The following is a 57,671-nucleotide window of genomic DNA, read 5'->3' as shown; positions in this document are numbered from 1 at the left end:
CGGGTGCGGCACGGCGAGAAGGAGATCACCGTGGAGGTCGGCACGGACGGGTCCGGCTCGGCCGCGGCGTCCCCCGGCGGGGGCGGCCGCGGGCTCGCCGGTCTCCGGGAGCGGGTGACCGTCCTCGGCGGCGAGTTCAGCGCGGAGCCCGCCACCGACGGCGGCTTCACCGTCCGCGCCCGGATACCCGCGGGGAACCCCACGTGACTGCCGCGAGCGACACCCCGCTGCGTGTTCTGGTCTGCGACGACCAGATGCTGGTCCGTACCGGTCTGGCGACGATCATCGACGCCCAGCCGGACCTGACGGTGGTGGGTGAGTGCGGGGACGGGCGGACCGCGGTCGAGCTCGCCGGCCGGCTGCGCCCCGACGTCGTGGTGATGGACGTCCGGATGCCGGTCCTGGACGGCATCGAGGCCACCCGGCTGCTGGCCGGCGCGGGGGTGCCGCATCCCGTGAAGGTGCTGGTGGTGACGACGTTCAACCTGGACGAGTACGTCTACGACGCCCTGCGCGCGGGCGCCAGCGGCTTCCTGCTCAAGGACGCGCCCCCGGACCGGCTGCTGCACGGCATCCGGACCGTGGCCACCGGCGCGGCCCTGCTGGACCCCGAGGTGACCCTCCGGCTGGTGGGCCGGTACGCGGCCCGGATCCGGCCCTCCGACAGCGGGGCACCGCAGGACGTCCCGCTGACCCCGCGCGAGCTGGAGGTGCTGCGTCTGATCGCGGACGGCCGCTCGAACAGCGAGATCGCCGCGGCCCTCGTGATCAGCCAGGAGACCGTCAAGACCTTCGTGTCCCGCATCCTCGCCAAGCTCGGCCTGCGCGACCGGGTGCAGGCCGTCGTCTACGCCTACCGCCGGGGCCTGGTGACCTGACCGGACCCCGGCCCCGTGACCGGTCGGCCGCTCACAGGACCCCGCCGGCCTCGTCCTGGAACAGCTCCGTCCAGTAGTGCCAGTCGGCGTCGGTCGTGGTGGGGGTGGGGTCGATCGTGGCGAGGGTGTGGAGCATGGTGGCGGCGAGCTGGTCGTAGGCCTCCGTGGTGAGCTCGTGGTGCAGGTGCTCGTCGATGGTGCGCTCGTGGTGGAGCAGCCAGAGCGTGTAGGCGAGGGTGGAGATGTCCGTGTTGAGGGGGTAGAGGGTCGCCTCGGGCTCGGAGAAGTTGAGGATCGCGCCCGTGCCGCCGTCCACGACCAGGCTGTTGTCCTCCACCAGGTGGCCGAGGCGTATGAGGCGGTCGGCATGGGCCGGGAGGCCGGCCGCCGGGTGGCCGCCCGGGTGGATGTCGGTGAAGTACTCGGTGAGGGTGGGGAGCGCGGCGTCCGGGTCGAGGTGGAACAGGACCGCGCGCTCCGGCAGCCCGGTCTCGCGCAGGAAGCGGCGGGTCGGCTCGTGGGTGAGCGTGGGCGGGAAGTCGACCTCCTCGAAGCGGGCCACCCGGCCCTGCCCGAACTCCTGGTCCAGGAGCCGGGCCGGCAGGTCGAGGGTGAGCCCGGAGTCCGTGCCGGGGCCCGCGACGAGGCTGAGGGGGCGGATCAGCGCCGTCGCCTTCCAGTACGGCGGGACCCGGCCCCCGGTGCCCTCCTCGAAGAGCTCCAGGAGCTTGCGGGAGGCCTCGGTCGCCGTCTTCGTGCCGTAGGTCCCGGCGAGGGACGCGAAACGGCCGCGCAGGCCCGTCAGTTCCTCGGTGACCGCGGCGAAGCGCAGCAGCGTCTCCAGCGAGGGGGCGAGCGGGCGCGGGTCGGCGGGGTCGGCGAGGTGGGCCGTGGTGATCTCGCCCGTGCCGCCGTCGAGGAGGATCGACTCGGCGTCCAGGCCGACCGGCGCGAGCAACCGCCCTATCACCAGCCGGTCCCGCAGCTCCTCGGCGAGCCGGGACGGGCCGTCGGTGACGTCGGCGAGGGTGCGCAGGCCCGCCGTGCGCAGCGGCTCGAAGGTCAACAGGCCGTCGGTGTCGGGCAGTTCGGAGCCGGTGAGCCAGCTGCGCGTCGGTTCGTGCGTGATGTACCTGTCCAGTTCAGCCTCGGTCAGCGTGATCGCCGCCGCGCCGCTGCCGGTCGTGCTGATCGTGCTCATCGCTGCCCCCGCGATCACAGAGTTCCACAATTTCACGTCGTGTGAGAAGTCGGATGAAAAGTGCGGCGAACCGCGCGTCCCCCACTGCCCAGAACACTACGCCGCCCCACTGACAACGCACCGCAGAGAAAGGACGTCAGTCGACCCGCGCCCGTTCCGCCTGCGCCAGAATCGCCTCCACCGTCTGTTCCACGGTGAGCCCCGAGGTGTCCAGCCACAGTCCCAACGGCTCGGTGCGCAGCCGGAGTTCCCGGTCCGGATCGGCGACCGGACCACCCCGTGCAGAGGGGCGGGTGCGGGTCAGGCCGGCGTAGCTGCGCCGTGGCCTGCGCGGAGGCCCCGGGGGTGTGGTCCTCCCGCTCCGAGACGATCATCCGACAGCGCCTGCGCGACCGTCGACTTGCCCGCCGCCATCGCTCCGGCGATGACGACGACCCCCTGCAGAGTCACCCGCTCACTGACCGGTGACCACCGCCGCCTGGGGGCGGATCGGGAGGCGGTTGACCGGGCGGCCGGTGGCCGCGCGGACGGCGGAGGCGATGGCCGCGGGGGACGTGACCACCGGTACCGCGCTGACCGACTTGGCGCCGAAGGGGGCGACCACGTCCCGTTCCTCGACCAGCTTGACGATCCGGATGTCGGGCGCGTCGAGGGCGGTGGGGAGGGCGTAGCCGGTGAGGTCGGGGTGGCGGACGAGACCGCGCGGGGTGCGCAGGTTCTCCGTCAGGGCGATGCCCACGCCCTGCGTGACCCCGGCCTCGATACGGGCGTTGAGCTGCGCCGGGTTGAGGATCCGGCCGACGTCCTGGGCGACGGCCAGCTCCACGACCCGGACCGAGCCCAGCTCGATGTCCACGTCGACGACCGCGCGGATCGCGCAGAAGGCGAGGCCCACGAAGGCGTCGCCCTGGCCCTCGGCGTCCAGCGGCTCGGTGGGGTGCGGACGGCACTGGGCGGTGGCCCACAGCTCCTTGCCGTCCAGCGCCTCGGTGACGGTGGTCGACAGGACGCCGTCGTACGACGTGATCTTGCCGTCGGTGATCTGGAGCAGTTCGGTGGACATGCCGAACTTGTGGGCGAGGGGTTGCAGGAGCTGGGTGCGGACCATCTTCGCGGCGCGTTCCACCGCCCCGCCCGAGACCCAGGTGTGGCGGCCGCGGCAGCCGGGTCCCGCCGGGGGCTGGTCGGTGTCCACGGGGGCCACGTGGACCTCGTCGATCCCGAGCGTCTCCTGGACGATCTGCCGGGCCAGCGTGGTGAAGCCCTGCCCGGTCTCCACGGCAGCGCACAGCACGGTCGCGATGCCGTCGTGGACCTTGACGGTGGCGGTGGAGACCTCGTCGGCGCCCTCGGCGCCGAGCATGTGGACCATGCCGAGGCCGTAGCCGACGCCGCGGCGCACCGCACCCGGTTCGCCCGCGCCCTCCGGGCCGCCGGGCAGCAGCCACTCGTCCTCGGGGGTGTCCTTGGGGAGCTGGGGCAGCGGGAAGTCCTGGACGGCCTGGAGGAGTTCGGCGACGGGGGCCGGACAGGTGACCGTCTGGCCGATCGGCAGGACGTCGCCGGTCGCGAGGGCGTTGCGCAGCCGGATCTCGGCCGGGTCCAGGCCGAGTTTCTTCGCCAGCTTGTCCATCTGGGCCTCGTAGGCGGCGCACACCTGCATGGCGCCCTCGCCGCGGACGTGGCCGGAGGGCGGGTTGTTGGTGCGCACGGCCCAGCCCTCGATGAAGGCGTTCGGGACGACGTAGGGGCCGCAGGCGAAGGAGACGGCGGCGGCCAGCGACTCGGCGGAGGTGTCGGCGTAGGCGCCGGCGTCGAGCAGGATCTGCGCCTCGACCTTGACCAGCCTGCCCTCGGCGTCCGCGTGGTGGCGGTACCGCAGCAGGGTGGGGTGGCGGTGGGCGTGGCCGAGGAAGGACTCCTCGCGCGTGGCGGTGAGTTTGACCGGGCAGCCGGTCTTCAGGGCGAGCAGGCCGAGCGGCAGCTGGAAGCCCTGGTCCTCGCGGTCGGCGGTGGCGCCTGGCACACCGGTGACGACGATCTTCACCTGTTCGAGCGACAGGCCGTAGCAGGCGGCGGCCGTGTTGCGGTCGGTGTGCGGGTCGGTGGAGGCCAGGTACAGCTCGACCCCGCCGTCGGGGCGGGGCACGGCGAGTCCGGCCTCGGCGCCGATGGGGGCGGGGTCGGCGCGGCCGATGCGGTACTGGCCCTCGACGACGACCTCACCGGCCGCGTCGGGGTCTCCGTGGCGCAGCGGGATGTGCCGGATCAGGTTGCCGTCGGGGTGCAGGGGCTCCGCCTCGAAGGCGTGCTCCGGGTCGATGACCGGGTCGAGGACCTCGTACTCGACGATGACGGCGGCGGCGGCCATCCGGGCGGTGTCCGGGTGGTCGGCGGCGACGGCCGCGATGGGCTCGCCGTGGTGCCGTACGACCTCCGAGGCGAACACCGGGCGGTCCGGTGTGCCGCGGCCGTGGCGCGGGGTGCCGGGGACGTCCTCATGGGTGATGACGGCCCGTACGCCGGGCATCTCGCGCGCGTGGCTGGTGTCGATCGACACGATGCGCGCGTGCGCGTGCGGGGAGCGCAGTACGGCCGCCCACAGCAGGCCCTCGGCCCACAGGTCGGCCGCGTACGGGAAGGTGCCCTCGGTCTTCGCGCGCGCGTCCGCGGGCGACAGCGACACGCCGAGGCCGTGCGGCGGCTCCGGTGCGGGGGCGGTGACCTCCGCGGCGGCGCTCGTGGTGACGGTCTCGTTGGTCACGCCTGGCCTCCGTCCGGGCCGTAGGGCTGGTCGTCGTAGCTCTGGCTCTGCTCGTCCGGCGCCGGGCCGCCGCCGAACGTCTGGTGACCGCCGAACGTCTGGTCACCGCCGAAGGACTGGTTACCACCGAACGACTGGTTGCCGCCGAACGACTGGTTGCCGCCGAAGGACTGGTCACCACCGAACGACTGATCACCGGCGAACGACTGGTTGCCGCCGAAGGACTGGTCGTACGACTGCTCGTGCGGCACCCGGATGCCCGCGCCGAACGTGCCCGGGGAGTCGAACGCCGACGCGTGGACACCGCCGCCGCCCGGTCCCGCCTGATGGGGAATACGGGCCGCGTCGCCGTCCGTCTCAGCGTCGGCGGCGGCATGTGCCTCGCGTTCGGCGACGACGTCCTGGACGGCGTCCAGGACGCCCCGGTAGCCGGAGCAGCGGCACAGGTTTCCGCACAGGGCCTGGCGGGCCTCCAGCTCGGTCGGGGCCGGGTTGCCCTCCAGCAGGTCGTGCACGGTCATGGCCATGCCGGGGACGCAGAAACCGCACTGGACCGCTCCGCAGCGGGCCAGGGCGCGTTGCACGTCGGACGGCCGGCCGTCCTGGGCGAGCCCCTCCACGGTGCGGACCTCGCTGCCGGCGGCGGTCACCGCCGGGACCAGGCAGGAGGCCACGAGCCGGCCGTCCACCTGGACGTTGCAGGCGCCGCACTCGCCCTGGGAGCAGCCGTCCTTGGCGCCGGCGAGACCCAGGCGTTCCCTCAGGACGTAGAGCAGGGACTCGCCGATCCAGGCTTCGGTGACGGGGCGATCGGTGCCGTTGACCCGCAGGACGTAGGAGGCGAGAGGGTGGTCGTCGACCGCCTCGGCCGCGTCTTCGGCGTGTTGCGTCCCGTCCGCGTCGCCCGGGTGGCCTTCGTCGGGCGCGGGCGGCTCCTGCGGGGGCGCCTCGGCGTCGGCGGCCCGCGGCGGCTCGGGAGCGCCGGGTCCGTCGTCGGCCGCCGGGACCGGGCCCGTTCCGGAGGGGTCACCCGCTTCGTCCGCCGGGGCGCCGTCGGCCGCAGACGGGGCGTCAGAGGCTTCGGGGGCGGGGGCCGCGGGTGGAGTGGGGGTGTGCCGCGGCGGGGCGTCTGCGGGGGCTTCGGAGGGCTCCGTGGGGTGTTCCCAGGCCGGGGCCTCCGTCGCCCAGGGGGCGGGGGCGCCGCCGGGCAGGGTCGCCGGGGGTGTGCCGCCCCACTGCTCCATGAGGGCGGATGTGGTGAACTCGCCGGATTCGTCCGGAACGTCACCACGGGCGACCGGAATCGACCACTGGCCGGTCACGTCGTGACCGGGAGCGGGGGGCGGCTCCTCGTACGTCCATTGCTGGGTCGCCGCGGGGTTGTACGTGAACCGGTCGCCCGGGGGCTGCTCCTGGGAGGCCGCCTCGGGGTCGGGCCACCGGGCGCCGTCGGCCGGCGCGCCCCAGGTCTCGGGGCCGGGAGCCACCGTTATCTGCGGTGGCACGTAGCCGTGTCCGGGTGCGGCCAGCGGGCTGTCACCCGACAGCAGGGCGTCGATGCCGCCCTCGGGGAGCTTCACGAAGGCGGTGGCACCGTCGTCGTAGTCGCCCTGGGGCAGCGGGTCCCACCGGCCGCCGCCGGAGGGCGCGCCCTCCGCGTGCTGTTCGTCGGTCATGACAGCGCCCTCCCCAGTGCTCGTCGGGCCAGCGCGGCGACGGTGCGCCGCAGGTGCAGTACGGCGGGCGGAAGCGCCGGCACCGAGCCGTCGGGCTCGGGCGCCGGGTCCGGGATGCAGGCGGCGGCCACGTACTCGCCGAACGCGCTCAACGCCTCCGGGACGAGCGCGCGGTCGTTGTCCCAGTCGATCAGCCTGGCCACCCACTGCTCGGCCTCCAGGGGCCGGAGCGGCATCGGCGCTATGGCTCCGACCGCGCACCTGACGCCACGCCGCGCCGGATCGAGGACGAGCGCCACAGAGGCCACCGAGCGGCCCGGACCGGTACGCCCGGTCGCCTTCAGGAAGACCTGCGGGGCGTGCAGCAACGGCACCCGCACGAAGCCGATCAGCTCGCCGGCGCGGAGCATCTCCACCCCGGCCAGCAGGTGCGACACCGGGATCTCGCGCCGGGACCCGCCGGGACCCGCGATGATCAGCGTCGCCTCCAGGGCGGCGAGGACCGGCAGCGCGTCACCCGTCGGCGCGGCCGTGGCGATGTTGCCGCCCAGGGTGCCCGCGTTGCGGATGTGCGGCGGACCGGCGGCCCGCGCGGCGGCGGCGAGCGCCGGGATCAGGGCGGCGAAGTCGGGGCGGCCCATGCGCGCGTGCGTGAGGCCGGCGCCGAGCAGTGCGTTGCCGTCCTGGTACTGCCAGCCGCGGATCTCGCTGATCCGGCCGAGGCCGACCAGCGCGGCGGGCCTGAGCTGCCCGGAGTTGACGGCGGCCATCAGGTCGGTGCCGCCGGCCACGGGGACCGCCGCGGGCATGGCGGTGAGGGCCGACACGGCCTCGTTCAGTGTCGTGGGCAGCGTGACGGACTGCCCCGCCTGCGGTGCGTGCGTGGTCAAAACCGGCTGCCCCTTCCCGCTGCCCCACCTGGTCCCACCTGTGTGGCCGTACGGTACGTGCTCACAGGGCGGACGTGGCAACTCTGGCACATCTTCGCAAGCCTCGAACGCACGGGTCCGCTAGGAGGCATTCGCCCACCTCACGAGGGACATGTTTCTTTTTCGTACGCCATCGGCAGCGAATTCCGATTGACACTCTTCGGTGATCCTCGGGGGCTTTTTCCCTTACGTGTCCGGGGCGGACAGGTGACGCGAAGAGGACTACCGGTTCGGGGGCGGGCCCTCGATCGGGCGGCCGGGCACCCCGGGGCGCCGTTGCCAGGGCAGCGGGCCGCCCGGCGGCCGGTAGCCGACCCCCAGGGCGTCGAGCCGCCGGTAATGGGCCGTCATCCGGTGTTCGAAGCCCGCGAAGTCCCGGTCGCGGGGGGCCGGAAGAGCGCTCCAGGCCACCTCCGCGAAGGCCGCGAGCCGGGGGAAGGCCTGGTAGTCCACGCGCGCGTGGTCCTCCATCACCTCCGTCCAGAGGTTGGCCTGGGTCCCCAGGATCCGGCGCGCCTGCGACGCGTCGAGCTCCGGTGGAACGGGCTCGAACCGGTACACGTCCTCCAGGGTGCGCACGTAGCCGATGGGTACGGGTTCGTCCGCGCCGTCCGCCTGCCGGTGGTCCAGGTACACGTGCTGCTCGGGGCACATGACGACGTCGTGACCGGCCCGCGCGGCCGCGATCCCGCCGCCGTAACCACGCCACGACGACACGGCCGCGCCCTCGGCGACACCGCCTTCCAGGATCTCGTCCCATCCGATGAGCCTGCGGCCCCGCGCGGCGAGCCACTTCGCGAAGTGCCCGACGAACCACGCCTGCAACGCGTCCTCGTCGGCGAGCCCGAGTTCCCGGATGCGGGCCTGCGCGGCCGGCGACGCCCGCCACTGGTCCTTCGGGCATTCGTCGCCGCCGATGTGGACGAACTCCGAGGGGAACAGTTCCAGCACTTCCTCGAACACCCCCTCGTAGAAGCGCAGGGTGTTGTCAGTGGGGGCGAGTACGTTCGGAGAGATCCCCCAGGTGTCCCAGACGGTCAGGGAGGCGGTGTCGATGACGTCGGTGTTGCCGAGTTCCGGATACGCGGCGATGGCGGCCTGCGAGTGGCCCGGTACGTCGATTTCGGGGACCACCGTGATATGCCGCTCGGCCGCGTAGGCGACGATCTCCCGGATGTCGTCCTGGGTGTAGTGGCCGCCGTGCGGCTTCTCCTCCCACAGCGGTGAGGCGCGGTGGCCGAATTTCGTGCGGGACCGCCAGGAGCCGACCTCGGTGAGCCGCGGGTACCGCTCGATCGGGAGGCGCCAGCCCTGGTCGTCCGTCAGATGGAAGTGGAAGACGTTGAGTTTGTGCGCCGCCATCAGATCCAGATAGCGCAGCACGCCTTCCTTCGGCATGAAGTGCCGGGCCACGTCGAGGAGCAGGCCACGCCACCGGAAGCGCGGGGCGTCCTCGATCCGGCACAGCGGCAGCCGCCGGGAACCGCCGGGCAGCGGGGCCCGCCGGAAGGCGTCGGGGCCGAGCAGCTGACGCAGCGTCTGGGCGCCCCAGAAGAGCCCGGCCGGACCGCCGCCCGCCAGGTCGACGCCGGTGGGCGTGACCGTGAGCCGGTAACCCTCCACGCCGAGGTCCGCGGTGACCGCCGGGTCGACGGACAGCCGTACGACGTTGTCGTCCGCGCCCGCGCCGGGCGGCAGCGGCAGGCCGGTGGCCGCCCCCAGGGTGCCGCGCAGCCAGCGTTCCGTGGGCGCGGCGCCCTCGCCCGCCGAGAGCCCGGTCCGCGCGTCCAGTTCGAAGAATCCGCCCCCGTGGACAACCGCGTCACGGGGCTCGGGAATCACGTCCACCATGTCAGTCCTTAACCGCTCCGCCCGGTCACCGGACCGGCCGTCGCTGTACGGGAAAAAGCTCTGCGGGGAAAGCGCGTACCCCTTCCCACGGGTCACCGGAAACATGATCGGGAAGCGGTCCGGAAGCGGAACCGGAATCGCGCCGCGGCGGCCGCCGTGAAAAGGGCGGGAGGCGCCGAGCCGGTCACCGCACCGCCCGCAGCACCGCCGGGCAGCCGACGAAGCGGCTGGCGAAGCGGCGGGCGAAGCGGCGGGCGAATTCCGCGCACAAGATTCACCACGGCCACAGCTCCTCCCCCGCACCCGACGGACATCGTTGCAGCATGTGCAATCGCGGTTTCGTTCAGCACAACGCCACAACGGAGGTTAGGGACCACACGAACACCTCGGCAAGAGGTCTGGACCACTCTGTGACGATGGGCGCGCCCTCCCGGCACAGCAAAGGCCCCGAAGCGCGCCGGAGCGCGCTCGGGGCCTCAGAGAGCCGAGCCGGAAAGCGGGGGGCTACTTGTCCTTGCCCTCGTTGTCGCCGCCGCCGCTCATGGACTCGTAGATCTCCTTGCACATGGGGCACACGGGGTACTTCTTCGGGTCGCGGCCCGGTACCCACACCTTGCCGCACAGCGCCACGACGGGAGTGCCGTCGAGCGCGCTCGCCATGATCTTGTCCTTCTGGACGTAGTGGGCGAAGCGCTCGTGGTCGCCGTCGCCATGGGACACCTGCGGCGTCGGCTCTACGAGGGTCCCCGTACCAGTCCCGCGCTCGGGCTCAAGAGTGCTCATGCCGCCAAGGGTACCGAGGCGCGCGTGAATCAGTTGAGCGAAGGGTCGTCGGGGTACGTGGCCACCATCGCGAGCTCGTTGCGCTGGCGGCGCAGGACCTCGCGCCAGAGTCTCTCGGGGGACGGGGAGGAGACGTCGCCGGGTTCGGACTCGACGACGTACCAGGCGCCCTCCACCAGCTCGTCCTCCAGCTGGCCGGGGCCCCATCCGGCGTACCCGGCGAAGATCCGCAGCGAGCCGAGGGCCGAAGCGAGCAGTTCCGGCGGGGCCTCCAGGTCGACAAGGCCGATCGCGCCGTGCACCCGGCGCCAGCCGAGCGGGGCCCGGTCGCCGTTCCCGCCGCCGGGGATGACCGCGACACCGAGCGCGGAGTCCAGCGAGACCGGGCCGCCCTGGAAGACGACCCCGGGCTCGCCGGCGAGGGAGGCCCAGCCCTCCAGGATGTCGCCGACGTCCACCGGGGTGGGCCGGTTGAGGACGACACCGAGGGAGCCCTCCTCGTCGTGGTCGAGAAGGAGCACCACCGCGCGGTCGAAGTTGGGGTCCGCCAGGGCGGGCGTGGCCACGAGCAGCCGCCCTGTGAGCGAGGACACCTCGGTCATGCCAGACATGATCCCGCATCTTCCCGCCCGGTGGGGAGCCAATCAGGGTGTGGGAGTGAATGCAGCTCAGGGAGGACGGAAGCGTCCCCGGCGCACGGTGACAGCCGGTGACCCCTCGTGCCCGAAGAGAAACGGTTCGTGTTGTGACACGGCTATGACGCAGCCGGGCGGTACTTGGGCTTACGGCAGGGGGCCGATGGGCGATTACTCTGTCTCTCCAGCCCTGCCCAACTCCACGGAACGCGAGATTCATGACCGTCAACGACGATGTCCTGCTTGTCCACGGCGGCACCCCGCTGGAGGGCGAGATCCGGGTCCGCGGTGCGAAGAACCTCGTACCGAAGGCCATGGTCGCCGCGCTGCTGGGCAGTGCGCCGAGTCGGCTGCGCAACGTTCCGGACATCCGTGACGTGCGGGTCGTACGCGGCCTGCTGCAGTTGCACGGGGTGACGGTACGGCCGGGTGAGGAGCCCGGTGAGCTGGTGCTGGACCCGACGTACGTGGAGAGCGCGAACGTCGCCGACATCGATGCCCACGCGGGGTCCAGCCGGATCCCGATCCTGTTCTGCGGCCCGCTGCTGCACCGGCTCGGGCACGCCTTCATCCCCGGGCTCGGCGGCTGCGACATCGGCGGCCGGCCGATCGACTTCCACTTCGACGTCCTGCGGCAGTTCGGCGCGACCATCGAGAAGCGTGCGGACGGGCAGTACCTGGAGGCGCCGAAGGGGCTGCGCGGTACGAAGATCCAGCTGCCGTACCCGTCCGTCGGCGCGACCGAGCAGGTGCTGCTGACGGCCGTACTCGCCGAGGGCGTCACGGAGTTGTCGAACGCGGCCGTCGAGCCGGAGATCGAGGACCTCATCTGCGTGCTGCAGAAGATGGGCGCGATCATCGCGATCGACACGGACCGCACGATCCGCATCACCGGTGTGGACCAGCTCGGCGGCTACACCCACCGCGCCCTGTCGGACCGCCTGGAGGCGGCGTCCTGGGCGTCGGCGGCGCTGGCGACCGAGGGCAACATCTACGTCCGGGGCGCCCAGCAGCGCTCGATGATGACGTTCCTGAACACCTACCGGAAGGTGGGCGGTGCCTTCGAGATCGACGACGAGGGCATTCGGTTCTGGCACCCCGGCGGCCAGCTGAAGTCCATCGCTCTGGAGACGGACGTGCACCCCGGCTTCCAGACCGACTGGCAGCAGCCGCTCGTGGTCGCCCTGACCCAGGCGACGGGCCTGTCCATCGTCCACGAGACGGTGTACGAGTCCCGCCTCGGCTTCACCTCCGCGCTGAACCAGATGGGCGCGCACATCCAGCTCTACCGCGAGTGCCTCGGCGGTTCGGCCTGCCGCTTCGGCCAGCGCAACTTCCTGCACTCCGCGGTCGTCTCGGGCCCGACCAAGCTGCAGGGCGCCGACCTGGTCATCCCCGACCTGCGCGGCGGCTTCTCCTACCTGATCGCCGCCCTCGCGGCCCAGGGCACCTCCCGCGTCCACGGCATCGACCTCATCAACCGCGGCTACGAGAACTTCATGGAGAAGCTCGTGGAACTGGGCGCCAAGGTGGAACTCCCGGGCAAGGCCCTCGGCTGACCCCCGCACCATCCCACCCCCGGCCCGGCGAACGCACGCCGGCCGGGGGCGGGGAGTCCGGGGGCTGCCCCCGGGAGACTGGGGCGAAGGCAGAATCCGCGGGCAAGGCCCCGGCTGACCACCGCCTACGGGCGGGCTCAGCTTGCGCTCTGGTGGTGGTACGACGATGGGGCGGCCCCTTGGTGGAGGGGCCGCCCCATCGTCGTGTCACGCGCCGTATGCCGTCCCGTGGCGTACGGACGGCAAGGTCACTTGCCCTTCGCGGCTTCCTTCAGCTTCGAGCCCGCGGAGACCTTCACGCTGTAGCCCGCGGGGATGTTGATCGGCTCGCCGGTCTGCGGGTTGCGCGCGGTACGAGCGGCACGGTGGGTGCGCTCGAAGGTCAGGAAGCCGGGGATGGTGACCTTCTCGTCGCCCTTGGAGACGATGTCGCCGACGACGTCGGCGAACGCGGCCAGCACGGCGTCGGCGTCCTTGCGAGTCACCTCGGCACGGTCGGCCAGCGCGGCCACCAGCTCACTGCGGTTCATGTTGTTACTCCCGTGTTCTTCTTGCCATTGAGGCGTGCCACGCGGCGAAGCCGCATGTTGGGCCGGGACGCATCCTGCCCCCACCTGCGGCGGGAACGCCAATCCGGGCGCCGCGCCTACCCTACGGCTGGGCCGAAGGGGGGGTTTCACGACGCGCCGGTTCTGGAGCGTGGCAAGTTTCACAGCCGTTTGCCCGGGAGCCACACCCTCGACGCGGGGCTCAGGCGCCCTTCGCCGCTTCCCGGACCGCTCCCGCCACCGCCCCCGCGACCTTCTCGTTGAAGACGCTGGGGATGATGTAGTTCGGGTTCAGTTCGTCCTCCGTGACCACGTCGGCGAGAGCCTTCGCGGCCGCGAGCATCATGTCCGTGTTCACCGTACGGGACTGCGCGTCCAGCAGGCCACGGAAGACACCCGGGAAGACCAGCACGTTGTTGATCTGGTTGGGGAAGTCGGAGCGCCCGGTGGCCACCACGGCGGCCGTCTGGCGGGCGACCGCCGGATCGACCTCGGGGTCCGGGTTCGCGAGTGCGAACACGATCGCGCCGTCGGCCATGGCGGCGACGTCCGCGCCGTCGAGGACGTTCGGGGCGGAGACGCCGATGAAGACGTCCACGCCGCGCACGGCCTCCTTGAGGGAGCCGGTGAGCGCCTCGGGGTTGGTGTTGTCGGCGATCCAGCGCAGCGGCGAGTCGGCGGGCGCGTCCACGAGGTCCTCGCGGGCGGAGTGCACGACACCGCGGATGTCGGCGACGACGGCGTTCTTCACGCCGGCCGCGATCAGCAGCTTGAGGATGGCCGTACCGGCCGCGCCGGCGCCGGACATGACGACCCGGATGTTCTCGATCGCCTTGCCGGTGCAGCGCAGCGCGTTCGTGAGGGCGGCGAGCACGACGATCGCGGTGCCGTGCTGGTCGTCGTGGAAGACGGGGATGTCGAGGGCCTCGCGCAGCCGCGCCTCGATCTCGAAGCAGCGGGGGGCGGAGATGTCCTCCAGGTTGATGCCCGCGAAGCCCGGCGCGATGGCCTTGACGATCTCGACGATCGCGTCGGTGTCCTGGGTGTCGAGGCACAGCGGCCAGGCGTCGATGCCCGCGAACCGCTTGAAGAGGGCCGCCTTGCCCTCCATGACGGGCAGCGCGGCCTTGGGGCCGATGTTGCCGAGGCCGAGGACCGCGGAGCCGTCCGTCACGACCGCAACGGAGTTGCGCTTGATGGTGAGGCGGCGCGCGTCCTCGGGGTTCTCCGCGATCGCCATGCACACGCGGGCCACGCCCGGGGTGTAGATCATGGAGAGGTCGTCACGGTTGCGGATGGGGTGCTTCGACGCCATCTCGATCTTGCCGCCGAGGTGCATCAGGAACGTACGGTCGGAGACCTTGCCGAGGGTGACGCCCTCGATGCCACGCAGCTGCTGGACGATCTGGTCGGCGTGGGCGGTCGAGCTGGCCGCGATGGTGACGTCGATACGGAGCTTCTCGTGGCCGGACGCGGTGACGTCGAGGCCGGTGACCGAGCCTCCGGAGGACTCCACGGCGGTGGTGAGCTGCGAGACGGCCGTTCCGCTCGCGGGCACCTCCAACCGGATGGTCATCGAGTAGGAGACGCTGGGCGCCGTTGCCATGGCCGACTTCCTTCGTTTCACCGTGTCGCTGGTTTTGCCGTCCGATCGTCGCACCTACCGCCGGGTAGGCGTTAGCCGGGCTTGATTGAGTACCTATTGTTCGCGCGAAAAAGAGGCCCACGTCACACGGTGACGTGGGCCTCTCCGACGTTCATGACACCGACCCGCCATGCTCGCCTCGCGGCAAGTGGTCGCTCGTAGCGACGAAGGTTGGGCCCGGGGGCTTGGATCGGGCCGGTGTCACGACAAGGCTAACAAACAGATCCCGTCTGGCCATTCCCGTCCGCCGACTTCACAGAAAACCTCCAGCCGAACGGCTCCCCGGACCGCTCCCGGCACAGGTCGCATCAGTCCCTGAGCAGGTCGGGCACCCCCGCCGCGTCCGGTTCGTCCCGCTCCGCGGAGACCACCGTCAGCTGCTGGGTCGCCCGGGTGAGCGCCACGTACAGCACGCGCAGCCCGGCAGGGGACTCGTCGGCGATCTCCGCGGGCGACACGACGACCGTCGCGTCGTACTCCAGGCCCTTGGCCTCCAGGCTGCCCAGGGCCACCACCCGGTCGCCGAGCCCGGCCAGCCAGCGGGCGGCCTCGGCGCGCCTTTCCATGGCGACGACCACGCCGACCGTGCCGTCCACCAGGCCGAGCAGCCGCTCCGCCTCGCCGCGCACGGTCTTCTCCAGGGAGTCGCGCACCACCGTGAAGCGGGGTTCGACGCCGGTGGAGCGGACGGCCGAGGGGGACGTGGCGCCGGGCATGGCGAGAGCCAGCACCTTGGCGGCGAGTTCGGCGATCTCCGCGGGGTTGCGGTAGTTCACGGTGAGCTCGAAGCGGCGGCGCGGGCGGCTGCCGAGGGCCTCGTCGCGTGCCTCGGCGGCCTCGTCGGGGTCGGACCAGGAGGACTGGGCCGGGTCGCCGACGACCGTCCAGGTGGCGTGCCGGCCCCTGCGGCCGACCATCCGCCACTGCATCGGGGTGAGGTCCTGGGCCTCGTCGACGATGACGTGGGCGTACTCGACGCGCTCCTGGGCGAGCCGTTCGGCGCGCTCGCGCTGGGACTCCTCGCGCACCGGCATCAGCTCCTCCAGGCCGGTGAGCTGGTCCAGCGGGTCCGCCTCGCGCCTGCGCTTCGGGCGGGCCGGGGCGCCGAGGATCGCCTGGAGCTCGTCGAGCATGGCGATGTCGTGGACCGTGTGGCCGTCCCGCTTCAGGGAGCGGGCCACCCGGCGGACCTCGCCGGGGTTGAGGATGCGGCGGGCCCAGCGGCCGAGGCGTCTCTCGTCGGCCATGGCCGTCAGCACGGTCCGCGGGGTCAGCTCGGGCCACCAGGCGTCGAGGAACTCGATGAAGGGGTCCTCGGTGAGGATGTCCTCGTCGAAGGAGGAGCGCAGTTCGGCGGCGAGTTCCGGGTCGGTGTGGCGGCCGGCCGCGCCCGAGCGGGCCCACAGGGCGTCGAGGAGCAGCTTGCGGGCGCGCGGGCGGAGCAGGTTGACCGGGGCCGTGCCACCCAGCGCGTTCTGCCGGATGCGGTCGAGTTCCTCGGCCTCCAGCTCCAGGCGGCGGCCGAAGGCGACCACCCGGAGCCGGGTCGGCGAGTCGTTCAGCTCCAGGGCGCCGCGGGCGGCCTTGCGCAGCACCCGGAGCATCCGGGAGGAGCCCTTGGCGCGGGCGGTGGCCGGGCTGTCGTAGAGGGTGGCCTCCGCGCCGTCGACCAGGGAGCCGATGGCGCGGATGGCGACCTGGCCCTCCTCGCCGAGGGAGGGCAGGACGCCTTCGGTGTACGCCACCAGGAGCGGGGTCGGGGAGACGATCAGGATGCCGCCCGCGTAGCGGCGCCGGTCCTGGTAGAGCAGGTAGGCGGCGCGGTGCAGGGCGACGGCGGTCTTGCCGGTGCCCGGGCCGCCCTCGACGTAGGTGACGGAGGCGGCGGGGGCGCGGATGACCAGGTCCTGCTCGGCCTGGATGGAGGCGACGATGTCCCGCATGGTGTGGCTGCGGGCCTGGCCGAGGGCGGCCATCAGGGCGCCGTCGCCGATCACGGGCAGCCGGTCGCCGTCCAGGAACGCGGTGAGCTCGGGGCGCATCAGGTCGTCCTCGACACCGAGGACGCGGCGGCCCTTGGAGCGGATGACCCGGCGTCGTACGACACGCCCGGGATCCACCGGAGTGGACCTGTAGAAGGGGGCCGCGGCCGGCGCCCGCCAGTCGATGACCAGGGGCGCGTAGTCCTGGTCGAGGACGCCGATGCGGCCGATGTGCAGGGTCTCGGCGATGTCGGCGGTGTGGTCGGCGCGGACCGCGCCCTCCGCCGGCTCCACGGCGGTGTAGGCGCCGTCGGGGCCCTTCTTGCCGTCCTTGCCGAGGAGCAGGTCGATCCGGCCGAAGAGGAAGTCCTCGAACTCGTTGTTGAGCCGGTTCAGGTGGACGCCGGCCCGGAAGACCTGCGCGTCCCGCTCGGCGAGCGCACCCGGGGTGCCTACCTGACCGCGCTTGGCCGCGTCGTTCATCAGGAACTCCGCCTCGTGGATCTTCTCCTCGAGGCGCCTGTACACCCGGTCGAGGTGTGCTTGTTCGACGCTGATCTCACGGTCCCGAACCGAGTCCTCCGAGGACTCGGGTGCGGAGCCGTGCGAGCCGACCGCGGATTGCTGAGCCTGAGCGGCCACCGGGCCCCCTTCTGACGTGCTGGGCAGCCGTCAACCGTACGCGAAGGGGGCCCGCCGAAGCTACGCGCTGACCGAGACCAGCTTCTTGCCGCTGAACGTCATCACCTCGAAGTGATCGATCTCGTTGGGGGTGAAGGCCGCGCCGCCGTTGACGTAGAGCGGCTGCTTGGCCTTCTCCGTCTTGGCGTCGGCGAGGCCGTAGCCCCAGTTCGGGACGGACCAGGAGGAGACCGTCTCACGCTCGCCGTTCTTGCCGACGGCGATGAGCGAGCACTTCTCCGGGCCGCTGACGTTCTTGAGCTGGAGGACCGCGTGGGTGCCCCAGTCCTTCTTCTCCAGGGCGACGGTCGCGGTGACGTGGGTCGTCGGGTCCGTGGCCGTCATCTTGTCGGACAGGGTCTGGAAGGCCGCCTGGGCAGCCGTCCCGCCCGCCGTGTTCGAGGTGCCGCCCGAGGATCCGCCGCTCGCCGCCAGCACGGCCAGCGGGCCGCCGACGATCAGCGCGATGGAGGCCGCAAGGGCGAAGAGGTTGCGCCGGCTGCGGACCTTCCGCTTCTCGGCCACCTCCACGACCAGCTTCTCGACCATCCGGGGGCTGGGCTTCGCGGACAGCGACTCGCCGATGGACGGCGTGCTTCCGGAGCCCGGCAGATCGGCCAGGGCCGCCAGCATGGGCTCCATCCCGGCCAGCTCGTCGAGCTGCTGGGCGCACCATTCGCACCCGGCCAGGTGGGCTTCGAAAGCGGTTGCCTCGGCGTCGTCGAGAATCCCCAGCGCATACGCGCCGACGGTCTCATGCTCATTGGGCACCGGAGATTCCTGCATGGCACCAGACATACCCGCACCACCTGTGCCGAACCCGCCGTGCCCCCCGTACACACTCATCACGCCGTCACCCCCCGCTCCTCAAGTGCCAGCTTCATCGACCGCAGGGCGTAGAACACCCGAGAGCGAACGGTGCCGCTGGGTATGCCCAGCGTCTCGGCCGCCTCGTTGACGGTACGCCCCTTGAAGTACGTCTCGACGAGCACCTCCCGGTGGGCCGGGGTCAGGTCGTCGAGCGCGTCGGACAGCGTCATCAGCCACAGCGCCTTGTCGATCTCGTCCTCCGCGGGGATGACCTCCAGCGGCGACGGATCGACCTCCTGCGGCCGGGCCTGCCGGCTGCGGTGACCGTCGATGACGATGCGGCGAGCGACCGTCACCAGCCAGGGGCGTACCGATCCGGTCGCTCGATTGAGCTGACCGGCGTTCTTCCAGGCACGGATGAGTGTCTCTTGCACGACGTCCTCGGCGCGTTGCCGGTCACCGGCGACCAGTCGCAGGACATACGCGAGGAGAGGTCCGGCGTGCTCCCTGTACAGGGCACGCATCAGCTCCTCATCAGGCTCCGAGGGCTGGGACATGCGATGTCGGGCCCTCGATCCACGTTCATTGGCCACGGCCGCATCCTTGCGCACGCCCACCTCCGGTGTCCGGGGGTTCCCCCAGTCGGTCGCTCCCCCACCGGTACGGAAGTGGCTCGCGGGGTGTTCAACAAGACCCCACATTTTTCTGCGTGGTGCCATGACGAGCGGGACATGACAGCACATTCCCCCCTCGTGATCTTTACATTTCCGACACATCGTCGAGGAGGGGCGGGCTGCCCGTACGCGGCGGTCACCAAACGGAGTGTTGTCGAAATCACGTTCCGGGAGCTTCGGTGAAGGTCCGGCAGAAGCCGTCAAAGGGACAGGAGTTGGCCGCACGGGGTGGCCGCCCGGGGTGGCCCTCCGGTGACGGGAGGACCGGGGTTCAGGCGCGGGCGAGAGCGGCTCGGCGGCGGTGCCGGGCCACCCGTTCGCGGTTGCCGCAGACCTCACTGGAGCACCAACGGCGCCTGCGGCCGCGGGAGGTGTCCAGGTACACGAGGGGGCAGTTGTCGCCCTCGCACTCCCGGATCGCCGCCCGGGCGGCGGGGTCGGTGAGCAGTTCCACGGCGTCCCGGGCGACGGCCGCGAGCAGCGCGGCGCACGCGGGCGGTCCCGCCAACTCCCGCACCAGGGAGCCGTCCTCGCCGGACACGGCACGCGGGGCCGGGGGCGTGCCGCCGGCCAGCTCGTTGACCCGGGCGAGCGCGAGCTCGTACGACCGGGTCCGCGCCGCGTTCCGGCCGCGTACCAACTCCGCCACGTGCCCCCGCAGTTCCCGGAAGCCCGGCAACCACCCCGGGTCGGCGTGCGCCAACGGCGTGCCCGCCGGGACCAGCCCGGATCCGGTGATCCAGGCCCGCAACGGCCCCGGTCCGTCCAGCCGTTCGCCGGGATGCGTGGTCGCCAGCAGGTCCAGGCAGATCCGCCCGGCGTCGAAGCGCAGCTCGTAGGGGGCCGCGGCCGTACCCAGTGCCATGTGCCTGCCACCGCCTAGGACAGGGAACCGTGTCCCTTCACAGTGCCCGGCCCGAGGACCGGCCGGAAGCCCTCGCACGGTGGTTGGGTGCGGTTCCTGGACGATGCGGTGGCGAGCCCGTCGGACTCCCGTAACCCCGACCTCTCACCCGCCCCCTCCCCGGGGTGAGAGCAACGTTCCCTTCCGGTCACCCACAGCCACAGCGCGGAAACGCCGCCTCCCTACCTTCGGGCTCAGTCACTCATCCGAAGTCGGCAGACCGAGCACGCGGAGCACCGTGGAGGCGTCATGACAGCCCCAGCCCCTACTTCACGTAGCCGCTGGATCCAGGAGTGGGATCCGGAGGACGAGACGTTCTGGAAAGAGACCGGGGAGAAGGTCGCACGACGCAATCTGTACTTCTCCGTGCTCTCCGAGCACATCGGGTTCTCGATCTGGACGCTGTGGTCCGTGCTGGTGCTCTTCATGGGCCCGGAGTACGGGCTCACCCCGGCCGACAAGTTCCTGCTGACGTCGATGGTGACGCTGGTCGGCGCCGTCGTCCGCGTCCCCTACACCTTCGCCGTGGCGATCTTCGGCGGGCGGAACTGGACGATCATCTCAGCCAGCCTCCTCCTCATTCCGACCATCGCCGCGTTCGCGGTGATGAAGCCGGGGACCTCGTTCGACACGTTCCTGTGGATCGGGCTCCTCGCGGGTATCGGCGGCGGCAACTTCGCCTCCTCCATGACCAACATCAACGCCTTCTTCCCGCTGAGGAAGAAGGGGTGGGCCCTCGGGCTGAACGCGGGCGGCGGCAACGTCGGTGTCGCCGCGATCCAGCTCGTGGCCCTCGCGGTCATCGGTGCCGACGGCGGTCCGCGCGTGCTGCTCGGGATCTACATCCCGCTGATCGTCGTCGCCGCCGGCTGCGCCGCGCTGTTCATGAACAACATCGAGAACGTCAAGAACGACACCGGCGCCGCCAAGGACGCCGCGAAGGACGCCCACACCTGGATCATGTCCTTCCTCTACGTCGGGACGTTCGGGTCGTTCATCGGCTACAGCTTTGCCTTCGGGCAGGTGCTCACCAACCAGTTCGGCCGTACGCCGCTGCAGGCGACCTACCTCACCTTCATGGGCCCGCTGCTCGGCTCCCTGATCCGTCCCGTGGGCGGCTGGCTCGCCGACAAGTACGGCGGCTCGAAGATCACTCTGTACAACTACGTCGCCATGGCCGCCGCCACCGCCGTCCTGGTCGTCGCCAGCATGCAGAAGTCGCTGCCGCTGTTCGTCGTCGCGTTCGTGGTGCTGTTCTCGCTCACCGGAATCGGCAACGGGTCGACGTTCAAGATGATCCCCGGCATCTTCCACACCAAGGCCCTCGCCCAGGGGCTGGAGGGCGAGGAAGCCGTCAAGTACGGGCGACGCCTCTCCGGCGCCTCCATGGGGCTGATCGGGGCGGTCGGCGCGCTCGGCGGCGTCGGCATCAACCTCGCCTTCCGGCAGTCCTTCCTTTCCTATGGCTCCGGCACCGGCGCCTTCGTGGCCTTCCTGGCCTTCTACGGCCTCTGCTTCGCCGTCACCTGGGCCGTATACCTTCGCCGGCCGGTCGCCCAGGGGCACCCCACAGCCGCCTCCGAGGCAAAGGCGCAGCTCAGCTATGCCGAGGTGTGACGTAACACTGGTGACATGAAGCGGAACCGAGCCTGTCACGCGCCGTTGACAGGCTCGGTTCGCCTGCGGGTCAGCTAGGAGAGCAGCCATGTACGAGGAACAGCAGCGACCGGACGACGGCGGTCAGCACGGTCCCCTCGCGGGGTTCACCGTGGGGGTCACCGCCGCGCGCCGCGCCGACGAGCTGGGAGCACTGCTCCAGCGGCGCGGCGCCGCCGTGCTGCACGCGCCCGCCCTGCGCATCGTGCCGCTCGCCGACGACGGGGAGCTTCTCGCCGCCACGAAGGAGATCATCGACCAGGCGCCGGACGTGGTCGTGGCGACGACCGCGATCGGGTTCCGGGGCTGGATCGAGGCCGCGGACGGGTGGGGCTTCGGCGAGCAGTTGCTGGAGAGGCTGCGGAACGTCGAGTTGCTCGCGCGCGGGCCCAAGGTGAAGGGGGCCGTGCGGGCCGCCGGGCTCACCGAGGAGTGGTCGCCGTCCTCCGAGTCCATGGCGGAGGTGCTCGACCGGCTCCTGGAGGAGGGCGTCGACGGCCGCCGGATCGCCGTACAGCTGCACGGGGAACCGCTGCCGGGGTTCGTCGAGTCGCTGCGGGCCGCGGGCGCGGAGGTGCTGCCGGTGCCGGTGTACCGGTGGATGCCGCCGGAGGACCTCGGGCCGGTGGACCGGCTCCTCGACGCCGTGGTCTCGCGCTCGGTGGACGCCCTCACCTTCACCAGCGCGCCCGCCGCGGCCTCGCTGATCTCCCGCGCCGAGGACCGCGGGCTGCGGGACGACCTGCTCGCCGCCCTCGGCCACGACGTCGTCCCCGCCTGCGTCGGGCCGGTGACAGCCCTGCCGCTCCAGGCCGTCGGGGTCGACACCATCCAGCCTGAGCGCTTCCGGCTCGGCCCCCTCGTACAGCTTCTCTGCCGGGAACTCCCCTCGCGTGCCCGGGCGTTGCCCGTCGCCGGACACCGGGTGGAGATCCGGGGGCACGCCGTCCTCGTCGACGGCGACCTGAAGCCGGTACCGCCGGCCGGCATGTCCCTGCTGCGGGCGCTCTCCCGCCGTCCGGGCTGGGTGGTCGCCCGCTCCGAACTCCTCCGCGCCCTGCCCGGCGCGGGCCGCGACGAACACGCGGTGGAGACCGCGATGGCCCGGCTGCGTACGGCCCTGGGAGCGCCGAAACTGATCCAGACGGTGGTCAAGCGCGGATACCGGCTGGCCCTGGACCCGGCGGCGGACACGAAGTACGGGGACGCGTGAGGGGGCGCGGCCTGGAACGTGGGCCCGGCCGCTCCCTCACACGTAGGTCACCTGGTGGATGGGGGGCGTCCGCGACACTCCCCCTGGGTCGGCCCGGAGGCGCCGTCGAGGTAGAAGGCGGACGCGTCCCGCACCAGCTCGTCGGCTCTTGTCTCGATCTCGGCGACAAAGGCAGGCGGTGAGCCACCGACGACGTACTCCTCCGCCGGGTCGTACTCCCACCGCCAGGTCACCCGGACACCGCCTGTTGCGCCTCGGCCTCGACAGCTCGCAGCTCCGCCGTCGCCTCCCCGAAGCCGGGGTCGTCACGGCTGTCGGTGGCGTGCACGGCCGCGAGGGCGGCCTGGTGACGGGAGTGGAGATCGGGCCGTCGTTCGATCTCCACCTGTGCCTGCCAATAGGCCAGCCAGTGCCGAAGGTGGCCGACCTTGCCGTCCGTAAGCGCGGCGGCCAGCGCCTGTTCCTTGTGCTGTTCCATCTCGGACAGCCGGTGCGGGGCGATGCGGGCCAGCGCGACCCGAACCGCGTCCGGCGTCGACTCGGGGCGGGGGATCAGCTCATGACCATGGTCGGGCTGTGTGGTCATGCGGCGGCTCCTCTTTCCTTCGCTGCCTGTCCCCACCGTACTGGGCATCACGGTCAACGGCGTGGTCACACGGTGCACCTGCCACATCACGCGACGGCCTTCCGCGTTCCCTCGGGTCCCCGGTCCCTCACCTCGAACCACAGCAGCTTCCCGGCACCCCGGTCCAATGGGCCGCCGTCGCCGATCGGCAAGCCGCCCCACGCGTCGGCGTACTCCTGTACGAGACGCAGCCCGCGTCCCGCTTCGGCATCCGCGGGGGCGAGCCGGACCTGGTCCCAGGGAGGCGCGCCGAAGGGAGCCGGGATGCGTGGGTGACTGTCCCAGACCCCGACCCGTAGCCGACCGTCCGCGAGGGCGGTCAGCCGGAGGGAAGCGGGGCCATGAGTATGCCGGTAGGCGTTCGTGACCATTTCCGACGTCAACAGCTCGACCGCGTCCAGGGATTCATGCCTGCCGTGGCCGCTGAGCGCCGCCCGTACGGTCATACGTGCGACCCGTGCCGCGCGCGGATCACGGGGCAGGCGAAGGGCGTACGCCCAGGTGTCGGGCAGGGATACGGTGTCCACAGGACCTCCTACGAGAGACGTGACTCGGGTTCGCTCAAGGACCGCGCCGGCCGGTGGCTCTGCCTGGAGTGGTGCGCTTCCGGCTTGCAGACGCGGGGAGTTGTGCGGTGCGAGCATTACAGTAGGCCGCCAGCGGGAGATACATCTCTTCATCAAGGGAGATGTGCCCGTATTTACCTCCCGTGAGTGACAAGAGAGCCGCACATCGGCCGGGAAGGACATGCCGTGCCGCCCACCAGCAATCCCACTCTGCGTCAACGGCGTCTCGGCACCGAGCTGCGCAAACTCCGTGAGCGGTCCGGCCTCACCGTCACCCAGGCCGCCACACTCCTGGGCGTCAACCAGGGGCGCGTCAGCATGATCGAGACAGGCCGCAGCTCACTCAGCGCCGACCGAGTCCGATCACTGGCATCGGCGTACGACTGCTCGGACGAGGCTGTGGTCGACGCCTTGGCCGCGATGACCGGACGCCGAACGGGCGGCTGGTGGGAGGAGTACCGCGAACATCTCCCGGCCGCACTGGTCGACCTCGCCGAACTCGAACACCACGCGACCGGTTTGCGGGTGGCGCTCGCGATGCACGTTCCCGCGCTGCTGCAGACCGCGGACCATGCCCGCGCCCTCTTCAGGGCCGTCGTGCCGTCCATGCGGCAGTACGAGATCGAACACCGCCTCACGCATCGCATGAAACGGCAAGGAGTCCTCCACCGCGAGCATCCCCTGCCATACGCAGCGATCATCCACGAGTCGGCTCTTCGCATCCGGTTCGGGAGCCCCGACGTCAGACGTGGTCAACTCGCGCACCTCCTCGACATGAGCGAGCTGCCCAACGTGACCGTCCGGGTGATTCCCTTCGACGCGGAGCATTACCCGAGCACAGGACAGTCCTTCGACTACGTCCAGGGCCAGGTCCCTCAACTCGACACGGTGCAACTCGACACCCACCACGGCGGCTGCGGTTTTCTCGACGGGGAGGCACAGTTGAGCAAGTACCGTGCCGTGCTGGATCACATGGAGTCCTGCGCGATCGGTCCCGCCGAGTCGCACGACTTCATCCAGAGCCTCATCCGAACCATCTGAGAGGGCCACCGTGCAGATACTCCACTGGCGGAAGTCCACGTACAGCGGCGACAGCTCGAACTGCGTCGAGATGGCCACCGCCTGCACAGCCGTGCACATCCGTGACTCGAAAAACCCGGCGGGCCTCCGCCTCACGGTCGAGGCCTCCACCTGGGCCCGCTTCGTCAACGGCATGACCCGCTCACGGCCCCAGTGACCACATGGGAACAGACATCCACGGCTGGATCGAGTGCCGCACCTGGCGGGCGGGCCTGAACCACGAGGAGACGGCGTGGTCGCCGGCCATCAGCCTGGCGATGTTGGGAATGCCGAGGGACTACGACGGCTTCGCCTGCCTCTTCGGCGTACGCGACTTCGACACGACCTGGCGCCCGGTGGCGGCGAACCGCGGCCTACCGCCGGACACCTCCCCCGAAGTCCGCGACGAACACGCCACTTGGGCGTCGTCGGCCTCCGCGGAGACGTGGCTGACCTGGCCGGAGGTGCAGGCGATCGACTGGACGGAGCCGGCGATCCCCCGCATCACCCACGTCAGCCGCTACCACCGCACCCCGGACGGCGCCCTCCGTCTGATCCACCACCACGACTGGAGCCGAGGCTTCGCCAGAGCCAGCGGCATCAACACGCTGACGACGACGCCGCACGACCTGGCCGCTCTCTGCCCCGAAGGCACGGAATGGACCACCGGCACCACGGTCTATCGAGCCGAGCGAGCGCGCCGCCGGGATGCGGTCCCGGAGGACGGCCCGTGGGGCCCTGTGTGGACGGTGATGGCGGCCCTGGCGGGAGTGCACGGCGGGGGGAACGTGCGGCTGGTCGCGTGGTTCGACGAATGACGGCCTCAGGCGACCCTTGTCACGGCAGTAGGAGGACAGGCCGGACGCGCTCGTGTCAGCGCGCAAGATGACGTCCGTCGCGGCGCCGCCCGTCTCCGAACCGACGCACTCGGCGAACGGGGACACGCAGCTCATCTTTGCCGCACCGACGGCTCACTCCGGGAACCCCGCCGGCGTGATGTGGTCGAGACGGAGAAGGGCTGCGGCGTGCTTTGGGTGCGGGCCTGGCCAGGTGCACTTGTGGGTGACACGGCCAGGTCCCGATCGTGGTCGTCTCCGAACGACACTTCTCACCTGTTGACGGACTGGATCTCCTGCACGACGACGTCCTGAGTGGCCCCGAAGGTCCCGTCGTCCAGGGGACCGCCCGTCCCTCCTGTGCCCGTCCAGCTGATCTTCCAGGTGATCGTGGCCTTGAGCGGGTACGAGCCCGTGCCCGAGGACCGCAGATACTTCACCCCGCAGGGCGGCGTCTCGCCGGCCTTTCCCTTGGCGTAGGCCTCACCGATGCTGCCGTTCTTGAACTCGCAGACGCCCGAGGCCGGATACGTCACCGCATCCGAGGTACCGGGGTCGATCTCGAGAGAGTACGGCGTGGCGGTGGTGGTCGCACTGATGCCGAGCACGGGAACCGACGCGGTGACGGAGACCGGCTTGAACTGGGCGCCGTCCAGCCAGGCCCAGGTCGGAAGGTTGACCTTCGTCTTGTCCGCCGGGGCCAGGGTCACCTTCGTACCGGGCACGCGGATCTCGTTGTACGCGAGCTGGGAAAGGATCTCCGGGGTGATCGCCTGGGGTATGTCGGCCGGCGGCTTGTCTCCCGTGTCCACCCAGAAGATGGGCTTCGTGCAGTCCAGCGCCCCAGGGTCTCCCTCACGCCCCTTCGTGACGTACGAGTCCCACCAGTAGCCCTTGCCCGCCTTGTCCTTGTTGAAGTCCTTGTACGGCTTCCCGTTGACATAGCGGTCACGCTGCGTGGCATCCCACTCGTAACCCGTCGAATCCGCCTCCCAGATGGGTGTCAGGTAGGCCTCGAGCGCATCGGGTGAGTACTTGGGCGCGTAGTAACACGCGGGCGGCGTCCAAGTCGTGGTCGGCGTCACCGCACCGCTCGACGCCCCGGACCCGTTCTTGGAGAGGTCGTAGACAACGGCACCGGCGGTCGCGGAGATGTCGCCGTTCTTCTGATCACCGTTCACCTGACTGTTGGTGCCAGAACCCCCGCCGGGAGTGATCGTGGCCCAGGCCGAGGGCCCAGAGGTCCAGAACACCATGCCAACAAGGAGTGCGCACGCAGTTCCTTTGACTACGGCTGACACTGAGCTGCCCCCCTGATGGAAATAATCTGCGATGTCTGCCAAACGCCGTCGGAGTTCTTGTCGAGCCTGGTGTTGTACGAGACGTAGCTGTCCTTGTTGACAGGCGTTTTGTTAATTTTCCCGGTCTTCTTGTTCTTACTGAAGCCTTTGCTCTCATCACCGCAGAACGTGAGGATGGCCGATGTCTTGCCCTTGAGCGTCACCTTGCGGTCGTAGTACCGGACAACGCCGGTGATCGTGACATCGGCCTTCTTGAACTGCGCGACCCAGGACAGTGTGGCCTCAAGAGCCTTGCCCGTGTTGTAGTAGGCGAGTCCCTCGCCTTTGGGGTCTGTCCCGGTGATAGCGGCGTCCTCCGCTCGCGCCCTTTCCGCGCCGTCCGCGAGAACGGCGTCCTTCACCGCATCGCCGGTCTGGCCGCCCTCGAAGGTCAACGTCACATCCGACGGCAACGTGATCTTGGGCCGCCCCGATTCAGTGGCCGAAGCCGAGGCGCTAGGTGAGGCCGAGGGCGACGCCCCGGTGTCCGCCCCCGCGATCTTGTCGTTCCCCTTGGACTTGCCTCCGCCACCTCCGCCGCAACCAGCGAGCAGAAGTGCCGCAGTCGCACCGGCGGTGGCTGTCGTGAGCAGGCGGGAACGGCGGGTCACGTGGGCTCCTGGTGGGGCGGTTGGGGTCTGCGAAGCAGCGAATACGCTATCGGGGTTCATCCGGAACGCACCAGAGCGATTTGCTGCGACCCAGTCACACGAAACGCGTACGCCGGATCATAGTCGGGCAACCTGCCCTCTCCGCCCAGACTTTGCTGCCGTCTCGTGACATCACCGCGCCCCGGCTGGCCTCAGCAAAGGCCCTTCGCGCCCAGAACGCCTGCCGGAAGGCAAGGTGATCCGCGCTCTCGGACAGGGCTTCTACCCAGCCCGATCCCGGAACGGTCTTCACCTCAAACCGACCGGGCCTGTAGCTTCACGTGTGCACAGGATTGTTGACGGGGCGTACGCGACGGGGGTTGCGGGGACATGGCGGGGTATCGGCCGGCGGACTGGCATCCACTCGACCTGGACAAGGACCCCACCCCGGGCGATCCGCAACGCGTCCGCACCCTCGCCGCGCAACTGCACACCTTCGCCGACGACGTCTCCGACGCGCTGCGTCTGGTCAAGGGCATGGCCGGTGAGGACGCTCTTCTGCAGTGGGCGGGCAAGTCGGCGAAGGTCTTCAAGGAGCAGTTCAAGGACGTCCCGAAGAACCTGAAGAAGCTGAAGCAGTCGTACGAGCTGTGCGGCGACGCCCTCGCGGACTACTGGCCGAAGCTGGAGCGCGCCCAGGCCCTGGCCGACAAGGCCCTCGCCAAGGCCAAGGAAGCCCAGGCCGACCTCTCCTCCGCCAAGTCCCGCCTGTCCTCGGCCGATTCCTGGGTCACCCGGGCGACGAAGGAGGCCGACAAGTACAAGGACGACCCCACCGGCAGCAAGTCGGACGGCGACAAGCCGGACGAGGGCAAGGTGCGGGCGGCCACCCGGGACGTGCAGAGCGCCAAGTCCGCGCACAGCAAGGCCCAGTCGGACGTCACCTCCGCCCAGAGCGCCCTCGACGCCGCGAAGAAGATGGCCGAGGACGCCCGGAAGATGCGCGACGACGCGGCCGGGGAGGCGAAGCGGAAGATCGACGCGGCCTCCGACGCCGGTATCCCGAACCGGCACTGGTGGCAGGACGTCGGCCACTGGTTCGAGGACAACTGGGACACCATCGTCACCGTCTGCAAGGTCGTCGTCGCCGTCGTCGGCATCATCGCGTTGATCATCGGCGGGCCGATCCTCGGCGCGATCGTGCTGGTCGCGGCCCTCGTGGTCCTCGCGGACACCCTCTACAAGTACTCAAAGGGTCAAGCGTCCCTATGGGACGTGGCGTTCGCCGCCATGGACTGCATCCCCGGCGGCAAGGGCATCACCAGCCTCGGCAAGCTCGCCAAGGGAATGCGGGGACTTGGCAAGCTGGGACTCAAGGGCATGGCAAAGGCAGCCCGGGGCAACATGGGCAAGCTGCGCCGAGAGGCCCAGCTGATGGCCGAGCGGCGTTGCAAGAGCGATCCCGTCGACGTCGTGACGGGTGACGTAGTGGCCTCGGTCGTGGACGTGGAACTGCTCGGGACGCGGCCCCTTGTCTTCGAACGGCATCACGTGTCCTCGTTCCGGGACGGCCAGTGGTTCGGGCCGTCCTGGAGTTCGGTACTGGACGAGCGTGTGCTGTTGGACGCCGATGGGGTCCGCCTGGTGACCGCGGACGGCATGGTGCTCCACTATCCGACGCCGGAGGCCGGCCTGCCGATGCTGCCCGTCATGGGCCCGCGCTGGCCGTTGGGATGGTCCGGCGCCCCTGGCTCCGAGATCGACGGGATGTGCCTGCTGGTGCCCGACACGGGTCAGACCCGGCACTTCCGTGCCCTGCCAGGGCTGACCACCTCGGAGTTGCGGCTGATAAGGATCAGCGATCGGGACGGCAGTCGCGTCGACGTCGAGTACGACACCGACGGTGTGCCGCGAGCGGTACTCCGCGAGGGCGGCTACCGGCTGGGGTTGGAAACAGCCGATCGGCGCGTCACTGCCCTGCGATTGGACAGTGCCCCAGGCCGCCCGGTGATCGCACGGTACCGCTATGACGAGGCCGGTAACCTCTCTGAGACATACGACTCCTCGGAACGCGCGCTGAGGCTGTCATACGACGCGGAACACCGGATCACCACGTGGCGGGACCGCAACGACACCGACTACCAGTACGTGTACGACGAGGAAGGCCGGTGCATCCGAACCATCGGCTCCGACGGCTTTCACAGCGGGACCTTTCAGTACGACGTGGACCGGCACACGACGGTCTACGTCGACTCGCTGGGCTGCGCCACCGTCTACCGGTACGACCGGGACTTCCGCGTCACCGAGGAGACCAACCCCCTCGGTCACACCACCACGACCGAGTGGGACGACAACAACCGAGTGCTTGCGGAGACCGACGCTCTGGGGCGGACAACTCGATACGCGTACACCCTGGATGGGAACCTGCGGACGGTGGTCCGTCCCGATGGGCTGGAGGCCACGGCCGAGTACAACGAACTCCGATTGCCGGTGCGCGTCACGGAGGTCGACGCCTCCGAGTGGCGTTTCGAGTACGACGAACGCGGCTGCCTGCTCGCCGTGACCGATCCCGCGGGAGCGACTACCCGGCACGTCTATGACCGCACCGGCCGGATGGTGGCTGTGTCGGACGGGCTTGGGCAGACGCGGCACTTCCGATACGACGACCACGGGCGCGTCGACGCCGTCACCGACGCGCTGGGGGCGGTGACCCGGTTCACGTACGACTCTTTCGGGCGGGTCGTCGCCATGACCGATGCGCGCGGCGCCGAGACGCGGTACGGCTGGACGCCCGAGGGCCGCATGACCTGGCGCGTCACACCCGGCGGCGCGACGGAGCGCTGGAGCTACGACGACGAGGGCAATGAGACCGAGCATCACGATCCGGTCGGCGGGGTCACCCGGAGCGAGTACACGCACTTCGGGGTGATCACCGCGCGCACCGGCCCCGACGGCTCCCGGCTTCTCTTCCGGCACGACACGGAACGCCGGCTCACGAGTGTGACCGACGCTGCAGGGCGAACCTGGAGCTATACGTACGACGCCGTCGGCAACACGACCAAGGAGGAGGACTTCTCCGGGCGTGTCCTCACCTACGCGTACGATGCAGCGAACCAACTGGTCTCCCGTACCGACGCGCTGGGGCGCAGCACGCACTACGGCCGAGACCTCCTCGGCAATCTTGTCGAACAGCGCACCCCGGACGGTGTGACCACCTTCGCATACGACGCGCTCGGGCGCGTGGTACGGGCCGAGAACTCTGCGGCTCTGGTGACACTGGAACGGGACGCCCTGGGCCGGATCGTCCGCGAAACGTGCAACGGACGTACACTCCACAGCACCTACGACGCTATCGGCCGACGCGTGCAACGGTGCACGCCAAACGGCCTGCGCAGTACCTGGGAGTACGACGCCGACAATCGGCCGGTTGCGCTGCACATGGCAGGCCGGTCCATGACTCTCGGCTACGACCGGACCGGCCGGGAGACCGGACGCCGGCTCGGCCCGGTGGAGCTCACCCGGCGTTGGGACGGGGACGACAGGCTGGTGGCGCAGAGTGTCAGCGGCGTTCCGGAACGGTCGGCGCTGCTGCGCGGCTATTCCTATCGCGCCGACCACCATCCCGTCGGCGTGGCCGACAGCGTCTCGGGCAGTCGGCGGTTCGAACTCGACTCGGTGGGCCGTGTCATCTCGGTCACCGCCGACTCCTGGACAGAGGGGTACGCCTACGACCCGGCCGGGGACGTCACACACGCGTCCTGGACAGGAACCGTAACTCAGCCGGCCGAGGCCGAGGAGACGGCGGGCCGACGCAGTTACGGCCCGTTGGGCACCCGGCAGGCAGGCAGAACCTTCTTCGAGCACGACGCACAGGGCCGGATGGTCCGACGCACCCGGAGACTGCTCTCGGGCGGCTCACACGAGTGGCGGTACGGCTGGAACAACGAAGACCGGCTTGTTGAAGTAGTCACCCCGGACGGCCGCCGCTGGAGATACGCCTACGACGCCTTCGGCAGGCGTGTCGCCAAGCGACTGCTGGCGGAGGACGGAGCGGAACTGTCGTCGACCGACTTCATCTGGGACGGCAACGAACTGGCCGAGCAATGCGGTGGGGATGGCGACCAGGTGCTCAGCTGGGAGTGGTCCCCGCACACCGGTGAACCGGTCGCCCAGGCAGTGTCACAGGCCACACCCTCCACGCCGCAGGCGGACATCGACGCACGGTTCTACGCCATCGTCACCGACCTCGTCGGTACGCCTACGGAGTTGATCGACGACACAGGCGAGACGGGCTGGCGGCTGCGCACCACGCTGTGGGGCTTGCCGCTGGCCGATCCAGGTATCGGAACGTCGTGCCCGTTCCGCTTCCCCGGCCAGTACCACGACGACGAGACCGGTCTGCACTACAACTACCACCGGTACTACGACCCCGCTCTGGGGCGGTACTTGAGCCTCGACCCGATCGGCTTGGGCGGCGGCCCGAACCCCGGCTGGTACGTACCCAACCCGATGGTGTGGATCGACCCCTTCGGACTCGCACTGTGCCGTACGACACCGCGTCTGGAGACCGGCGACCTCAAAAAGGGTTGGATCCACATCGAGTCCAGGCATATCACCGGCACGAACCCGTCGACCAGGCACGCGGACATGATGCCGCCCACGACGACAAGGGAACAGGTGCACGCCGCCGCCAAGACGATCGTCAAGCGCGGCACCCGCATCTCGGATCCCGCCAAGCGTATCCAAACCTTCGAGAAGAGAATGACCGTCAATGGGCACAGCGCGCGGTACAGCGTGACCGTCGACTCGCACGACGGAAACAACATCATCACGTTCTTCCCCATGGGGAAGAGCGCCGTCTGAAAGGAAGGAGTGGTCTCGATGGAGTTCGTGTTCTCCGTGGACGAGAACGAGGCACCCCCGCCGTCCGGGTTCGACCTGGGGCACATCGACGTCCGGGGTGACCGCGGAGAGGCGAGCTCCCGGAACCACACCCCGGACCAAGCGATGATGATCTACCTTTCGCTAACCCTCCTCTTGGACGGTCTGCGCCGCTTCCTGCCGGGCCGAGACCGCTTCTTCACGACGTCCGCCGTCGACTCGTCCTTCTCGCTGACGTTCCGGCGCGCGAAGGACGGCTCGATCGAGACCGTTCACGACGGGAAGGTGATCGACCGCTCGTCTGTCCCTGACCTCGCGAGCGCAGTGCACACGGGAGCCGAACGCTTCGCGACGCCCCGGCTCTCACTCCTGCCCGGGGACGACGCAGGGCGGGAGGACCTGGAGAAGTCCCTGGCCGAGTTCGGTATTTACGTGTCACGGCTGCCTAGAGAAAACGCCAGAGAGTAACCATGCCGGGCCAATACCATCACCATGGGCGGTGACGCAAACGTGAATGCGGAGATTACGCCGCGGTGGTCGGCCGAGACGGACCGTGTTTTACGCGTGAACAGTGGCCAGACCGTCACGCACGTCCAAAAGCCGTGGAGAAGGTGATGCCGTCCCAGCAGCGCAGAGGGCGGGTAGCTCCCGACACCGAGGCCGGTCGTTCTGCGGCGCCCCGAGACGGAACAGCCGCCGGCCCTCGGCGACCGTGCCCGTTCAAGAACCGCCCCCGGTCGGCGTCGCCGACTCGCTGGGCCCGGTCGAGGGCTGGGCGGACGGGGAGGCGGGGGTGGCCGGTGACGGTGACGACGCGGTCGGGGACGCGTCCGTGGACGACGCCCCGGGGTCCGGTGAGGAGCCAGTGGCCCTGACGCCGGCCGGCGGGGTCGCCTTCGCCGACGTCGACGGGCTCGGCCGGGCCGCTCCCGGCTTGCCGGTGCCGGACGCCCGGGGTGACGCGCCGGCCGAGGGAGTCGTACCGCCGCTCACGGCCGGGCCCGCGACCGAGGAGCCGCCGTCCGAGGAGCGGGCGGAGCCGGTGGGCGCCGGTGAGTTCCGGACCCGGCCGGCCGGCTGGTCGCCGTGCTGCCCGGGCCCCGGCAGCCAGGGCGCGTCCGAGTTGCCGGACAGCAGGGCGACGACGATGACGACGGCGTAGGCGGCGCAGGCCAGGCCGATGGCCGTCACGATCCTGCGGAACCGGCGGCTGCGGCGCCCCGACGCGTCCGCGGACGCGGGTGCGGGTGCGGACTCGGGTGCGGGTGCGGGTGCGGGTGCGGGTGCGTCGGAGGGCTCCCGCTCGCCGAGGCGTGTCCGCACCCCACCGACGTCGTGCTCGACGCTCGCCCGGTGGGGGGTCCGCGGGCGGTGGCCCGCCGCCGCCTCGACGATGCTCCAGGGGTTCCGTAACGGCTCCGCCGTCCGCAGCACCTCTGTCACCGCCTCGGCCGCCCCGGCACCGACGCCACCACCACCAACGCCCACCCGGAACCCACCCGGCCCGGCACCGGCACCGGCACCGGCACCGACTGCCCCGGCGCCCCCGGGGTCGTCTCCCCCGACCAGCGGCACGTCCTCCGCACAACCGGTCAGCGGCACCTCCTCGGCACTCCCCGCCACCGGTTGGGTCTCTTCTCGCCAGTTCCTCATGCGCGCACATCCCCCCCAACGGGACAGTTCCGGGCGCGCTGACGAACCCGAGCACACGTCAACGGATCGGGCCCCCACCCGTTCCGAGCGCCCCCTTCCAGCTCTCCGTGCTCGGGGCCATGAAGCTAGCGCACGCCGGGGTGCCGTTGTCCGGATGTGTCATTTGTGGTCGTCCATCACCTCTTGATCACTGGCCGGAATCCACCCGTCGGCCGGCCGCTGAAGCCACCCTTCCGCGTGCCCGATCTCGGCGGCCGCCCGCCGTAGCGCGTCGACTCCCGGATGGACCAGCCCTTTTCGCCACACGAGCGACACGGGCGACAACGGCACCGGATCGACCAAGGGCCGCGACACGCTTCCAGGTATGGCCGGAAAACCCACTACCGCGAGAACGGGATACCGGTCCTTGGCCATGACGCGCTGGAACTCCTCCTCGCCGACAGCCAACGGCAGCGGCGGGGCGACGGTGATCCGTCGCCCCTCGAAGAGATGAAAGGCCAGGTCGGTCCATTCCAGGGTGCGTTCGTTGCCGGCGCCGGCGTACACGGTCTCGCCCGCCAGCGCGGCCAGCGGCACCGCCTCCAGGGCCGCCAACCGATGGTCGGAGGGAAGCATTACGGCCATGGGTTCGAACCGAACGGGCAGGTGTTCGAGACCGGAGCGCAGTGCCGGGTCGAGTCCCGCGAACCGTCCGAAGGAGACGTCGAGCCGCCCGGCGAGGAGTTCGGCCGCCGCTCCGGTGAGCCCGCTCTCGTAGCGGGCCATCAGCTCGCAGTCCGGGGTGAGTTCGCGGGCGCGGTGCAGCACCCGGCGGCCGGTTTCGAGGCCCGGCGAGTTCAGGTCCACCAGCAGCGGCCTGGCCTGCCCGAACGCGGCGAGCAGCGCGTCGTGGGCGGCCAGCACCCGGCGTGCGTAGGGCAGCAGCCGGACGCCGTCGGGGGTCAGCGCGACCTGCCGGGTGGTGCGCAGGAACAGCTCGGCGCCCAACTCCCGCTCCAGTCGCCGTACATCCCGGCTGAGCGCCTGCTGGGCGACGTAGAGCCGGGCGGCGGCGCGGGTGAAGTGCAGCTCCTCGGCGACGGTGACGAAGACGCGCAGGAGCCGGGGGTCTATGGGGGCGGACGACGCGGGCGACGGCATCGGGCGAACTTACAACACAGGTGCGTGAATCGGCACTGAGCAGGTGTTGGACCGTACGCGTCGTGCGGCGTGACGGTGGTGTCCATGCCAGAGCCAACCCAGCCGACCCGACCGACCGGGCAGACGCCCCGCAAGCTCACCCACACCGTCACCGCCGACTCCCTCGTCACCGTCGATTTCAGCCCCCGGTTCGACGGCGCTTGGCGCTCCCCGTCCCCCTCCCGCTCCGGATCCCGCCCACCCGGCCCCTACCGCCGCCTCTTCGCCCGCCCCGGCACCCGGGCCTTCACCGTCGGGAACCTCATCGCCCGGCTGCCCATGGGCATGTTCAGCGTCAGCGCGGTCGTGATGATCGCCGGCACCCGGGGCTCGTACGCCCTGGCCGGTGCCGTCACCGCGACCGGCCTCGCCGCGACCGGGGTGGCGGGGCCGTCGATCGCGCGGCTCGTCGACCGGTACGGGCAGGCCAGGGTCGCGGTGCCCGCCACGGTCACCGCGGTCCTCGGCAGCCTCGCCCTGCTGCTCTGCGTCCGGTTCGGCACCCCGGACTGGACCCTGTTCGCCGCCTACGCGGCCACCGCCACCACCCCCAACCTGGGCGGCATGTCCCGCGCCCGCTGGGCCCATCTGCTGCGCGCCGACCCGGACGCCCTGCACACCGCCAACTCCTTCGAACAGGCCGCCGACGAGCTGTGCTTCATGCTCGGCCCGGTCCTCGCCGCCTTCCTCACCGGCACCTTCTTCCCCGAGGCCGGCACCCTGGTCGGGGCGGTGCTGCTGCTCACCGGGATGCTGCTGTTCACCGCCCAGCGCGCCACCGAGCCGCCGCCCCGGCCCGCCACGAGCACCGCGCGGACCCCCCTGCGCCTCGCCGCCCTCCTCGCCTGCTTCGTCGCCACCGGTGCGGTGTTCGGCTCGATGGAGGTCGTCACCATCGCCTACGCCGACGCGCAGGGCCACCGTTCGGCCGCCGGTGCCGTCCTGGCGCTCCAGGCCGCCGGGTCCTGTGCGGCGGGCCTGGTGTACGGGGCGCTCAGGCCGGCCGGCTCGGCCGAACGTCGGCTGCCGGTCTGTCTGTTGGCGATGGCGGCCCTGATGTCCCTGCCCCTGCTCGCGGCCCGCACCCTCGACTCCCTGTGGGCTCTCGCCCCGGCCCTGCTCGCGGCCGGCATGGCGACCGCGCCGACCATGGTGACGGCGATGACACTGGTCCAGGACCGCACTCCGGAGGGCCGCCTCAACGAGGGGATGAGCCTCGTCGTCACCGCCCTGCTGACCGGTGTCGCCACGGGCTCCGCGGCCGGCGGCTGGGCGGCGGAGCACCTCGCTCCGGCGACCGCCTACCTCACCCCGGTCACCGCGGCCGCCGCAGCCTTCCTGATCCACACCGTCAGTCGAATCGCTTCCCACAAATCCCGCCGCAACCATTGACGGTCCCACGGCCCGCGCCTACCTTCCATCGTCGAAGCGCTTCGACGTCCGGCATCGAACCGATTCGACGCGGGACGAGCACCATCCGCAACTCCCCTGGAGGTACTGGATGTCGACGGCACGAAGGCGAACAGGGCGGATACGACGGCTGACGGCGACGGCAGTGGTCCTCTCCGGATCACTGCTGCTGACCTCCTGCGGCGGCTCGGGCGGCAGCACGTCCGACGCCAAGACGCTGCGGCTGTGGCACTACGAGGCCCCGAACAGCGCGATGGGCATCGCCTGGAACGAGGCCATCAAGGAGTTCGAGGCGAGCCATCCCGGCGTGAAGGTGGAGTACGAGGAGAAGAGCTTCGAGCAGATCCAGAAGACCGCTCCGATGGTCCTCAACTCCTCCGACGCCCCCGACCTCATGGAGTACAACAAGGGCAACGCGACGGCGGGACTCCTCTCCAAGCAGGGGCTCCTGACCGACCTGACCGCGGAGGCGGCCAAGCGCGGCTGGGACAGGGAACTCAGCGCGGGCGTGCGCACCACCAGCCAGTACGACGCCGACGGCGTGATGGGCTCCGGCAAATGGTACGGAGTGCCCAACTACGCCGAATACACGATGATTTACTACAACAAGGACCTGTTCAAGAAGTACGGGATCGCCGAGCCGAAGACGTTCGACGACCTCACGGCGGCCATGGGGAAGTTCGTCCGGAACAAGGTCACCCCGCTGGCCAACGCGGGCTCCGAGTACCTGGCCCAGCAGTACCTCTACCAGCTGGCCCTGTCGAAGGCCGACCGCTCGTGGGTCGACAGGTACGAGCTGTACAAGGGCAAGGTCGACTTCCACGACACCGCCTGGACGTACGCGGCGGACACCTTCGCCGACTGGGTGAAGAAGGGCTACATCGCGAAGACGTCCAGCGGGACCACCGCCGAGCAGGCGGGCGTCTCGTTCATCCAGGGCAAGGCACCGATCCTGTTCTCCGGCAGCTGGTGGTACGGCCGCTTCCAGTCGGAGGCGAAGTTCGACTGGGGCAGCTTCCTGTGGCCCGGCTCCAATCTCACCCTGGGCTCGGGCGGCAACCTGTGGGTCGTACCGAAGAACTCCGGGAACAAGGACCTCGCCTACGACTTCATCGACATCACCATGTCGAAGAAGATCCAGAACCTGCTCGGCAACAAGGGCGGAGTCCCGGTCGCGGCCGACCCGGGCGCCATCACCGACCCCAAGTCGAAGCAGCTCATCGCGGACTTCAACACCGTCAGCAAGCGCGACGGCCTGGCCTTCTACCCGGACTGGCCGATCGCCGGCTTCTACGACACCCTGGTCTCCGAGACCCAGAAGCTGATCACGGGCAGCGAGAAACCCGACGCCTACCTGAGCAACCTCCAGACGGCCTACGACAAGGGCACCAAGTGAGGGTGCGCCGGGACTCGTACGCCCTGTTCCTGCTCCCCGGTGCCCTCGCCTTCCTCGCGGTCGTGGTCGTCCCGTTCCTGATGAACACGGGCCTCGGCTTCACCGACTGGCAGGGCGTGGGCAGCCCGCACTGGTCCGGGCTCGCCAACTACCGCGAGCTGCTGCACGATTCCGAGTTCTGGGCGTCGTTCCGGCACAGCCTCTTCATGGTCGTCGCGATGGCGGTGCTCCCGACCGCGCTCGGCCTGGTGCTGGCCGCCGCCCTGTTCGACTACGTCGGCAAGCACTTCGGCACCCGGGTCGCGGCGGTCCTGCGCGCCTGCTTCTACCTCCCGCAGGTCCTGCCGGTCGCGGTCGCCGGCATCGTCTGGAGCTGGATCCTGGCCCCGGACAACGGCTCCCTCAACGCCCTCCTGAAGGCGGTCGGCCTGGGCTCCTGGCAGCAGGACTGGCTCGGCGACCCGGACCTCGCCCTCTACACGGTGATGGGCGTGCTCGTCTGGGTCCAGCTCGGCTTCCCGCTGGTCGTCTTCATGGCCGGGCTCGGCCGCGTCGACCCCCAGCTGTACGAGGCGGCCGAGCTGGACGGCGCCGGCTGGTGGCGCCGCTTCCGGCACATCACGGTGCCGGGGATCCGCCCCGAGGTGTACGTCGTCCTGACCTGGTGCACGATCGCCGCGCTGAAGGTCTTCGGCGCGGTGTACGTGCTCACGAAGGGCGGCCCCGGCGGCGCCACCGACGTCCCGTCCTACTTCTCCTTTACCACGTTCTTCGAGAAGACCCAGGTCGGCTACGGATCGGCGATCTCCACGGTCCTCACGGTGATCATCCTGGCCCTGGCCGTGCTGGGCCTGAAGCTGCAGACCCGGGTGGAGGACTCATGACCGCACTGCGCCGCTACCCGGTCCTCCTCGCCCTCTGCCTCGCCGCCCTCTTCATGGTCGTCCCGTTCCTCATCGTGGCGGTCAACGCGGTGAAGTCCCCGGCCGAGTACTCCCGAAGCGGCCCGCTGAGCCTCCCCCACGGCCTCTACCTCGACGGCCTCAAGGACTTCTGGCAGCGCGTCGACTACACCCAGAAGCTCGTCAACTCCACCCTCATCAGCGGCTCGGTGGCACTGCTCGCCACCGTCCTGTCCCTCCTCAACGCCTATGCGATCGGCGTCGGCCGGATCCGGGGCCGCACCTGGGTGCTGGCCTTCTTCGTGCTGGCCAACCTGCTGCCGCAGGAAGCGCTGGTCTACCCGCTGTACTACCTGAGCAAGCAGGCGGGCCTGTACGACACCAGGCTCAGCGTGGTCATCGTGTTCACGGTGATCCAGTCGGCGTTCGGCACGTACCTCCTCTCCGCGGTCCTAGGGCAGTTCCCGCGCGAGATCATCGAGGCGGCCCGGATCGACGGCGCGAACAAGTGGCAGATCCTGGTCCGGATCGTCGTCCCGGTCAGCCGCCCGACCCTCGGCGTGCTGCTGGTCTTCTTCTTCATCTGGACCTGGAACGAGTTCCTGCTGCCGCTGGTCATGCTGATCTCCAACGACAACCAGACGGTCTCCGTCGCGCTCGGCGTCCTCCAGGGCCAGCGCCTGATGGACGCCACGATGACCAACGCGGCCGCCCTGCTGGGCGTGCTCCCGGCGATCGTCTTCTTCCTCGTCTTCCAGCGCACCCTCACCCGGGGCATCGCCGTGGGCGCCGTCAAGTAGGAGGTACGTGAGTGAAGTTCACCGACGGCTACTGGCTGCTGCGCGAGGGCGTCACCGCGGCCCACCCGGTCGAGGTCCTCGACGTCACGGCCGCGGACGGCGCGCTGGAGATCCACGCGCCGACCCGGCCCATCCGCCACCGCGGCGACCTGCTGAGGGGACCCGTCCTGACGATCACCGCACACACCCCGATGCCCGACGTCATCGGCGTCACCTTCACCCACTTCGAGGGCGAACAGCCACGCGGCCCGCACTTCGAACTGGGCCGGGCCGACCTCGCGTCCCAGGTGTCGTACGACGACGAATACGCCACCCTGGTCTCCGGTTCGCTGTCGCTGCGGCTGAGCCGGGCCGCGCCCTGGCGGCTGGACTTCCGCTCCGGTGGCCGCACCCTCACCTCCAGCGGCCCCAAGGGCATGGGCATCATGCGGGACTCCACGACCGGCGCCCACTACCTGCGGGAGCAACTGGACCTGGGCGTCGGCACCTCGGTGTACGGCCTCGGGGAACGCTTCGGCCCGCTCGTCAGGAACGGCCAGGTGGTCGACATCTGGAACGCGGACGGCGGCACGGCCACCGAACAGGCCTACAAGAACGTCCCGTTCTACCTCACCGACGCGGGGTACGGGGTCTTCGTCGACCATCCGGGGAAGGTGTCGTTCGAGGTCGGCTCGGAGGCGGTGTCGCGGGTCCAGTTCAGCGTGGAGTCGCAGCAGTTGACGTACTACGTCATCCACGGCCCGAGCCCGAAGGAGATCCTGCGCACGTACACCGCCCTGACCGGCCGCCCGGCGCTGCCGCCGGCCTGGTCCTTCGGCCTGTGGCTCTCCACGTCCTTCACCACCTCCTACGACGAGAAGACGGTGACGTCCTTCATCGACGGCATGCGGGAGCGCGAACTGCCGCTCTCCGTCTTCCACTTCGACTGCTTCTGGATGCGGGAGTTCAACTGGTGCGACTTCGCGTGGGACCCGCGGGTCTTCCCGGATCCGGAGGGGATGCTGGGGCGGCTGCGCGAGCGCGGGCTGCGGGTGTGCGTGTGGATCAACCCGTACATCGCGCAGCGGTCGCCGCTGTTCGCCGAGGGCAAGGCACTGGGGCACCTGCTGCGGCGACCGGACGGCAGCGTGTGGCAGTGGGACCTGTGGCAGCCGGGGATGGCGCTGGTGGACTTCACCTCCCCGGCGGCGCGTGACTGGTACGCGGCCAAGCTGTCGGCCCTGCTCGCCCAGGGTGTCGACTGCTTCAAGACCGACTTCGGGGAACGCGTCCCGGTGGACGTGGCCTGGTCCGACGGCTCGGACCCGGAGCGGATGCACAACTACTACACCTACCTGTACAACCGGACCGTCTTCGAGGTGCTGCGCAAGCACCGCGGGGAGGGGGAGGCGGTGGTGTTCGCGCGGTCGGCGACCGCCGGGAGCCAGCAGTTCCCGGTGCACTGGGGCGGCGACTGCGAGTCGACGTACGAGGCGATGGCCGAGTCGCTGCGCGGCGGTCTTTCGCTCGGCCTGTCCGGCTTCGGCTACTGGAGCCACGACATCGGCGGCTTCGAGGGCACCCCGACCCCGGCGCTGTTCAAACGGTGGCTGGCCTTCGGGCTGCTGTCCTCGCACAGCAGACTGCACGGCTCGTCGTCGTACCGGGTGCCGTGGCTGTTCGACGAAGAGTCGGTGGACGTGGCACGGCACTTCACCCGGCTGAAGCTGAGCCTGATGCCGTACCTGTACGAGGTGGCGCGCACCGCTGCCGCCGAGGGGATCCCCATGATGCGGGCGATGGTGCTGGAGTTCCCGGACGACCCCGGGTGCGCGCATCTGGAACGCCAGTACATGCTGGGGCCGGACCTGCTGGTGGCGCCGGTGTTCGCCGACGAGGGACAGGTGGCCTACTACTGCCCCGAGGGCACCTGGACCCACTTCCTCACCGGCCGCACGGTCACCGGCCCCCGCTGGACCCGCGAGCGCCACGACTTCCTGAGCCTGCCGCTGCTGGTCCGGCCGGGAGCCGTGATCCCGGTGGGCGCGGTGGCCGACCGGCCCGACTACGACCACGCCGACGGGGTGACCCTGCGGGCGTACGGCCTTGAGCGTGGCGCGCAGGTCACGGTCCCGGTCGGGGAGGTCACCTTCACCGTCGTACGCGAGGGGAACACCCTGCGGGCCTCGTGCAGTGAGCCGGCTTCGGCCTGGAGCCTGGCGGCCGGGGAACGGACGGCGCGGGCGGCGGCCGGTACCGGGTTCCTCTCGCTGGAGCTGGGCTGATGGTGAAGATCACGGACGTGGCCCGGTACGCGGGGGTCTCCCCCAGCACCGTGTCCTACGCGCTCAGCGGCAAGCGCCCGATCTCTGAGGAGACCCGGCGCCGTGTCGAGGCGGCCGTCCGGGAACTGGGCTACCGCCCGCACGCCGGCGCCCGCGCCCTCGCCAGCAGCCGCTCCAACGTGCTCGCGCTGGTGATCCCCTTACGCACCGGGATCCACGTCCCGGTGGTGATGCAGTTCGCGGTGTCGGTGGTGACCACGGCCCGGCGGTACGACCACGACGTGCTGCTCCTCACCCAGGAGGAGGGCGAGGAGGGCCTGCACCGGGTCGCCGACACGGCGCTGGTCGACGCCCTGATCGTGATGGACGTCCAGCTCCACGACCCCCGGCTGCCGCTGCTGCGCACCCTGGAACGCCCGTCGGTGCTGATCGGCTTCCCTGCGTCCGCGGAGGGCCTGACCTGCGTCGACCTGGACTTCCGGGCGGCCGGTGAGCTGTGCGTGGAGCGGCTGGCGGGGCTGGGGCACCGGGTGGTGGCGCTGGTCGGGTCGCCGCCGGAGGTGTACGTCCGGGAGACCGCGTTCGCCCAGCGGGTGGTCCAGGGGTTCACGGCCGCCGCCGACCGCAACGCGATGGCGTCCTCCGTCCACCCCTGCGAGGCGACCCCCGCCGGGGCACGCCGGGTCGCCGAGCGGCTGCTGCGCGAACAACCGGCGTTGACGGGGGTCGTCGTCCACAACGAGGCGGCCCTGGAACCCCTGGTCGAAGCCTTCGAGCACCTCGGCCTCCGCGTCCCCACCGACCTGTCGATCACCGCGATCTGCCCCGACGAACTGGCGGCGTCCCTCCGCGTCCCGGTCACCTCGGTGGCCCTGCCGGCCGCGGAACTCGGGGAGCGGGCGGCGGAGTTGCTGATGCGGAAACTGGGCGGCGACATGGACGTGCCGGAGGCGACGCTACTGGCGCCTCGGCTGACGGAACGGGCGAGCACGGCGCCGCGACTGGCCCCCTGACAGCGCATAGGAAACGGCGTTCCGCACCGGGAACCACCCCGAAACGGAACGCCGCCCAGGGCCACGTCTGCAGTGCAATGGCGCGCACAATTGGCGAGCGCGCTACGGACCTCGGCGGGCAGGAAATCCACCCGCTCGCCCTCGGCCGTGACGGCGTCCGGGTCGGCCAGGTCCGCCGGGAGGGCCGGCCGGTCACTGTCCACGGGATCCTGCGGGTGTAGGCGCCAAGGTCGTCGTGGGCGGCTGGTCCTCGGGCACACACCCTCGCGCTACAGCTGCCGGTCCCCTCGCCAGCTGACCGACGTGATGGCGGCCAGACCACCGTTCGCCAGGCCCTTGTAGGTCACCGTCCGCGACTCACCGATCTCGTGCGCGAGGCGTTGCGCGAGTGCCGAGCCCGTGCGGAACAGCCTCTCCCACTCATCGTCGTACTTGCCGTCCTCCCGGTACCGCAGGTCCAGGTTGAGGGTGTCGTCGATGCCCTTGGCCCATGCGTACAGATCGGCTATGAGCCCCTCGGACAGGTCCAGCGCGGCGGCCGGATGGTCGGGGAAAAAGTCCCCGAACCCGTCGGAGCGCAGGGGACCGTACTTGAACTCGCCCTCGACCGTGATGTCGATCGGGTGCGGCGGCGTGCCGTGGCTGTCGCGTTCCCAGTGGAGACGGTCGCAGCCCCAGCACACCCACTTCGCCGACCTGTGGCGCTCGTCCCAGTAGCGCACCGCCCACGACGGCCCGAGGTGCCGGGCCAGCCGCTGGGCGAGAGCCAGGCCCCGTGAGACGTGCCTCCGCAGCTCGGGACGGGAGACGAAACCCTCCGTCGGGCGGGAGAGCACCCAGCAGCGCAGCGCCTCGGCCAGCTCCTTGGGGAGGGCCAGCCGGTCGTCATCCAGCGGGACGTCACGGGTGAAGGCGTCCTGGTCCGGGTCGGCCCATGAGACTTCCGGCTCGTACAGCGGCGACGGCCCTCCCCGGGCCTGCACGAGCAGGAACCGTGGTTCTTCGCAGGTCATACTGGGTTGGCTCCGATCACGTATCCGTGGTCACCCACGCGGCTCGCGCCCGAACGGTGCTGTGGTCACCGGGAATCAGTCCGTGTCCGTTGCAGTGAGGACCGCGATCTCCTGGCCGCCTGGTCGCAAGGCGGCCACGGCGAGGTCCCAGGCCACTTGGTGGAACCAGTCCGACGAGGGGTCGGCGATGAACCAGTGGGCCTGTTCGACCAGCATGGCCGTGTGACTGATCGGCGCGTCCGGGGCGGCGCCGACCAGGCCGCCGAGGGAGCGCCAGGCAGCGAGTCGCCCGTACGCACCGAACATGCCGGTGCCGTAGGCGGGGCTGCGCACCGCCGTGGTGAGCAGCACCTGCAGCACCCTGTCGGAGGCGGCTGAGTACAGCAAGGGCCTGGCCTCCCCCATCGGCCATGCTGTGAGCGGCAGCCGCTCGGAGACGGCTGCGAAGTCGTCCGGTGAGACGGGTGACGCGGACCAGAACTCCTGCGCGGCAACCATGCCGTTGGAGTCCTGAAGCCAGTGCCGCACCGCAGCGGTCATGGCCTCGGCCACTTCCGGAACGGTGGTCTCCGCCGGATCGACCGCGACAGTGCGCCGGCGCATTTCCGGCGAGACACAAAGCGGGGGTCGATCGCTGTGCTTCGCCACCGTTGCCGGGGGCAAGGCCCACGTCCGGTCGTGCGGAGCGTGCTGTGGCCTGAGCAGCGCACGCTCCGGCGGCAGCAGGTGGAGCGGCAGAGGTGCCAGTGGGTGCTCCTCCGCCACGAGCGCTTCGCCGAAGGATTGCAGAAGGGGGTGCTCCGGGACTGCGACGCCTGCGAGTACCAGCTCCTGCAGCAGGCAGGCTCTGAACTCGTCCGACGCCGCGGTGCCGAGCTGCTCGCCGTAGACGACCGGAACGATGTCCACAGGCCTGTGCCCCAGGGCCACCATCTGGGCCAGGCGTCGCTCGGCCCTGGTCCGTGCCGGCTCTCCGGTCCGCAGGGTGCTCGGCACGCACATCAGAACGCGCAGGCTCTGCCGGTCCGCCGTTGCGGCAAGGGCGGTCTGCAACCGGTCGAGCAGGAAGCGGTGTTCGGGCGACTTCGCTCCTTCATGGGCGACCCTCCGGGCGAGCTCCGCGCCGAGCAGCGTCGCCCACTCGAAGTCACCGGACGAAACCCTGTGCGGGATCTCTTCGCCAAGTGCGGACACGGCTGAGAAGCCAGCGTCCAGCAGTTCTTTGATCCGTTGAGTCATGTCGCTGTGCATGGTGATCTCTGCGCCTCACACTCGTCGAGCCGAATCCCGTTCTATGCGGAAGCACGGGCGCGCACGGCGCCGCGCGAGGCCCTTTGACAGCACACACGAACCAGCCCGGAACGGAACGCACTCCTCCGTGGCACCGAACACGCCGACTAGCCCTGATCGACCATGAACTTGACGTCGTCCACCACGAACTCGCCATATTGGAGGGCCGATCCGATGGCCTCCAGCCGCCCGTACTGGTCCGGGGACAGCGAGGCATCCGGGGCACACAGGATCGCTCTCAACAGCACTCGGAGAGCCAGGTCCGGAGTACAGCGGCGCGCGCAGTCGATGAGCGCCGCCCGCACCTCGACCGCCAGGAACCGTGTTTCCTCGATCTCGGCGACGACCGCGCCGAGGCAGGCCATGCCATCCTCCGTGTCCGCCCCGGAGAGCTGGCGTGCGTCCCCCTTCGCCGACAGCCGGGCATCACACAGGCCGACGATTGTCTGCGTCCACTCCGCTCCTGTCCCGACCAACTCGAAGCTTGGCATGTATTCCGCCCCGGCCTCCCAGAGCACCTCCAGCGTCTCCGACGGGAGGTTGCCGAGAATCTGCGCGTCGCGACGTACTGCCAGGGCCTCGTCATCGCCGTTCTTGGCGAGGTTATTCGCGACGATTTCAGCAGGTGTGTCCCCATCGTGGGATCCGTCCTGATGGAAAAAACCCATCACCCAGGACACGCCGAAGTTGAACTCCGTAAAGCGTGGCACGCTCCCTTACCTCTCTCACTTGGGATAGCACGTCTGCACGTAGTAGCCGGCCTTGTGTCCCTTGGCTCGGACCAGCTTGATGAAGAACGCGTTGCCCGCGTCCTTCACGCTACCGTCCGGGTAATAGACCTTGCCGAGGGAGTTCCTCACCCCAAAATGACCCTCCCATGTGAGGTCCGGAGTGGACCCCCGAAGCCACGTGCGAATCCGGTTCGCGTTGTTGGCCAGCGCGTAGTCGACGACCTGCTGGGCAGTCTGTTCGTCGATGAACAGACTGTTCGCGGTGATACGCCCGAACTTCTCCGTCTTTGCTTTGGCCAGATCCTCGGCCTCCTGCTCGGTCACGAAACCGGCCGTGTGCTCGTCCAGGGTGTGCGCCTGGCCGGGGAATTGCCGCGCGTCGGCTCCAAGATCGTTGCAGTTGTGGACCAGGACCGGGTCACCGCCCGCCACCGCGTAGAAGGTGTGCAGGCCGGACACCGTCAGGTCATACACCGTGCGAGGTGTCGTCTCGTGCCGGTCGAGCAACGCGGCCACGGTGCGGACGGTTCCGTCCGGGCTCCGCAGACCGTCTCCGTCCCGCAGTTCGGAGGCCAGGGTCCAGCCCCGGCCGGTGACGAAGAACCGGTGTCCGGGTGTGCTGGTGAGGCGTCCACCGTCCGCCAGTGTGACGTCGACCAGGTCGGCGGTGGTGTGGTGGAAGGTACGCGTTACCGGCTCGCCCTGCGCGCGTCCGGTCGTCGGGTCGGCGGCTAGCAACAGGTCACCCGGGCGCACGTCACGCAGTGCCTTGCGGCTGCCGTCGGCCAGGACGACCTCGGTGGTGCCGGGGAAGCTGTTGATCCTGCATGCCGTCCGTGCCTCTTCGTACACGTCCACGGACCGCTTGATATCGGCCAGTGTCTGGGCATCGACGTCCAGCGCCTCCAGTGCCTTCAGTGCGTCGCTGACCCCTTCCCCGGTACGCATGGCCGTGTCCACGGCGCGAATCGCCTCGGTGATCTTCGCTATCGGGCCGCCGAGCGGGAGCCAGGTGGCGGCCCAGGCGCAGTCGCCGTAGCTGCCGCCACCGTCACCGTTGAGCTTGTGGTAGCAGCCGGTGAAGTCACCGATGATCGAGTCGTAGATGCCCTTCCAGACGTCCTTGGTCACGTCCCACGCGGAGATCTTGACCGTCTTAGTCAGGCCCTTGAAGGTCTGCGTCTTGAGGAAGACCGTGTCCTCGGCGGGGCAGCCGGCCTCCGTGGCGGGCACGTCCGGGTTGCCGCACAGGTAGTAGCTGACCACCGCGTCGAAGTGCACCTTGTACACCAGCGTGTTGCAGTCCAGACCGTGGCACTCGTTGGGGAGTTGCTCCGGGTCTCCGTTCTGCTTGATGTCGTCGATGACGGAGAACACGCCGCCGACCCCGGTTCCGGTACCCGCTCCGGTCTGGACCTGCCTGTTCGCGTCGGCGGCCGCCGCCTGGTCGGCCGCCTGCTGGGCCGACTCCGCGTATTTCTGGGCGTCCTTCGCCGCCTCCTCGGCCGCGGTGGCCTCGGCGTCGGCGCGGTCGGCCGCGGCGCGGGCGTCCTTCGCGGACTGCTCGGCCTCGGCGGCCGCCGTGCGGGCCGCGTCCGCGTCCAGGGCCGCCTGGTCGGCGGAGTCGCGGGCGTCCTTGGCGTAGCCCTCCGCGTGGCCGGCCGCCTGGTCGGCGGCTGCCGCGTCCGCGGTGGCCTGCTGGTCGTACTCGATGGTGCGTGCCAGTGACTTCTGCGCGTCCGCCGCGTACTGCGCCGCCTCGGACGCGTAACCCAGGGCCTCCTTGGAGGACTTGCGGGCGTCGGCGGCGTGACCGGCCGCCTCGGCGGCGATCGTGTACGCGGCCTTCGCGTCGCCGGTGGCCGAGTCGGCGAGGCTCTTCGCCTGCTCGGCGTTCTTCTGCGCGTTGGCGGCGTGCGCCTCGGCGACGGCCTGCTGCTGCTGGGCGATCGTCTTCGACGACTGGCCCGACAGGACGGCGAGACCCGCCGCGGAGTCGGTGTCCACGTAGGGCGAGCCGAGCTGGATCGCGTCATTGGCGGGTGCGGCGACCTGCTGCGCGGAGGCCCCGGCGTCCTCGGCCGCCTGCGCGGTGGTGTACGCGTGACCGACCGCGTCGGCCGCGCCCGCGACCGCCTTGGCGGCCTCGGCCTTGGCCGCGTCGGCCTGCTTCTTCGAGTCGGCCGCGTGCTGCTCCGCCTCGTCGGCCAGCTTGACCGCGGCACGGGCCGCGGTGGCCGAGGCCTGGGAGGCCTGGATGGCGTCCGCCGCCGCGCTGGTCGCCGTGCGCACCGCGGCGTCCGCCTTGAGCTTGGCGGCCTGGGCGGCGTCGGCGTCGGAACGGGCCCGCTTGGCCGCCGCCTCGGCGCGGGTGGCCGCGGCGTCGGCGTCCGCGGCGGCCTGGCTCGCCGCGTCCGCCTCGGTACGGGCCGAGCTCGCGGCCGACTCGGCGTCGTCGGCCGCGCGGTCCGCGGCATCGGCCGCCGCCCGGGAGTCCTGCGCGTCGGCGTCCGAGTCGTGCGCGTCGGCGTAGGCGTCCTTGGCGTCGGCCTTCGCGCGGGCCGCGTTCGCCTTGGTCTTCGCGTCCCACGCGTCGTCCGACTTGCCCTTGGCCCGGTCCCGCGCCGCCTCCGCGTCCTGGCGCTTGGCGCGCGCGGTGGACTCTGCGGTGTCCGCCCGGTCCTTGGCATCGGCGGCGGTCTTCGCGTACCCCTCGGCGTCCGCCTTGTGCTGCGCGGCCTCCGCCTGCTTCTGCGCGGCGGTCGCCTTCTCCGCCTTCGCCGTCTGCTCCTCGGCCTCCGCGTCGAGCCGCTTGGCGTGCGCGGTGGCGGCGGCCGCCTTCGCGTCGGCCTCGGCCTGCTGGGTCTCGCCGAGCTTCGCCTTCGCGGTGTCCCGCGCGGCCCTGGCCGTCTGCGCCTGTACGGCGGCGGCGTCGGCGGCGGCCTTCGCCTGCGCGTTGGCCTCCTGGGCGGCGGCCGTACGGAACGCGGCCTTCGACTGGGCCGCCTGGGTCACCGCGCGGGCCGCGATGGTCGCGCTGTCCCCGGCGGCTGCCTTGGTCGCCGCATAAGCGGTGTCACCGGCCTTGGCCAGCGCGTCGAGCGCGGCGGCCGACGCCTTGGTGACCTGGGCCTTCTGCTGCCCGACGAGCAGGCCTCGGCCGCGTGGGGCGCCCGCCCGGTCGGCGACGGCGTAGGCGGCCTTGGTGGCGGTGTCCGTGTCGGTGGCGGACTTCTTCGCCGCGGTCGCCTGTGCCTTGAGCAGGTCGAGCTGGGCCTTGGCCGCGGTCTGGGCGTCGGCGACGCCCTTCTTCACCTTGTCGAACTGGGCCTTGGTCGGATAGCCCAGCTTGTCGGTGCCGTTGTGACCGGACGGGGCGAAGTCGAACTTCTGCGGGTCGGTGCCCTTGCAGTCCCACATCCGCGCGTCACGGCTGTTCTCGTAGGTCGCCAGGTCCAGGCAGTTGCCGGTGCCCGGGTTGTACAGGCGGCTGGTCGCGTGGGTGTCGTACTGCCACTTCTGGGCCGCGCTCTTGCCGTTGCACGTCGCGATCTGCACGACGGTCCCGTTCGCGGTGGCGCCGCCCTTCACCTCCAGGCACTTGCCGGAGTTGACGTTGACCAGCGCGTCGTCGCTGATCTTCCACGTCTGTCCCACCGAGCCGTTGCAGGTGTAGATCTGCACCGGCGTGCCGCTGGTCTTGCTGCCGCCGCCCACTTCGAGGCACTTGTCGGTGGCGCCGTGCGCGTGCACGATCATGGGGCTGTCGCCGATCCAGCCGGGGCCGCCGGCGGACCAGTAGTCCTGCCAGCGGGTCAGGTGGTCGGCGATCCACGACTGGCCCAGCAGTTCGCCCAGCGCCTTGGAGCCGGTGGCGAGGGCCTTGGTGGCGTCGCGGTTCGCGTTGAGGATCTGGTCGCGTTGGCCGGCCTGGGCGGCGATCTCCTGCTGCCACTCGGTGGACGCGTCCGCGACCTCCTTGCCGAGGACCCGGTCCGGGTCGACGGGGCTGCGCCAGGCGCAGGAGGCGAACCGGGTCTTCAGGTCCTCCACGGCGATGCGGTACTCGACGCTGCCCGGCTCGGGCGCGGTGCGCGGGAACCCGCCCGAGGACAGGAACAGGCGGGCGTTGTCCGCGCCCGTGGGCTCCGTGCTCCAGTTCACCAGGGCGTCCCAGGCCTGGTGTTCGTCGAGCGCCTGCTGCCACTGCGGGCGGGGCAGCGAGGGGTCCGGGTCACCGCCGTAGAGCGGGGTCCCGAGGTCCTTGACGGCCTTCAGCGTGACGTCGTCGGCCTTCGGGGTGGGGTCGTCGTAGAAGGGATCCTCGGCCGTCCACATCCGGCTGCCGACCCACTGGGACAGGCCGGTCTGTTCGAAGAAGTCCTGGGTGTCGTCCCCGACCAGGCCCGGTGGATCCTCGAAGTCGGCGACGGTCTTGAAGCCGCCCGGGGTGGGAAGGCCGGCGACGGGTTTGTGCCACTCGCCGACGCGGTCGTGGAGCGCCGCGCCCTCCTTGCTCGCGGCCGCCTTGTCCTGGTCGTACGCGGTGGACAGCGGGGTGGTGCTCCAGTACTCGCGGTTCGCCGCGGTGTGCAGCTTGTCCGGGGTCTGGGAGAGCGCGTTCTGCGCGGTGCTGAACATGGCCGGGCCGCCCATGCGGAGCACACCGGCCATCAGGCACTGGTCCTGACGGAGCTGCTCGGCGGCCTTGGTGTCGAAGCCGTCGTAACTGTCGGCCACCGGGCTGAAGTCGGCGGTGCGGTCGTGGGGCAGGTCCGGATGGCCGGCGACCGTGGTGAGCACGGCGAGCGCGAGCACGGACGGTACAAGTCGCTTGAGGGTGCCCGCTTTCCGGGCAAGGGGCGTCACAGTCCCCGGTCTGGAACGCAAAAGAACATCCGTTCTTCGTGAAAAGGGCAGACGGGGGCCCGGCGCGAAGAGATGTCGAAGAGGCGCGCGCGCCATGGCGGCGGCAGGCCTGCGTGTCCCTCCCCGTGGCGACGCTGTTCCCCCGGTCGCCGATGGTCGTGCGCGGCGGCCGAGTGGTCGGCTCGGCCCGGCGCGCGTACCGCACTTTAGTAAACCTGTGCGATCCCTGTGAAGGTTATTTGACTGAGCGGCGTCAATCTTCACAAGACGGCCGGGCGGCGGCCCTGCGGACACGACGAAGGCCCGGTGGTCGGGGACCACCGGGCCTTCGTGACATGGAGACTGTGGAGATGGCGGGAATCGAACCCGCGTCCAACGGTGCGGAACCAGGGCTTCTCCGTGTGCAGTTCGCTGTGATTTTCTCGGCCCCGGCGATCACGCGAACAAGTCGCCGACGGGCCCAGTCACTGTTAGATTTCCCTCTTCACCCCGTGACCGGGATCAAGGTTTAGTTCCCTAGCTGATGCCAGGATCCGGGTCGGGAACAGCCCCGGGCTGACACTCCCGTGTAGGAGGCTCGCGATCGCTACCTGAGATCAGGCAGCGAGGGCGAAGGCCTGCTGGGAGGAATCGCGCTTGGAAGTGGCGATTATTTTTTTCGGCCTGTGGTTTACGAGATCATGGCCGCTTTCTCGACACGCTTCCCCTGCCTCGACATCCGCTGTCGAAACCGATCATCCCCATGTGGATTTTTCAATCTTCACACCGGCTTCCCCCGGTGTTGGTGCCATCGTACGTGACCAACGCCCGCCGATGCCACTGTATTCCCGCGTGCCTACGCCTCCCGCTGCCGCCGCTTCGCCGCGGCGATGGCGCGCCCCGCCTCCCGGCGGTCCTGCTGCTCGCGCAGGGTCTGCCGCTTGTCGTACTCCTTCTTGCCGCGCGCGAGGGCGATCTCCGCCTTGGCCCGGCCGTCCTTGAAGTACAGCGCGAGGGGCACGATCGTGTGACCCGTCTCCTGGGCCTTGACCTCCAGCTTGTCGATCTCCTCCCGGTGCAGCAGGAGCTTGCGCTTGCGGCGCACCGAGTGGTTGGTCCAGGTGCCCTGGCTGTACTCGGGGATGTGGGCGTTGTGCAGCCACGCCTCGTTCCCGTCGATCTGCACGAAGCCGTCGACCAGCGAGGCCCGGCCCTGACGCAGCGACTTCACCTCGGTGCCGGACAGCACCAGGCCGGCCTCGTAGGTGTCGATGATCGCGTAGTCGTGCCGCGCCTTCTTGTTCTGCGCGACGATCTTGCGCTTGCCGCCCTTCTCGCCGTCCCTGGCTTTGGCGGCCGTCCCCTGCTGCTTCTGCTGGGACTCTTTCGGTACGTACATTCCCTTGGCCATAGTGCCCTCCATTTTCGCACTACGGAGGGGGTGCGAGGGAAGCGGTTATACGGGGGCTACGAGGGGTCGCCGAGACCGCTCAGCACGGTCTCCGCCCGCCGCAGCGCCCCGGAGCCCACCTCCAGGTCGGGGGTGATGCCCCGGCCGTCGACGGCGTGGCCCGAGGGGGTGCGGTAGTGGCCGACGGTGAGCTCGGCGACCGAGCCGTCGGGGAGCCGGGTCGGCATCTGGATGGAGCCCTTGCCGAAGGTGCGGGTGCCGAGGACGACCGCGCGACCGCGGTCCTGGAGGGCGCCGGTGAGCATCTCGGCCGCGCTCATGGTGCCGCCGTCGACGAGCGCGACCAGGGGTCTGACGGTGTCGCCGCCGGGCTCGGCGTGCAGGGAGCGCTCCACGCCGTGCACGTCGTAGGTGGCGACGAGGCCGCCGTCGAGGAAGGCGGAGGCGGCGGTGACGGCCTCGGTGACCAGACCGCCGGAGTTGCCGCGCAGGTCGAGGACGATCCCGCCGTCGGCGGGGGCCTGCCGGACCGCGTCGCGCACCAGGTCGCCCGAGCCCTTGGTGAAGGCGGAGATCCTGATGACGGTGATGCCGGCGGCCGCCTTGCGCACGGTCACCGAGTCGGTGGACAGCAGCGCCCTGCGTACGGTCTCGCGCCACGCGCGCGTGCCTCGCTGGAGGCCGAGGGTGACGGTCGTACCGGCGCGGGCGTCGGTGGCGTCACCGCGCAGTAACGAGACGACGTCGGTGACGGGCCGCCCGTCGACGTCCGTCCCGTCCACGCTGCGCAGCCGGTCGCCCTTGCGGACGCCCGCCTCGGCCGCCGGCGACCCGGCCTGCACCCGGGTCACCTCGATCCGGCCGTCCCGCTCCCGCCGCGCCCACAGCCCCACACCCGTGTACTGGCCGTCGAGCGCCTCCTCGAACTCCTGGTACTCGCCCTCGGAGTAGACCGCTGCCCAGCGGTCCCCGCTGCGGCTCACGGCCCGTTCGGCGGCCTCCACGGGGGACTTGCCGTCGGCCATGGCCTCCGCGGCGGCCGCGGCGACGTCCTCGCGCCGGGGCGCCGGACGCGCGTCCTTGGCGGGTGTCTTCCGGTCGGACTGCCCGGGGTCGGGGAACGCCCCGGTGGCCGCCCCGGTCACCAACAGCCCTGCGAACACCAACGTCAGAGCCGCCCCCCGGCGAACCCGGCGGGGCTGACAGAACAGCTCTCGGCCTGACATGCCGGTGAGTCTAGGACAACGAAAAGGGCCGCACGGGCGGTTGCCCGTACGGCCCTCTTGGCATGCGTCACACCTTCAGGTACTTGCGCAGCGCGAAGAAGGCGGCCAACGCAGGCATCAGCAGGCTCGTCGCCAGGATGAGCGGGAGTTTCGTCAGCACCGCGTCCCAGCCGATGAAGTTGATCAGGTTCAGCTTCTGGGAGAGGGCCAGGCCGTGGTCGATGATGAAGTAGCGGGCCACCACCAGGAATCCGCACGCCACCGTGCCGCCGATCAGACCGGCGACGGCGGCCTCCGCGATGAACGGGGCCTGGATGTAGAAGCCGGAGGCGCCGACCAGGCGCATGATGCCGGTCTCGCGCCGACGGCTGAACGCCGAGACGCGCACGGTGTTGACGATCAGCATCAGGGCGACCACCAGCATCAGGGCCATGACCATGCGGGCCGCCCAGTTCATGCCGTTGAGCAGACCGAAGAGGTTGTCCAGGATGCCCTTCTGGTCCTGCACGGACTGGACCCCGTCACGGCCGTCGAAGGCCGTGGCGACCACCTGGTACTTCTGCGGGTCCTTGAGCTTGATCCGGTACGACTCCTGCATCTGGTCCGGCGTGAGGGAGTCGGCCAGCGGCGAGTCGCCGAACTGCTCCTTGTAGTGCTTGTACGCCTCGTCCTGCGACTCGTAGGTGACCTTCTGGACGATCGAGGTCATCTTGTCGAGGTCGGCCTTGATCTGCTTCTTCTGGTCCTCGGTGACCGCGCCCTTGGCGCAGTTGGGGTCCGACTCGGCGTCGCTCTTGTTGCAGAGGAAGATCGAGACGTTGACCTTGTCGTACCAGTAGCCCTTCATGGTGTTGACCTGGTCGCTCATGAGGAGCGAGCCGCCGAAGAGCGCCAGGGACAGGGCGACCGAGACGACGACCGCGAAGGTCATCGTCAGATTGCGGCGGAGACCGACACCGATCTCCGACATTACGAACGAGGCGCGCATGGCGTCGGGTTATGCCTTTCCGTGGACGTCTGCGAAGTCGTGGCGGTCAGTGCTGGTAGCCGTAGACGCCGCGGGCCTGGTCGCGGACGAGGCGGCCCTTCTCCAGCTCGATGACGCGCTTGCGCATCTGGTCCACGATGTTCTGGTCGTGGGTGGCCATGATCACGGTGGTGCCGGTGCGGTTGATGCGGTCCAGGAGCTTCATGATGCCGACCGAGGTCTGCGGGTCGAGGTTGCCCGTGGGCTCGTCCGCGATCAGCAGTTTGGGCCGGTTCACGAAGGCGCGCGCGATGGCCACGCGCTGCTGCTCACCGCCGGACAGCTCGCCGGGCATCCGGTCCTCCTTGCCGCCGAGCCCGACGAGGTCGAGCACCTGGGGCACGGACTTGCGGATCTCGCCCTTGGACTTGCCGATGACCTCCTGGGCGAAGGCCACGTTCTCGGCGACCGTCTTGTTGGGCAGCAGCCGGAAGTCCTGGAAGACCGTCCCGAGCTGGCGGCGCATCTGGGGCACCTTCCAGTTGGACAGCCGTGCGAGGTCCTTGCCCAGGACGTGCACCTGGCCGTGGCTGCATCGCTCCTCGCGGAGCACCAGCCGCAGGAAGGTGGACTTTCCGGAGCCGGAGGACCCCACGAGGAACACGAACTCGCCCTTCTCCACTTCCAGGGACACATCCCTGAGTGCGGGGCGGGTCTGCTTGGGGTAGACCTTGGAGACATTGTCGAATCGGATCACGGATGCACCACGGGTCGCCGGGGGTAGATGAGCGTGACCATACGCGAACCGGGTGAGGAAGCGCAGGCGCCGGTCATGGTTGAGCGGTGCTTGTGCGGTTTTGTTCCGGGACGGACTCCCCCCGGCGCCCCGGAGCGCCGGTACGGGCTCGGCGGACGGCCGCGCTCTTTCGGGGTGAACCTGGCACAGTGGGAGGGGAACGTTCTCGTTCCGCGGAGCGTTGTGTAGGTAATGGCCGGTGCAAGGAGGGCGAGCGCATGACGTACGACCGGTTGGTGTGCGCGAACTGTGCGGCGCCCGTGAACGAAGGCCGGTGCCCCGTGTGCCGCGCCAACCGCGAGCGTCTCCAGCAGGAGAGTTTCCTCGGTGGCCTGAACCCGATGGCGCTGATCGGGTTGCTGGCGGTGCTGATCGCCGCGGTGGCACTGCTGGCGCACCAGACCGCGTAGCGACGTTCTCACCCAGGCGCGAGCCGGGGCGCGACCCCCGCGCGAAAGGGCCCGGAGCCGAGGCTCCGGGCCCTTCGTCATGCGTGGCGCGTACGCTCCGTGAGCGTACGGCTACCGTCAGGCCGCGGCGCCGCCGCGGCCGCCCATGAGGCGCGGCAGGATGCGGAAGCCGACGCCACCGGCGATCATGGTGGCGGCGCCGACGATCAGGAAGGTCGTCTGCGCGGCACCGGTCTCGGCAAGCTGGTCGCCGCCACCCTGGGCCTGGGTGTTCGACGTGTCGGAGCCGGTGTCCGTGAGGGAGGAGGTACCCGCCTCCTGGGCGGAGGTGCCGGAGTTGCCGTCGGTGCCGGTGTTGTTGCCGCCGCCGTGGCTGCCGGTGCCGCTGCCGCTGGTGCTGCCGTCGGACGGGGTGTCGCTGGTCGGCTCGTCCGTGGGCTCGGTGGGCTCGTCGGTCGGCTGGGTCGGCTCGTCCGTGGGCTCGCTCGACTCGGAGGGCTCCTGGCTCGCGGGCGGCGTGGAGGCGGGCTCGCTGCTGGCCGGGGCGGTCGGGATCTCGGTCGGGTTGTCCGTCGGGGTGTCCGTCGGGTCGTCGCCGTCGAGGTTGACGTTGGCGGAGACGCCGGTCTCGTCGGCGCTGACGCCGATGGAGAGAGCGGAGGCCGCGCCGGCCGCGGTCAGCGAGGCGCCGGCGGCGATCACGGCGCAGGCGGCTATCCGCGCGACCCGGATCCGCGTCTTCTTGGTCATCTGGTTGCTACCCCCAGTAGCTGATAGTCAATGAGCGGGCGCATGGGGCCGGCCGTGATCGACGGGGGCGGTAAAGGCGTTGCCAAGTCCCCCGGTTCACATGCGCCCCAGAGATACGCATGCCACGCTTCACCCTTCCCATTTTTCAAAGCAACGTCAAGGCCGTTGCGCGCGCGATGTCCAGTTGCGCGCGGAATGCGGGGAGTTGAAGCGTGTGAGTGTGACGTAAAACCCAGACATTCCCGGGACAAACGAGAACTGCCGCCACGGGGGCGGCAGTTCAAGGTCGTACGGCCCGTCATGGGCAAGTCGACAAAGTTACTTCTCCTGCTGCTTGCGCCAGCGAATTCCGGCCTCCAGGAAGCCGTCGATCTCGCCGTTGAAGACGGCCTCGGGGTTGCCCACCTCGTACTCGGTGCGCAGGTCCTTGACCATCTGGTACGGGTGCAGCACGTACGACCGCATCTGGTTGCCCCAGGAGTTGCCGCCGTCGCCCTTGAGGGCGTCCATCTTGGCCTGTTCCTCCTGCCGGCGCCGCTCCAGGAGCTTGGCCTGGAGGACGTTCATGGCGGTCGCCTTGTTCTGGATCTGCGACCGCTCGTTCTGGCAGGAGACGACGATGCCGGTGGGGATGTGAGTCAGGCGCACCGCGGAGTCGGTGGTGTTGACGCCCTGGCCGCCGGGGCCCGAGGAGCGGTACACGTCCACGCGCAGCTCGGACTCGTCGATCTCGATGTGGTCGGTCTGCTCGACCACGGGGAGGATCTCGACGCCGGCGAAGGAGGTCTGGCGGCGGCCCTGGTTGTCGTACGGCGAGATGCGCACGAGACGGTGGGTGCCCTGCTCCACGGAGAGGGTGCCGTAGGCGTACGGCACCTGGACGGCGAAGGTGGTCGACTTGATGCCGGCCTCTTCCGCGTACGACGTCTCGTAGACCTCGGTCTTGTAGCCGTGCTGCTCGGCCCAGCGCAGGTACATGCGCTGGAGCTTCTCGGCGAAGTCGGCGGCGTCGACGCCGCCGGCCTCCGCGCGGATGTTCACGAGCGCTTCGCGGGAGTCGTACTCACCGCTGAGCAGCGTCCGGACCTCCATCTCGTCCAGCGCCTTGCGGACGGCGGCGAGCTCGGACTCGGCCTCGGCGCGGGTGTCCGGGTCGTCCTCCTCCTCGGCCATCTCGAAGAGCACGGCGAGATCGTCGATCCGCCCGCGCAGCGCCTCCGCCTTCCTGACCTCGGCCTGGAGGTGGGAGAGCTTGCTGGTGATCTTCTGCGCCTCGTCCGGGTTGTCCCACAGGGACGGCGCGGCCGCCTGCTCCTCGAGCACGGC

At 70.3% G+C, this 57,671-nt stretch carries 46 protein-coding genes, 1 other RNA gene and 1 pseudogene (2 of these 48 cut by a window edge); 17 read left to right on the top strand and 31 right to left on the bottom strand.

Translation table 11 applies throughout. The features are described from left to right. Both AB0G52_RS05190 and AB0G52_RS05185 read left to right on the top strand, forming a co-directional pair. A protein-coding gene (locus AB0G52_RS05190; RefSeq protein ID WP_132890540.1) for a histidine kinase crosses the window boundary here: on the top strand, positions 1-207 show its final stretch. It extends 963 nt beyond the left edge of the window; the window shows 207 of its 1,170 coding nt (coding positions 964-1,170); the start codon falls outside the window, past its left edge; it ends in the stop codon at positions 205-207. Continuing rightward, positions 204-878: a response regulator transcription factor gene (locus AB0G52_RS05185; RefSeq protein ID WP_207921807.1), complete on the top strand. Its 675-nt coding sequence runs from the start codon at positions 204-206 to the stop codon at positions 876-878. The genes AB0G52_RS05190 and AB0G52_RS05185 overlap by 4 nt, the downstream gene beginning before the upstream one ends. 31 nt (positions 879-909) lie before the next feature. On the opposite strand, the gene AB0G52_RS05180 is transcribed toward AB0G52_RS05185, so the two are convergent. The 7 genes from AB0G52_RS05180 to AB0G52_RS05150 all read right to left on the bottom strand — a co-directional run bounded on the left by AB0G52_RS05180 (position 910) and on the right by AB0G52_RS05150 (position 10,684). Then, the gene (locus tag AB0G52_RS05180; RefSeq protein WP_207921806.1) at positions 910-2,079 is read right to left on the bottom strand and encodes an SUKH-4 family immunity protein; all 1,170 of its coding nucleotides are present in this window, start codon (positions 2,077-2,079) and stop codon (positions 910-912) included. 454 nt (positions 2,080-2,533) lie between these two features. Beyond that, positions 2,534-4,843, bottom strand: coding sequence for a molybdopterin cofactor-binding domain-containing protein (locus AB0G52_RS05175; RefSeq protein WP_361333863.1), 2,310 nt, complete (start codon positions 4,841-4,843; stop codon positions 2,534-2,536). Then, on the bottom strand, positions 4,840-6,519 hold the full coding sequence (locus AB0G52_RS05170; protein WP_361333860.1) for a 2Fe-2S iron-sulfur cluster-binding protein: 1,680 nt from the start codon (positions 6,517-6,519) through the stop codon (positions 4,840-4,842). The genes AB0G52_RS05175 and AB0G52_RS05170 overlap by 4 nt, the downstream gene beginning before the upstream one ends. After that, positions 6,516-7,409, bottom strand: a complete 894-nt coding sequence (locus AB0G52_RS05165; protein WP_132890537.1) for an FAD binding domain-containing protein — start codon at positions 7,407-7,409, stop codon at positions 6,516-6,518. Before AB0G52_RS05165 ends, AB0G52_RS05170 begins: the two co-directional genes overlap by 4 nt. Before the next feature lie 261 nt (positions 7,410-7,670). After that, complete coding sequence (locus tag AB0G52_RS05160; RefSeq protein ID WP_132890536.1) at positions 7,671-9,299, bottom strand: beta-N-acetylhexosaminidase; 1,629 nt, start codon at positions 9,297-9,299, stop codon at positions 7,671-7,673. Between the two features lie 504 nt (positions 9,300-9,803). Then, entirely contained in the window at positions 9,804-10,082 is a 279-nt protein-coding gene (locus AB0G52_RS05155) for a DUF3039 domain-containing protein (protein ID WP_132890535.1), read from the bottom strand. A gap of 29 nt (positions 10,083-10,111) precedes the next feature. Next, the gene (locus AB0G52_RS05150) at positions 10,112-10,684 is read right to left on the bottom strand and encodes a YqgE/AlgH family protein (RefSeq protein WP_361333855.1); all 573 of its coding nucleotides are present in this window, start codon (positions 10,682-10,684) and stop codon (positions 10,112-10,114) included. 251 nt (positions 10,685-10,935) lie between these two features. On the opposite strand from AB0G52_RS05150, the gene murA reads away from it, so the two are divergent. Continuing rightward, the gene (murA, locus tag AB0G52_RS05145) at positions 10,936-12,276 is read left to right on the top strand and encodes a UDP-N-acetylglucosamine 1-carboxyvinyltransferase (protein WP_132890534.1); all 1,341 of its coding nucleotides are present in this window, start codon (positions 10,936-10,938) and stop codon (positions 12,274-12,276) included. Between the two features lie 248 nt (positions 12,277-12,524). Here the strand turns inward: murA and AB0G52_RS05140 are convergent, their stop codons facing one another. The 6 genes from AB0G52_RS05140 to AB0G52_RS05115 all read right to left on the bottom strand — a co-directional run bounded on the left by AB0G52_RS05140 (position 12,525) and on the right by AB0G52_RS05115 (position 19,481). Next, the gene (locus AB0G52_RS05140; RefSeq protein ID WP_046733427.1) at positions 12,525-12,806 is read right to left on the bottom strand and encodes an HU family DNA-binding protein; all 282 of its coding nucleotides are present in this window, start codon (positions 12,804-12,806) and stop codon (positions 12,525-12,527) included. A gap of 220 nt (positions 12,807-13,026) precedes the next feature. Continuing rightward, on the bottom strand, positions 13,027-14,430 hold the full coding sequence (locus AB0G52_RS05135) for an NAD-dependent malic enzyme (protein WP_361333851.1): 1,404 nt from the start codon (positions 14,428-14,430) through the stop codon (positions 13,027-13,029). Positions 14,431-14,777: 347 nt separating this feature from the next. After that, positions 14,778-17,093: a UvrD-helicase domain-containing protein gene (locus tag AB0G52_RS05130; protein WP_361333848.1), complete on the bottom strand. Its 2,316-nt coding sequence runs from the start codon at positions 17,091-17,093 to the stop codon at positions 14,778-14,780. A gap of 60 nt (positions 17,094-17,153) precedes the next feature. Then, a complete protein-coding gene (locus tag AB0G52_RS05125; protein WP_361333845.1) occupies positions 17,154-17,978 on the bottom strand; it encodes a zf-HC2 domain-containing protein in 825 nt (274 codons plus the stop codon). Then, positions 17,978-18,499: a sigma-70 family RNA polymerase sigma factor gene (locus tag AB0G52_RS05120; RefSeq protein ID WP_010039908.1), complete on the bottom strand. Its 522-nt coding sequence runs from the start codon at positions 18,497-18,499 to the stop codon at positions 17,978-17,980. The genes AB0G52_RS05125 and AB0G52_RS05120 overlap by 1 nt, the downstream gene beginning before the upstream one ends. 388 nt (positions 18,500-18,887) lie before the next feature. After that, positions 18,888-19,481, bottom strand: coding sequence for a CGNR zinc finger domain-containing protein (locus AB0G52_RS05115; RefSeq protein WP_132890530.1), 594 nt, complete (start codon positions 19,479-19,481; stop codon positions 18,888-18,890). A gap of 288 nt (positions 19,482-19,769) precedes the next feature. Between AB0G52_RS05115 and AB0G52_RS05110 the strand changes: the two genes are divergently transcribed. After that, entirely contained in the window at positions 19,770-21,137 is a 1,368-nt protein-coding gene (locus tag AB0G52_RS05110) for a nitrate/nitrite transporter (RefSeq protein WP_361333841.1), read from the top strand. Positions 21,138-21,225: 88 nt separating this feature from the next. Then, positions 21,226-22,389 (top strand): uroporphyrinogen-III synthase, encoded by a 1,164-nt coding sequence (locus tag AB0G52_RS05105; protein ID WP_132890528.1) that lies wholly within the window; start codon positions 21,226-21,228, stop codon positions 22,387-22,389. 47 nt (positions 22,390-22,436) lie between these two features. On the opposite strand, the gene AB0G52_RS05100 is transcribed toward AB0G52_RS05105, so the two are convergent. The 3 genes from AB0G52_RS05100 to AB0G52_RS05090 all read right to left on the bottom strand — a co-directional run bounded on the left by AB0G52_RS05100 (position 22,437) and on the right by AB0G52_RS05090 (position 23,541). Further along, a complete protein-coding gene (locus AB0G52_RS05100; RefSeq protein ID WP_132890527.1) occupies positions 22,437-22,622 on the bottom strand; it encodes a hypothetical protein in 186 nt (61 codons plus the stop codon). Next, positions 22,619-22,975, bottom strand: a complete 357-nt coding sequence (locus tag AB0G52_RS05095) for a hypothetical protein (protein ID WP_361333837.1) — start codon at positions 22,973-22,975, stop codon at positions 22,619-22,621. Before AB0G52_RS05095 ends, AB0G52_RS05100 begins: the two co-directional genes overlap by 4 nt. 86 nt (positions 22,976-23,061) lie before the next feature. Continuing rightward, on the bottom strand, positions 23,062-23,541 hold the full coding sequence (locus AB0G52_RS05090) for an ATP-binding protein (protein WP_361333834.1): 480 nt from the start codon (positions 23,539-23,541) through the stop codon (positions 23,062-23,064). A gap of 225 nt (positions 23,542-23,766) precedes the next feature. Here AB0G52_RS05090 and AB0G52_RS05085 point away from each other — a divergent pair, with 225 nt between their 5' ends. Genes AB0G52_RS05085 through AB0G52_RS05075 form a run of 3 tightly spaced genes read left to right on the top strand, consistent with a single transcriptional unit; the run spans position 23,767 to position 25,457 of the window. After that, positions 23,767-24,621: a helix-turn-helix transcriptional regulator gene (locus AB0G52_RS05085; protein ID WP_361333831.1), complete on the top strand. Its 855-nt coding sequence runs from the start codon at positions 23,767-23,769 to the stop codon at positions 24,619-24,621. Positions 24,622-24,631: 10 nt separating this feature from the next. Continuing rightward, the gene (locus tag AB0G52_RS05080) at positions 24,632-24,817 is read left to right on the top strand and encodes a DUF397 domain-containing protein (protein ID WP_361333829.1); all 186 of its coding nucleotides are present in this window, start codon (positions 24,632-24,634) and stop codon (positions 24,815-24,817) included. Positions 24,818-24,821: 4 nt separating this feature from the next. Continuing rightward, positions 24,822-25,457 (top strand): hypothetical protein, encoded by a 636-nt coding sequence (locus AB0G52_RS05075; protein WP_361333826.1) that lies wholly within the window; start codon positions 24,822-24,824, stop codon positions 25,455-25,457. 290 nt (positions 25,458-25,747) lie between these two features. Here AB0G52_RS05075 and AB0G52_RS05070 read toward each other — a convergent pair whose 3' ends face one another. Together AB0G52_RS05070 and AB0G52_RS05065 are read right to left on the bottom strand one after the other, a co-directional pair. After that, positions 25,748-26,731, bottom strand: a complete 984-nt coding sequence (locus AB0G52_RS05070; RefSeq protein WP_361333823.1) for a hypothetical protein — start codon at positions 26,729-26,731, stop codon at positions 25,748-25,750. A gap of 32 nt (positions 26,732-26,763) precedes the next feature. Then, entirely contained in the window at positions 26,764-27,426 is a 663-nt protein-coding gene (locus tag AB0G52_RS05065) for a hypothetical protein (RefSeq protein ID WP_361333820.1), read from the bottom strand. A gap of 369 nt (positions 27,427-27,795) precedes the next feature. Here AB0G52_RS05065 and AB0G52_RS05060 point away from each other — a divergent pair, with 369 nt between their 5' ends. Together AB0G52_RS05060 and AB0G52_RS05055 are read left to right on the top strand one after the other, a co-directional pair. Next, the gene (locus tag AB0G52_RS05060; RefSeq protein ID WP_361333817.1) at positions 27,796-32,268 is read left to right on the top strand and encodes an RHS repeat-associated core domain-containing protein; all 4,473 of its coding nucleotides are present in this window, start codon (positions 27,796-27,798) and stop codon (positions 32,266-32,268) included. Positions 32,269-32,286: 18 nt separating this feature from the next. Continuing rightward, positions 32,287-32,754 carry a hypothetical protein gene (locus AB0G52_RS05055; RefSeq protein WP_361333814.1) on the top strand — a complete coding sequence of 156 codons (468 nt, stop codon included), beginning with the start codon at positions 32,287-32,289 and terminating at the stop codon, positions 32,752-32,754. A gap of 252 nt (positions 32,755-33,006) precedes the next feature. Here AB0G52_RS05055 and AB0G52_RS05050 read toward each other — a convergent pair whose 3' ends face one another. Then, entirely contained in the window at positions 33,007-33,939 is a 933-nt protein-coding gene (locus tag AB0G52_RS05050; RefSeq protein WP_361333811.1) for a hypothetical protein, read from the bottom strand. A 159-nt stretch (positions 33,940-34,098) separates the two neighbouring features. Continuing rightward, entirely contained in the window at positions 34,099-35,079 is a 981-nt protein-coding gene (locus tag AB0G52_RS05045) for a LysR family transcriptional regulator (protein WP_361333808.1), read from the bottom strand. 84 nt (positions 35,080-35,163) lie between these two features. Between AB0G52_RS05045 and AB0G52_RS05040 the strand changes: the two genes are divergently transcribed. The 6 genes and pseudogenes from AB0G52_RS05040 to AB0G52_RS05015 all read left to right on the top strand — a co-directional run bounded on the left by AB0G52_RS05040 (position 35,164) and on the right by AB0G52_RS05015 (position 42,903). Next, positions 35,164-36,510 carry an MFS transporter gene (locus AB0G52_RS05040; protein ID WP_361333806.1) on the top strand — a complete coding sequence of 449 codons (1,347 nt, stop codon included), beginning with the start codon at positions 35,164-35,166 and terminating at the stop codon, positions 36,508-36,510. A gap of 109 nt (positions 36,511-36,619) precedes the next feature. Beyond that, on the top strand, positions 36,620-37,924 hold the full coding sequence (locus AB0G52_RS05035; protein WP_361333803.1) for an extracellular solute-binding protein: 1,305 nt from the start codon (positions 36,620-36,622) through the stop codon (positions 37,922-37,924). Continuing rightward, complete coding sequence (locus AB0G52_RS05030) at positions 37,921-38,808, top strand: sugar ABC transporter permease (protein WP_361333800.1); 888 nt, start codon at positions 37,921-37,923, stop codon at positions 38,806-38,808. Before AB0G52_RS05035 ends, AB0G52_RS05030 begins: the two co-directional genes overlap by 4 nt. Next, positions 38,805-39,626, top strand: a complete 822-nt coding sequence (locus tag AB0G52_RS05025; RefSeq protein WP_361333797.1) for a carbohydrate ABC transporter permease — start codon at positions 38,805-38,807, stop codon at positions 39,624-39,626. The genes AB0G52_RS05030 and AB0G52_RS05025 overlap by 4 nt, the downstream gene beginning before the upstream one ends. Before the next feature lie 11 nt (positions 39,627-39,637). Beyond that, positions 39,638-41,978, top strand: a pseudogene (yicI, locus tag AB0G52_RS05020) (alpha-xylosidase). After that, on the top strand, positions 41,890-42,903 hold the full coding sequence (locus tag AB0G52_RS05015) for a LacI family DNA-binding transcriptional regulator (protein WP_361333794.1): 1,014 nt from the start codon (positions 41,890-41,892) through the stop codon (positions 42,901-42,903). The pseudogene yicI and the gene AB0G52_RS05015 overlap by 89 nt, the downstream one beginning before the upstream one ends. 269 nt (positions 42,904-43,172) lie before the next feature. Here AB0G52_RS05015 and AB0G52_RS05010 read toward each other — a convergent pair whose 3' ends face one another. The 9 genes from AB0G52_RS05010 to ftsE form a co-directional block, all read right to left on the bottom strand. Beyond that, positions 43,173-43,916, bottom strand: coding sequence for a hypothetical protein (locus AB0G52_RS05010; protein ID WP_361333791.1), 744 nt, complete (start codon positions 43,914-43,916; stop codon positions 43,173-43,175). A gap of 75 nt (positions 43,917-43,991) precedes the next feature. Further along, positions 43,992-45,167 (bottom strand): DUF6183 family protein, encoded by a 1,176-nt coding sequence (locus AB0G52_RS05005; protein WP_361333788.1) that lies wholly within the window; start codon positions 45,165-45,167, stop codon positions 43,992-43,994. A gap of 146 nt (positions 45,168-45,313) precedes the next feature. Then, positions 45,314-45,916, bottom strand: coding sequence for a hypothetical protein (locus AB0G52_RS05000; protein ID WP_132890504.1), 603 nt, complete (start codon positions 45,914-45,916; stop codon positions 45,314-45,316). Positions 45,917-45,931: 15 nt separating this feature from the next. Next, a complete protein-coding gene (locus AB0G52_RS04995; protein WP_361333785.1) occupies positions 45,932-50,755 on the bottom strand; it encodes a ricin-type beta-trefoil lectin domain protein in 4,824 nt (1,607 codons plus the stop codon). Positions 50,756-51,148: 393 nt separating this feature from the next. Next, positions 51,149-51,548, bottom strand: a transfer-messenger RNA (tmRNA) gene (ssrA, locus tag AB0G52_RS04990). A gap of 93 nt (positions 51,549-51,641) precedes the next feature. Further along, positions 51,642-52,184 (bottom strand): SsrA-binding protein SmpB, encoded by a 543-nt coding sequence (smpB, locus tag AB0G52_RS04985; RefSeq protein ID WP_132890680.1) that lies wholly within the window; start codon positions 52,182-52,184, stop codon positions 51,642-51,644. A gap of 68 nt (positions 52,185-52,252) precedes the next feature. Further along, positions 52,253-53,422 (bottom strand): S41 family peptidase, encoded by a 1,170-nt coding sequence (locus tag AB0G52_RS04980; RefSeq protein ID WP_207921803.1) that lies wholly within the window; start codon positions 53,420-53,422, stop codon positions 52,253-52,255. A 67-nt stretch (positions 53,423-53,489) separates the two neighbouring features. Beyond that, positions 53,490-54,410, bottom strand: a complete 921-nt coding sequence (gene ftsX, locus AB0G52_RS04975; protein ID WP_132890502.1) for a permease-like cell division protein FtsX — start codon at positions 54,408-54,410, stop codon at positions 53,490-53,492. A 46-nt stretch (positions 54,411-54,456) separates the two neighbouring features. After that, the gene (ftsE, locus tag AB0G52_RS04970; protein ID WP_046729172.1) at positions 54,457-55,146 is read right to left on the bottom strand and encodes a cell division ATP-binding protein FtsE; all 690 of its coding nucleotides are present in this window, start codon (positions 55,144-55,146) and stop codon (positions 54,457-54,459) included. A gap of 257 nt (positions 55,147-55,403) precedes the next feature. On the opposite strand from ftsE, the gene AB0G52_RS04965 reads away from it, so the two are divergent. After that, positions 55,404-55,595, top strand: a complete 192-nt coding sequence (locus tag AB0G52_RS04965; RefSeq protein WP_046729173.1) for a hypothetical protein — start codon at positions 55,404-55,406, stop codon at positions 55,593-55,595. A gap of 117 nt (positions 55,596-55,712) precedes the next feature. On the opposite strand, the gene AB0G52_RS04960 is transcribed toward AB0G52_RS04965, so the two are convergent. Together AB0G52_RS04960 and prfB are read right to left on the bottom strand one after the other, a co-directional pair. Then, on the bottom strand, positions 55,713-56,345 hold the full coding sequence (locus AB0G52_RS04960) for a hypothetical protein (protein WP_361333780.1): 633 nt from the start codon (positions 56,343-56,345) through the stop codon (positions 55,713-55,715). Positions 56,346-56,663: 318 nt separating this feature from the next. Continuing rightward, positions 56,664-57,671, bottom strand: partial view of a peptide chain release factor 2 gene (gene prfB, locus AB0G52_RS04955; RefSeq protein WP_132890500.1) — the 3' portion only. The gene runs 99 nt beyond the window's last position; the window shows 1,008 of its 1,107 coding nt (coding positions 100-1,107); its start codon lies off the right edge, out of view; its stop codon occupies positions 56,664-56,666.

This window comes from Streptomyces sp. NPDC021562 (genome assembly GCF_040640875.1).
Lineage (GTDB): Bacteria > Actinomycetota > Actinomycetes > Streptomycetales > Streptomycetaceae > Streptomyces.
This window is presented reverse-complemented; position numbering and strand designations above follow the sequence as displayed.

Excerpts from the sequence above, each read along its gene's own strand:
- AB0G52_RS05140 (WP_046733427.1), bottom strand. The coding sequence starts at position 12,806 with ATGAACCGCAGTGAGCTGGTGGCCGCGCTGGCCGACCGTGCCGAGGTG.
- AB0G52_RS05070 (WP_361333823.1), bottom strand. The coding sequence starts at position 26,731 with ATGGTGTTCTGGACCTCTGGGCCCTCGGCCTGGGCCACGATCACTCCC.
- AB0G52_RS05135 (WP_361333851.1), bottom strand. The coding sequence starts at position 14,430 with ATGGCAACGGCGCCCAGCGTCTCCTACTCGATGACCATCCGGTTGGAG.
- AB0G52_RS05040 (WP_361333806.1), top strand. The coding sequence starts at position 35,164 with ATGCCAGAGCCAACCCAGCCGACCCGACCGACCGGGCAGACGCCCCGC.
- AB0G52_RS05180 (WP_207921806.1), bottom strand. The coding sequence starts at position 2,079 with ATGAGCACGATCAGCACGACCGGCAGCGGCGCGGCGGCGATCACGCTG.
- AB0G52_RS05075 (WP_361333826.1), top strand. The coding sequence starts at position 24,822 with ATGGGAACAGACATCCACGGCTGGATCGAGTGCCGCACCTGGCGGGCG.
- AB0G52_RS05105 (WP_132890528.1), top strand. The coding sequence starts at position 21,226 with ATGTACGAGGAACAGCAGCGACCGGACGACGGCGGTCAGCACGGTCCC.
- smpB (WP_132890680.1), bottom strand. The coding sequence starts at position 52,184 with ATGTACGTACCGAAAGAGTCCCAGCAGAAGCAGCAGGGGACGGCCGCC.
- AB0G52_RS05005 (WP_361333788.1), bottom strand. The coding sequence starts at position 45,167 with ATGCACAGCGACATGACTCAACGGATCAAAGAACTGCTGGACGCTGGC.
- AB0G52_RS05010 (WP_361333791.1), bottom strand. The coding sequence starts at position 43,916 with ATGACCTGCGAAGAACCACGGTTCCTGCTCGTGCAGGCCCGGGGAGGG.
- AB0G52_RS05095 (WP_361333837.1), bottom strand. The coding sequence starts at position 22,975 with ATGACCACACAGCCCGACCATGGTCATGAGCTGATCCCCCGCCCCGAG.
- AB0G52_RS04965 (WP_046729173.1), top strand. The coding sequence starts at position 55,404 with ATGACGTACGACCGGTTGGTGTGCGCGAACTGTGCGGCGCCCGTGAAC.
- AB0G52_RS05155 (WP_132890535.1), bottom strand. The coding sequence starts at position 10,082 with ATGAGCACTCTTGAGCCCGAGCGCGGGACTGGTACGGGGACCCTCGTA.
- murA (WP_132890534.1), top strand. The coding sequence starts at position 10,936 with ATGACCGTCAACGACGATGTCCTGCTTGTCCACGGCGGCACCCCGCTG.
- AB0G52_RS05150 (WP_361333855.1), bottom strand. The coding sequence starts at position 10,684 with ATGACCGAGGTGTCCTCGCTCACAGGGCGGCTGCTCGTGGCCACGCCC.
- AB0G52_RS05110 (WP_361333841.1), top strand. The coding sequence starts at position 19,770 with ATGACAGCCCCAGCCCCTACTTCACGTAGCCGCTGGATCCAGGAGTGG.
- AB0G52_RS05025 (WP_361333797.1), top strand. The coding sequence starts at position 38,805 with ATGACCGCACTGCGCCGCTACCCGGTCCTCCTCGCCCTCTGCCTCGCC.
- AB0G52_RS04960 (WP_361333780.1), bottom strand. The coding sequence starts at position 56,345 with ATGACCAAGAAGACGCGGATCCGGGTCGCGCGGATAGCCGCCTGCGCC.
- AB0G52_RS05045 (WP_361333808.1), bottom strand. The coding sequence starts at position 35,079 with ATGCCGTCGCCCGCGTCGTCCGCCCCCATAGACCCCCGGCTCCTGCGC.
- AB0G52_RS05035 (WP_361333803.1), top strand. The coding sequence starts at position 36,620 with ATGTCGACGGCACGAAGGCGAACAGGGCGGATACGACGGCTGACGGCG.
- AB0G52_RS05170 (WP_361333860.1), bottom strand. The coding sequence starts at position 6,519 with ATGACCGACGAACAGCACGCGGAGGGCGCGCCCTCCGGCGGCGGCCGG.
- AB0G52_RS05015 (WP_361333794.1), top strand. The coding sequence starts at position 41,890 with ATGGTGAAGATCACGGACGTGGCCCGGTACGCGGGGGTCTCCCCCAGC.
- AB0G52_RS05115 (WP_132890530.1), bottom strand. The coding sequence starts at position 19,481 with ATGGCACTGGGTACGGCCGCGGCCCCCTACGAGCTGCGCTTCGACGCC.
- AB0G52_RS05160 (WP_132890536.1), bottom strand. The coding sequence starts at position 9,299 with ATGGTGGACGTGATTCCCGAGCCCCGTGACGCGGTTGTCCACGGGGGC.
- AB0G52_RS05120 (WP_010039908.1), bottom strand. The coding sequence starts at position 18,499 with ATGTCCCAGCCCTCGGAGCCTGATGAGGAGCTGATGCGTGCCCTGTAC.
- ftsX (WP_132890502.1), bottom strand. The coding sequence starts at position 54,410 with ATGCGCGCCTCGTTCGTAATGTCGGAGATCGGTGTCGGTCTCCGCCGC.
- AB0G52_RS04980 (WP_207921803.1), bottom strand. The coding sequence starts at position 53,422 with ATGTCAGGCCGAGAGCTGTTCTGTCAGCCCCGCCGGGTTCGCCGGGGG.
- AB0G52_RS05125 (WP_361333845.1), bottom strand. The coding sequence starts at position 17,978 with ATGAGTGTGTACGGGGGGCACGGCGGGTTCGGCACAGGTGGTGCGGGT.
- AB0G52_RS05060 (WP_361333817.1), top strand. The coding sequence starts at position 27,796 with ATGGCGGGGTATCGGCCGGCGGACTGGCATCCACTCGACCTGGACAAG.
- AB0G52_RS05050 (WP_361333811.1), bottom strand. The coding sequence starts at position 33,939 with ATGAGGAACTGGCGAGAAGAGACCCAACCGGTGGCGGGGAGTGCCGAG.
- AB0G52_RS05055 (WP_361333814.1), top strand. The coding sequence starts at position 32,287 with ATGGAGTTCGTGTTCTCCGTGGACGAGAACGAGGCACCCCCGCCGTCC.